We start from the raw sequence: 57671 nt of genomic DNA on the forward strand, positions 1-57671 counted from the left end.
GTTGCACTTATGACACTTTTTGTTCATTTTAGACATATGGTTTATGGACTTTCTTTAATAGAAAAATTCAAAGATATAAGCTTTTTTAAGAAAGTATATATGATTTTTGGTTTAACTGATGAAACATATGCGCTATTAACTTCTTCAACCGTTCCTGAAAGTGTAAAAGACGATGTAGAAAATTACTATTTTTACATATCTATCTTAGACCATTCTTACTGGATTATAGGTTCAATTCTTGGTGCAACCATAGGTTCACTTATAAATATAAATACAGAAGGTGTATCATTTGCCATGATAGCACTATTCTGCGTTCTTTGTACAGAACAATGGTTTAACCTTAAATCAAAAGTACCGATTTTTATAGGAGGTATCTGTGCTTTAGTAGCTTTATTTATTTTTGGACCTGATAACATGATGATACCTGCAATCATAGCAATAATGGTTCTTTTAATGGGAGATAGGAAAAAACTTGAAAAGGAGAGGATAGTAAATGAATAAATATACTCTCTTTCAAGGTTTAATGGCAATTTTAATAATGAGTGGAATTACTTTCTTTACAAGAGCTGTTCCTTTTGTACTTTTTTCAGGAAAAAACAAAAAACCAAATGATACGGTTTTATATCTTGGTAAAGTTCTTCCGCCGGCAATGATGGCAATGTTACTTATATACTGTCTAAAAGATACTTCTCTTATTTCTTATCCTTATGGAATACCTGAAATATTCTGTGTGCTCCTTGCAATAGGGCTACATGTATGGAAAAGAAATAATTTTATAAGTATATTCGGTTCAACAGTGGTATATATGATAATGATACAATATATATTCGTTTAAAACTTCACGAAATAATTATTTAGTGAAGTAAATTATATAAAAGAGGTAAAACATGCAAGAAATAATAAATATATTATCAAAAGAATTTGACAGAAAACCAAAACACATTGAAAATGTAATTGAAATGCTTGATAAAGGGGATACTGTTCCTTTTATAGCAAGATACCGTAAAGAACTTACAGGTTCAATGGATGACCAGCTTTTAAGAGAGGTTGCACAAAGACTTGGTTATTTAAGAAACTTAAAAGAAAGAAAAGAAGAAGTAATTAGTTCTATTAAGAAACTTGATAAACTTACAAAAGAACTTGAAGAAGAAATAAATAACGCAAATACATTATCTGAAGTTGAAGACTTATACAGACCTTACAAACCTAAAAGAAAAACAAGAGCATCAATTGCAAAGGAAAAAGGTCTTGAGCCTTTAAGCGATATTATCCTTTCGCAGGAAGCAGATTTAGAGGATATAAAAATAATCGCAAAAGATTATGTAAACGAAGAAAAAGGCGTTAATAACGAAGATGAAGCCATTAAAGGCGCTTTAGACATAATCGCTGAAAACATCTCAGATAATGCAAATATAAGAAAAGAGCTTAAAAAACTAATCAGAAACAAAGGTAAAATAATAAGTAAAAATACTAAAGATGAAGACAGTGTATATCAAACTTACTATGACTTTTCAGAATCTGTAAAAAGACTTCAAGGACACAAAGTTTTAGCTTTAAACAGAGGAGAAAAAGAAGGATTTTTAAAGGTTACAATCGAAATTAATAAAGATGAAGCCTTAAATATAATACATAAATACGTTATAAAAAATACAAAAAGCAGTGCATATAAATATTTAGAAGAAACTTGTGTTGATGCTTTCGACAGATTAATTTTTCCGTCTATTGAAAGAGAAATAAGAAACGACTTAACGGAAAGCGCAAACGAAAGTGCAATAAAAACTTTTGCAACAAACCTAAAACAGCTTTTAATGCAGCCACCTGTAAAAAACAAAGTAACCCTTGGTCTTGACCCGGCTTATAGAACAGGATGTAAAATTGCCGTAGTGGACGGAACGGGAAAAGTTTTAGACACAACCGTAATTTACCCAACACCACCACACAACAAAATTGAAGAAAGCGAAAAGATAATTAAAGATTTAATAAGTAAACATAATGTTGAAGTTATTTCAATAGGTAACGGAACAGCATCAAGAGAATCAGAAAAATTTGTTGCCGATACAATAAAAGGCACAAAGGTTCAATATGTTGTTGTAAGTGAAGCCGGAGCATCAGTTTATTCAGCCTCAAAACTAGCTGCAAAAGAATTCCCTGATTATGATGTTGCCTTAAGAAGTGCAGTTTCAATTGCAAGAAGACTTCAAGACCCACTTGCAGAACTTGTAAAAATAGACCCAAAAAGCATAGGAGTTGGACAGTATCAACACGATATGCCAAAGGCTAAATTAAATGAAGCATTAACGGGCGTTGTAGAAAGTGCTGTAAACAGCGTTGGAGTAGACCTTAACACAGCATCTGTATCGCTACTTGAATATGTTGCAGGAGTAAGCAGTGCCGTTGCAAAAAATATCGTAGCATATAGAGAAGAAAACGGAATGTATACAAAAAGAAGTGAGCTTTTAAAAGTTCCAAAACTTGGTAAGAAATCATACGAGCAATGTGCAGGTTTCTTAAGAGTTGCAGAAAGTTCAAACCCTCTTGATAACTCAGGAGTTCACCCTGAATCATACAAAGCGGCAAAGAAAGTTCTTGAACTTACAGGACATACTCTAAAAGACATTAACACAGAAAACATAAAATCAATAACAGAAGAAGCCGAAAAAATAGGTCTTGATAATATTTCAAATGAATGTGAAATAGGTATACCAACACTTAAAGACATACTAAAAGAATTAATCAAACCAGGAAGAGACCCAAGGGATGAACTTCCTAAACCTATTTTAAGAAGCGATGTAATGGAAATGGAAGATTTAATCGTAGGTATGAAACTTATGGGTACGGTAAGAAACGTTGTTGACTTTGGAGCCTTTGTAGATATAGGAGTTCATCAAGACGGACTTGTTCATATCTCTCAAATATCAAATTCATTTATAAAACACCCTAGCGATAAACTTAAAACAGGGGATATAGTTGAAGTAACCGTTACTGATGTAGATAAGAATAAAGGAAGAATTTCCCTTTCAATGATTATGTAATATAAAGCCGTGATGTATCACGGCTTTTTTTGTTTTTTAAAGTAAAAATATGATATAATTAATTAGTATTTATCGAAAATTTTATAAATAATTAATTTATTTTAGGAGAAATAAAAATGTCAGAAAGCAATAATGCAAATATTGGATTTGAAAAACAAATATGGGATGCAGCCTGTGTTCTTTGGGGACATATTCCTGCTGCCGAATATAGAAAAGTAATAGTAGGGCTTATATTCCTACGTTATATATCAAGTGCATTTGAAAATAGATACAATGAACTTGTTGAAGAGGGAGATGGCTTTGAAGATGATAAAGATGCATATATAATGGAAAATGTATTCTTTGTACCTGAAGAAGCAAGATGGAGTAATATTGCACAATATGCACATACTCCGGAAATAGGAAGCATTATTGATAATGCTATGATAGCAATAGAAAAAGAAAATAAAACATTAAAAAATGTTTTACCTAAAAACTATGCAAGCCCGGACCTTGATAAGAGAGTTTTAGGGGAAGTCGTTGATTTATTCACAAATATGGAAATGGATGAAACACATAACAGCAAAGATTTGCTTGGAAGAACATATGAATACTGTATAGCTCAATTTGCGGCTTATGAGGGAGTAAAAGGCGGTGAATTCTATACTCCTTCAAGTATAGTTAAAACAATAGTTGAAATATTAAAACCTTTTAAAAACTGCCGTGTATATGACCCTTGCTGTGGTTCAGGGGGAATGTTTGTTCAAAGTGCAAAATTTATTGAAGCACACAGCGGAAACAGAGGGGAAATATCAGTATATGGTCAAGAGTCCAATGCCGATACATGGAAAATGGCGAAAATGAATATGGCAATAAGAGGGATAGATGCAAACCTTGGAAACTATCATGCAGATACATTTTTTAATGATTTGCATAAAACCCTTAAAGCAGACTTTATAATGGCAAACCCTCCTTTTAACCTTAAAAACTGGGGACAGGATAAATTAAAGGATGATGTTCGTTGGAAATTCGGAACACCTCCTGCAGGTAATGCCAACTATGCTTGGATACAACATATGATATATCATCTTGCACCAAACGGAAAAATCGGTTTAGTTCTTGCAAACGGGGCTTTATCTTCCATGACTTCAGGAGAGGGTGAAATAAGGAAAAATATAATTGAAGCAGACCTTGTAGAAGGTATTATTTCCATGCCTACACAGTTATTTTACAGCGTAACAATTCCCGTTACTCTTTGGTTTATAACAAGAAATAAAAAACAAAAAGGAAAAACCTTATTTATTGATGCTCGTAATATGGGATATATGGTAGACAGAAAACACAGAGACTTTACAGATGAAGACATAAAAAAACTTGCTGATACATTTTCAGCATTTCAAGAGGGAACCCTTGAAGATAAAAAAGGATTTTGTTACGTGGCAGATTTAGAAGAAATAAAGAAACAAGATTATATTTTAACACCAGGCAGATATGTTGGAATAGAAGAAACTGAAGAAGACGATGAACCTTTTGAAGAAAAAATGAAACGACTTACTGAAGAATTATCACAAATGTTTAAACAGTCCCATAAACTTGAAGAAGAAATACGTAAGAACTTGGAGGGGATTGGGTATGAAATATAATACTGTTAAATTAGGCGAATACCTTTATATAAAAGGTCGTATTGGTTGGAAAGGTTTAAAGAAAAGTGAATATCTAGAACATAGTGAGTATCGCATAATCAATGGAGAAGCATTGACTGAAGACGGCATAAACTGGGATAAAGCCGGATTTATAACTAAGGAACGCTATGACGAGTCACCGGAAATAATGTTAAAAGAAGAAGATATCCTTATTTCCAAAGACGGAACTATTGGGAAAATTGGATTTATTAATAAACTTGAACAACCTACAACTGTTGCTTCAGGCATATTTGTAATTCGAAATCTTAAACCGGAAATAATAAACACAAGATTTATATATAATTTTTTGTGTTCACATTATTTCAAAGCATTTATTACAATGCGTACTGAAGGGAGTGTAATTCCACACCTATACCAAAAAGATTTTGTGGATTTAGATTTTCCTCTTCCACAAAAAGAAACACAAGAAAAAATTGTTTCTATTCTTGATGGTATAAGTGCCCAAATTGATATAAACAAAAAAATAAATGAGAAGTTGGAAGAGCAGGCTAAGGCGATTTTTAAATCGTGGTTTATTGATTTTGAATTATTTAATAAAACAAAACCATCTGATTGGAATTATGGAACAATACAGGATTTAGCTTCAGAAATTGTATGTGGTAAGACACCTTCTACAAAAAAAAAGGAATACTATGGAGAAGATATTCCATTTATAACAATCCCTGATATGCATAACTCTGTATACACAGTAAAAACAGAACGTTCTTTATCATTGCTTGGTGCTGACTCTCAGCCTACAAAAACACTTCCTAAAAACAGCATATGTGTAAGTTGTATTGGTACAGCAGGTTTAGTAACATTAGTTTCAACACCTAGTCAGACAAATCAGCAGATTAATTCAATAATTCCAAAAGAAAATATATCCCCGTATTTTGTTTATTTACTTATGAAAACAAAATCAGATGAAATAAACAAATATGGTCAAAGTGGTAGCACAATAGTAAATCTAAATAAAACTCAATTTGCAAAATTAGAATGTATCATACCTTCAACAGAATCTTTAATTGAGTTTAACGATTTATTAGAACCACTTTTTAATAAAATTTTAGTTAATATGCATGAAAATATAGTGCTTACTAACCTACGAGACACGCTACTTCCAAAACTTATGTCAGGTGAAATTGATGTTTCTGAGGTTGAGGTTTAGTATATAAAAGAAAATATATAATATAGATTATTTATGGTTAAATACTTTTTTTTAATAAAAATATTAAAAATTTATTATAAAGGAGAAAACATGACAAATACAAATATTGAAAAAATAAAAATTTCTTTAGAAAATATAGGTTATATAATAAATGAATGTATTGAAAAAGAAAATAATGGTAAATTTTGGCAAATTAAATTTAAAAATAGTGAAAAGATTGTAAATATATACAACCCAAATAATAAAAAAAATACTTATGTAAATGGTAAAGGTAATAAAGATGATAAAGACCGTTTAAAAGATATAGTTGATAAAATTAAATGTGAGGAATTAGAAATTGACCCACTAAATTTAAAAATAGTTCAACTCATAAATTCAAAAAAAGAAGATTATTTTTATGATTTTAAAATGGAATTTGGAGGAACTGATGACTCTTTTCTTCACGATATAATTTGTTTAAGCAACAATAAAGAAAATAAAGAAGCATATTTAATATATGGTGTAGATGATAATTATAATGTTGTAGGAATTGAAAAAGAAATTATATCTAATAACATATATGATTTTCTTAAATCAAAACATTTTGCAGGAGACCATATTCCTGAAATAGAAATAAAACATTTATTTTATAAATCAAAAAAAATTGATGTTGTTGTATGCAAAAGTTCTCCAAATGTTCCATTCTTTTTAACAAAACGTTACCAATCTATTCATGAATATCAAATTTATACAAGAGTTGGAGATACCAATACAGCAAAAAACAGACATGCAAGCTATGAAGATGTAGAAACTTTATGGAAAATACATTTTGATAGAAAAGGAGAAAATAATTGAAAATAAATCGAACTACAGCATTTGTTTGTATAATTATTATGATAATTAGTGGTATATCATTAATTATATGTAAAAATAATATATTACAAAACATTTTTTTAGGAATATTTACGGGCTTTATAGTTTCTTTTGTACTATCAATTATAGGATATTTTCATGAAAGAGAAAAAATTTTTAATGCAATTTCTTTTAATATTAAAAGTTTATATATAAACATAACAGATATGTCTAAAATACTAGGTAATTTTCTAATAACAATACATAATACAGCTGAAATTCAAGATGATAAACTTAATCTTTTAATAAATATTTCAAAATTTAATATATCTTTGATTGATAAAATGAATTTAGAATCATATGTTCCTGTTTTAAAAAATAGTCAAAAAGCCTATGTATGCAAAAGATTAAAGGAATTTCATGATATAACATATTCAATAAAGTATAATATATCAGAAAATAAAATAAAAATTTTAGAATATAAAAAACAATTTTTGATAATACATCAAAACGGGAAAATACCTTCTTTTGAAGAAGTAAAGTATTTAGATAACTTAAAAAATGAAATTATTATTTTTACTGCAAGATTACATGAATATATTACTATGCAATCCTTAGAAGTTGGAAAAATTGCAAATGAATTTTTTGGCGATAAGAAATGGAAAGAAATAGAAAAAAAATTACAAATAGAAATAGAAAATAATAAAAAAGAGGTTGAATAACATGTTCTACACCGAATCCAGCTACGAAAAATCAATAATAGAATTATTTACCAATAATTTAGATTATAAATACATATATGGACCTGATACCGAAAGAGACATACACAGTCCGTTATATGAAGATGTACTTATTGACTGCTTATATAGAATTAATAAAAATATGCCAAAGGAAGCAATAAATGATGCTATATTCAAATTAAAAAATATAGAAAATGGGGAACTTGTACAAAGAAACTCTGTTTTTATGGACTATCTGCAAAATGGCGTTCCGGTAAGATATTTTGTAGATGGAAAAGAAAAATCTTCTATCGTTTATCTTGTAGATTATAACAATGTAGACAATAACTCTTTTATTATTGCCAATCAATGGACATTTATTGAAAACAGCGAAAAAAGACCTGATATAATTCTATTTGTTAACGGGCTGCCTGTAGTGCTTGCAGAGCTTAAGTCTCCATCTCGAGAAGAAACCAACGTAACAGACGCTTACAGACAGATTAAAAACTATATGAAAGAAATCCCTTCAATGTTCATATATAATGCAATTTGCGTTATAAGCGACCAAGTAATATCAAAAGCAGGAACAATAACATCAGGCGAAGACCGTTTTATGGAATGGAAGAGTAAAGACGGAGATTATGAAAACACAAAACACGCTCAATTTGATACATTCTTTGAAGGAATGTTTGAAAAAGAGAGACTTTTAGATATAATAAAGAATTTTATATGCTTTTCAAACGAGGGCGTAAAATCTTATAAAATTTTAGCAGGATATCACCAATATTTCGCAGTAAAGAAAGCGATAAAGTCAACTATCAATGCAACTGATACAGATGGAAAAGGCGGGGTTTTCTGGCATACACAAGGCAGCGGAAAGTCTTTATCAATGGTATTTTATGCTCAGCTTATAAATCAAACCTTAAACAGCCCTACAATCGTTGTTATTACAGACAGAAACGACCTTGACAATCAGCTTTATTCTCAATTTGCAAAATGTAAAGACTTTTTAAGACAAACACCTATACAAGCAGAAAGCAGGGAAAATTTAATTGAACTGTTAAAAGGAAGAAAAGCAAACGGTATTTTTTTTACAACAATGCAAAAATTCACAGAGACAGGAGAAGCTCTTTGTGATAGAAAAAATATTATCGTAATGGCAGATGAGGCACATAGGGGACAGTATGGGCTTAGCGAAAAGGTAGATATTAAGACAGGGAAACTAAAAGTAGGAACAGCAAGAATGATTAGAGATGCTCTTCCTAATGCTACATATATTGGATTTACTGGAACTCCTATTTCGCAAAAAGATAGAAGCACAAAGGAAGTATTCGGAAATTATATTGATATATACGATATGACACAATCAGTTAAGGACGAAGCAACGAAACCGATTTGCTATGAAAGCAGGGTTTTAAAATTAAATCTTGATGATGATATTTTACAACTTATAGATAAAGAATATGACAAAATGGCAGCAAATGCTGATGAAGAAGTAGTTGAAAAAAGCAAACGTGAACTTGGAAAGTTAGACGCTATATTAGGTAACGACAAAACAATCCTTTCTTTAACAATGGATATTATTGACCACTACGAAAACAACCGTGAACATCTCCTTACGGGTAAAGCAATGATTGTTGCTTATTCTCGTCCAATTGCAATGAAAATATATAATCAAATATTAAAATTAAGACCGGAATGGAAAGATAAAATTGCAGTTGTAATGACATCTACAAACAATGACCCTGAAGAATGGCGTGAAATTATAGGTAATAAAAATCATAAAAATAAGCTTGCACAGGAATTTAAAGACAATGAAAGTCCTTTAAAAATAGCAATAGTTGTTGATATGTGGCTTACAGGATTTGATGTTCCGTCTCTTTCTACAATGTATATATATAAACCAATGGAAGGTCATAACTTAATGCAGGCAATTGCCAGAGTAAACAGGGTATATAAAGATAAAGTTGCAGGGCTTATAGTTGATTATATAGGAATTGCCAGCGCATTAAAAAAGGCAATGAGCGATTATACAGCAAGGGATAGAGCAAATTATGGAGATACAGACATTTCAAAAGTAGCTTATCCAAAATTTGTAGAAAAACTTGAAATATGCAGAGATTTATTCCATCAATTTGATTATTCAAAGTTTGAAATAGGAAGCGAACTTGAAAAAGCAAAGACTATAAGCAGTGCCGTAAACTTTATAATGGATAGAAAGAGAGTGAAAGATAAAGAGGCTTTTATGAAAGAATCACTTATTCTAAGTCAATCATTGTCTCTTTGTTCTTCCATAGTTCCTAAGAATGAAAGAATAGAAGCATGTTTTTTTGATGCAGTAAGAGTATTTATTTTACGACTTAATGATAACGGAGTAGATAAGAAAATCTCCTTAAAAGAAATGAACAACAGAATAAACGAGCTTTTAAAACATTCAATAAAAACAAGTGGAGTAATTAACTTATTTTCTGATATAAAAGAAGAATTCTCAATTTTTGATCCAGAGTTCCTTAAAGACGTAGCTGCAATGCCTGAAAAAAATCTTGCAATAGAACTTTTGAAAAAATTAATTAATGAACAAATTTCTGTATATAAAAGAACAAATATAGTTAAATCAGAAAAATTTAGTGAAATAATAAAACGTTCATTAAATTCATATTTAAACGGGATGTTAACAAACGAAGAAGTTATAGAAGAAATGTTAAAACTTGCCAAAGAAATATCAAAAGCTCAAAAACAAGGAAAAGAAATGGGGCTGACGGCTGATGAGCTTGCCTTTTATGATGCACTAACAAAACCAAGTGCAATAAAAGATTTTTACGAGAATGAAGAACTTATTGTAATTACAAAAGAACTAACTGAAACCCTAAGAAGAAATAAAACCATAGACTGGCAAATGAGAGAATCAGCAAGAGCAAAAATGCGAATGATTATTAAAAGACTTCTAAAGGAACACAAATATCCACCTGAAGGTATGGATGATGCAGTTAAAACAGTAATGGCACAATGCGAAATGTGGGCAGATAATTTATAAAAGAGACCTAACAGGTCTTTTTTGTTTAAATATATATATACTTTTTAGGTATACATATATCAATAAATATAGAATTTGATATATTTAGTATTTTAATTTAAAATAAAATATATAAATAAAGTATTGACATGGAGTAAACTCCAAGTGATAGACTAAGCCTAAGATAAAACAAGGAGGTTTTATAAGATGAAAAATACATTAGTTGCTTATTTTTCAGCAACAGGAACTACAAAACATAAAGCTCAAATGCTCGCTGAAGCTTTAAATTGTGATATTTATGAAATAGAGCCAAAAAATCCTTACACATCAGCTGATTTAAACTGGCATGATAAGAAATCAAGAAGCTCTATTGAAATGGATGATAAATCCTCAAGACCTGAAATTATAGATAATAATCCAAATATTGAAAACTATGATGTAGTATTCTTAGGTTTCCCAATTTGGTGGTATACAGCGCCTACTATTATCAATACATTCCTTGAAAAATACAATTTTGAAAACAAGGAGGTTGTATTATTCGCAACTTCAGGAGGTAGTGGTCTAAGAGGTATTTCAAAGGATTTAAAAGGAAGCGTATCTGAAAGCACTATAATAAAAGAAGGCAGAATGTTAAACGGTAATATTACAAAAGAAACATTAGAAAGCTTTGTTAAAAGCTTAAATTTATAATATAAAGGAGAAGAAATTTAAATGTTAGGAAATTTTTCATATTCAAACCCTACAAAATTATATTTTGGTGAAGATTCATTAAACTATTTAAATGATGAATTAAAAAATTATGGTAAAAATATTATGCTAAGCTACGGTGGTGGCTCAATAAAGAAAAACGGTATATATGATAAGGTAATCGAAATTTTAAAAGCAAATGACAAAAACATCTTTGAAGATCCTGGAGTAATGCCAAACCCAACAGTAGAAAAACTTTATGAAGGATGTAAAATTGCTAAAGAAAATAAAGTAGATTTAATTCTTGCAGTTGGCGGCGGTTCTGTATGTGACTACGCAAAAGCAGTTTCTGTTTCAACTTACTGCGATGAAGATCCATGGGATAAATACTATTTAAGAATGGAAGATGTAGACAATGAAATCATTCCTGTAGGATGTGTGCTTACAATGGTAGGAACAGGTTCAGAAATGAACGGGGGAGCAGTTATAACAAATCATGAACAAAAATTAAAAATAGGTCATGTATTCGGCGAAAATGTATTCCCTAAATTCTCAATTTTAAACCCTACTTATACTTATACTCTTCCTAAATACCAAATGGTAGCAGGTTTTTACGATATTATGAATCATATCACAGAACAATATTTCTCAGATGATGATGACAATACCTCTGACTATATTAGTGAAGGGTTACTTAAATCATTAATTCATAGTTCAATAATAGCAGTAAAAAATCCAACAGATTATGAAGCAAGAAGTAATATAATGTGGATTGCAACATGGGCATTAAATACTTTGATTGCAAAAGGCAAAACAACAGACTGGATGGTTCATATGATAGGTCAATCAATCGGTGCTTATACTGATGCAACTCACGGTATGACTTTATCAGCTATTTCAATGGCATATTATCGTTATATCTGTCCATATGGTTTAAATAAATTTAAAAGATTTGCAATTAACGTATGGGGAGTGAATCCAGAAAACAAAACTGATGAAGAAATTGCAAAAGAAGGCCTTGACAGAATGGAAGAATGGATGAAAGAAATCGGTCTTGTTATGAATATCAGAGACTTAGGCGTTAAAGAAGATATGCTTGAAGGAATTGCAAAAGGTTCATTTATAATGGAAGGCGGTTATAAAAAATTAAGCCACGAAGAAATCGTTCAAATATTAAAAGAAAGTATGTAATATAAAAAACAGCTCTATGTAGGGCTGTTTTTTTGTTTTATTATATTTAATACTTTAATATATAATATAAAAAAGAAAGTTGATATTAATATTCAAGTTTTATATAATATAGTTAAACTTAAAATTTAATTATTAAAGGGAAAATAAAAAAGGGGTATATAGTATATAATGAATAATATTATTCCAATTTTAATTCTAATTGTATTAATAACAATTGGCTTTATATATAACATTTTAGAACTAAAAGATTTAAACAAAAGATATGATTTTACAAATAGATATTTAAATAATTTACAAATTTATTTAAATGATCTTTTTTTTAGGGAAAACTTCAATAATGACTTATATACTGATTTAACTTTTAATATAAAAGAAATGCAATATGAATTGGGTTATGATGGAATTTATCAATATGTTAAAGATAATTTATATGGTTTTACTGCAAAAAACTATCAATTACTTATCAATTTTTTACCTGAAACACGAAATTGTATTAATAATTCAATTTTAGAAAGTCGATGTAAAGATGAGGCTAATGACTGCATTGATATGTTTATTCGACATTTAGGCACACTTCAAAGGAAAATTGACAGTATAAAAAAAGATTTATTTAATCCTTTTATAAGCTTTGCACAAGGTGTTCGTTTTATAATAGCTTTGCCAGTATTAATATTAAAATGGTTTGGCATTATATCTAAATATGAAATAAGAAGTATTCAAAAAAATGTTTTTTTTAAAATTATAGGGAATGTCGTTACAATTACAAGTTTTGCAAGTAATATTATTGCAATATTTATAGGTTGGGATAAATTTTACACAATCATCAAAACAATTTTAAATAAAATGTAATATCAACTTTCCGCTAAAGACAACTTTAACATAGAATTGACTATATTTTATAATAAATTTAACATATTTTTACACATCTTCTCAAACCCTTTGATTATAAGGCTTTTAAGCATTAATATCTTTATAATGTTATTTTCTATTATCTTTTTAATATATATTCCATTTTATATCTATCCCATTTTAAAATTTACTAAATGGATTTTTATTCATATCAATTTCTTCTTTTTTATCTTTTAGATATCTTTCAATTTGTTTATCTGTTTTTAGTCCCAAGAATGATTTAATTTCATTAAACCCAGCATTGTTATAATCTTTTAACATTTTTACTGCAGTATTCCTTAAAATATTGCTGCTTATTCCTTTTTCTTCAATTCCTATTCTCTTAAGTGCATTTTTAACAATTTCTTGTATTCTTCTTGTTGAAATTGGTTTTTTTGGATTTGAAGGACTATTTAACAGGTATAGTTGGTCGTTTGAAAATAAAAAACGGCTTAAAATGCCTCTGAGAGCGTCATTTATTTTAACAATTCTTTCATTTTCACTGTTTTTGTTTATTATGATATTATTATCAAAAATATCTTTAGTTTTTATGTTTTGAACTTCTTTAACCGTAAGTCCATTAAATAACATAAGAAAAATTATTATTTGATTCTTTTCCGGTTCAATGTTTTTTACGTAATCTATTAAATCATTTATCTGCTCATTAGAAAGAACATCTTTATTTAAACTATCATTATTATATCTAAATTTGAACGAAACTATTTCGTTATTTAGACCATATTTTTTATTAAGAAATTTATAAAAGTTTTTAACTGCAGATATTTTTCTTGCGATAGTTTTATCTGAATTTTTAAGTTCTTTTTTTAAATAATCAACATAAGCATACATGTCGATACTATTAAGGTTTAAGAATAAATCTTTATCAGCTTCGTTATCTAAATTATTAATATGGTTTCTCTTCATCATAAATAAAACAAAGGTATTTAAGTCATATAAATACCCTTTAATTGATGCCTTAGAAATATTATTTGTATTTAAAAATTCATTTATAAGTTTACTTTCCATTTTACATAACTTCACTAAATATTTATTTAGTGAAGTTCTCTCCTATATAATTTTGATTTAACATTTTATTAAAGTCATCAATAACATTTTGAGGTGAGACAATTTTAATTCCACCCTCAAATTGAAATATCCAAGCATAAAATGTCGGACTTAGTCCAACACGAACTTTAACTAAAAAATCCTCTTTTCCTTTTTCTAAAACAGGTACATCTTCCCCAAATTTATCTATTATATATTTCATTAATTCATTCTTACATTTAAGTATAACTTCTTTTTCTTCCCCCGGAAACATACTAAATATCTTTTTCCCATAATCTGTAATAGAAAAACCATCTGGGAACTTTGTTCTTTCATCATCCAGCATTGTTGGAATTTCCATCCTATCAACTCTAAAAGAAACAACATCGTTTCTTTTATCGGAATAACCTACAAGATAATACTTATCTTGATTCCAATATAAAGTGTATGGGCTAAGAATATATACTTCACCATTATTTTTAAATATTTTATCTTTATTTATATTGTAATCATAATATCTAAAAGATATTTTTTTATTTTTATTTATAGCTGTATTTATCAAATCAATAATATAATATATTAAGTTATTATTTGTTTTTACTTTTCCTGTGTTAATAATATTTCGATTAAGATGTCTTCTTTGATTTTCTGAAACTAACATCATAAGTTTATTTATGATAATCTTACTTTTCTTTTTACTTATAAACTGTGAAGAAGATACCGCATCTATAAGCATTGCAAGCTCAGGAAGCTCAAAAAGTCGTTCACCAAAGAAATAAATATTTTTATTGCCTTTTTCACAAATTATATCATATCCCATTACTTCTGACAAAAAAGATATGTCTTCATTAAATGTTTTTCTATCTATATTAATATTATGTTCTTTTAAATAACTAAAAAAATCTTTTGTTGTTAATGGATTTTCTTCATCGCTTTTTTCATAAAGAAGCTTTAATATGAGAAAAATTCTATATCTATTGTTTTTCATAACATTACCCTCAATTCTTTATATACACATTCTACAACAACATTTATAAACTTTTCAATTATAAAAAAACAGACAGGGAAATTTTTCCCTGTCTTATATAATTCTATAGATTATTTTATCATTTTTTTCATTTTTTTAGCTGTTTCTTTTGGTGTAGAACTATTTACAAGTCCTCCGCCAACTATTATTACATCGGGATTTTGTGCATTTATTTCTTCTAATGTTTCAAGTTTTACACCGCCCGCAACGCTGACTTTTGTATTTTTTACTAAGCTTTTAACTTTTATTAAATCATCAAGAGGGGTTGCACCTTTCTTTTGTATATCAGTTCCCGTATGCACACAAATATAATCAACACCGATACTTTCCAAATATTTAACTCTTTCTTCTAAATTATCTACGCAAATTAAATCAACAAGAAGTTCTTTCCCTGCTTTTTTTACTTCTTCTAAAGAATCTTCTATTGTTTGATTATCACTTACAGCAAGAACAGTTACTATATCCGCACCGGCATCAAGAGCTATTTTTGTTTCAAATGCACCTGCATCCATAATCTTAAAATCCGCAAGTATCTTTTTATCTTTAAAGGTTTCTTTTAATTTTTTTATTCCCTCACTTCCGTATTTATAAGCAAGAGGGGTTCCAAATTCAATTATATCAATATACTCTTCACATTCTTTTACAATTTCGATACTTTCCTCCAAGCTTTTTACGTCCAAGGCAATTTGTAATTTTTTCATTTTTTTCCTCCTTTAAATAAAAATCCCCGCACTAAATAAAGTGCAGGGAAAATTTAATACTATTCAGATTTTAAAAGGTCACCGAAGATATCACCTAAAGTTACATTACCATCTTCTTGATGATAAACTTTGTTTCTTTCAATTTTTCTTTTTGGTGGATCCATTGTTTCTTTAATGCTTAAAGAAACTTTTCTTTTATCTTTATTAATTTCAATAATTTTAACATTAACTTTATCACCAGTTTTAACAACATCTTCAACTTTGTTTACTCTGTCGTATGATAATTGAGAGATGTGAATTAAACCTTCAACATCAGGAATAATTTCTGCAAAAGCACCAAAGCTTGTTGTGTTTTTAATTGTAGCAGATACTGTTTGACCTACTGTATAATTTTCAATAAATTCTTGCCATGGTTCTTTTGTTAAGTCTTTAACGCTTAATTTAACTTTGTAGCTTTCTTTGTCAAGTTCGGTTACAATAGCTTTTACGCTGTCGCCAACTTTGTATAAATCATTAATGTTGTTAACTCTTTTCCAAGCGATATCAGAAATATGAATAAATCCGTCTACGCCGTCTAAATCAATGAACATACCAAAGTTTGTAATGTTTTTGATTGGAGCTTCAACAACTTTACCGATTTCTAAATTAGCAATAGCTGCGTCTTTAGCTTCTTTTTCTTTAGCTTTTCTTTCTTTGTAAGCTTCTTCAAGAAGAATTCTTCTTGAAACAATAATTTTGTTTTTGTTTTTATCAAATTCTACGATTCTGCATTCAACTTCTTTACCAAGTAAATTATCAAAATCTTTAATGAATTTTGTATCATAGTAAGAAGCAGGCATGAATGCTTTAATGAATCCTAAGTCAACAATTAAACCGCCTTTTACAACTTTTGTAATTTTAGCGCTAACTGTTTCTTTTGCTTCAAATTTATCTTTTGCTTCATCTAAAGCACTAAGTTCATCAACTTTGATTTTAGATAATGAAACGTTCCCTGTACCGTCATTCATTCTCATAACCATAACTTTAACTTTATCACCTTTAGCGGCTTTTGTTGTTAAGTCTTCCATAAGGTCATATAAATAATCAGCTTTTTTAACAATTCCGTCTGATTTGTAACCAATATTCATTGTTACTTCATTGTGATCGACAGCAACGATTTCGCCTTCAACGATGTCTCCCTCTCTAATTTCTTTCATTGATTCTTCGATGTTTTTTTCAAAACTATCCACCATGTTGTTGTCCATAGTATTAATTACCTCCTCTATTAACTGGGTTGGTGTAGATGCTCCAGCCGTTAGTCCAATATTCTTATATTTCTTTATAGCATCGTCCAAGTCCGAAGCTTTTTCAACAAAGAAAACATTTTTGCATTTTGATTTACTGATTTCAACCAATTTCTTTGTATTTGAGCTATGAGTATCACCAACAACTACCATAGCTTCAACTTCTGATGCTATCTTACTGGCTTCTTCCTGCCTTACGCTTGTGGCGTTACATATTGTATTAAAAATTACCACATCTGCGCAATTTTCTTTAATAATATCTGTTATATCATTAAAGATTGATTTAATAATTGTAGTTTGGGCAACAATACAAACACTGTTATCTGTTTTAAATTCTCTCGCTTCATCTAGTGAGAAAATAACATGAGCAGAGTTCTCACACCACCCGTTAACCCCTATAACTTCGGGATGATTTTTATCTCCTACAATTATTATAGTATACCCTTTATTATGATATTTTTCAACCTTATTTTGAATAGATTTTACATAAGGACAAGTTGCATCAATAAGTTTTAGATTTTTTTCCTTAATCTTATCATATACATCTTTTCCAACGCCGTGAGAACGAATTATAACCGTTCCGCTTTCTATACTGTCAAGGTCTTCAATTATATCTACACCTTTTTCCTTTAATTCATTTGTAACAAATGCATTATGTATTAAAGGTCCAAGGGTATAAACTTTTTCATTCTTGTTTTTACTTGCTTCATAAGCCGTTTCAACAGCTTTATTTACACCGAAGCAGTAACCTGCACTTTTTGCTTTTATTATACTCATTTTACATTTCCTTTAATCTTATAATTTCAGGATAAATTTCTTTTTTGCATATTTCTACAAAATCTTCACTTGTAAGTTTTTTACCGTAATATTTGTCTAAATATATAGGCTTTCCGTAATTAATTATAAGAGGTTTTCTGAACTTATATTCACCTCTTATTCCAACGGGAACAACTGGAACTTTCATTCTTGTTGCCAAAAGAACAAGTCCGCCTTTTGGTTCAAGCATTGGCTTATCTGTTTTATTTCTTGTTCCTTCAGGGAAAAGCCCCAAAACTTCTTTATTCTTTAAAACTTTTATTGCACTTTTTATTGCAACAATATCATTATCTTCTCTTTTTACAGGTATTGCATATACTTTATGTAAAAACCAATTTAAAAATTTAGATTTAAATAAGACATCCTTAGCCATAAAATGCAGATGTCTTCCTTTAATTTGAACAGCTAAAAAAACAGGATCCCAAATATGAATATGGTTGCCTGAAATGATATATGCAACATCCTTATTAGGAAGATTTTCAAGTCCTGTTACTTTAACTTTATATAAAATTTTACATAAAACCTTTATTATTGGTCTTAAAAAATCATATAACATACACTACCTACTAACCGTTTACTTTATTTATTATAAAATCAACTACTTCATCTATTGTCATATCTGATGTATCAATTACTGTTGCATCTTCACAAACAACAAGAGGGTCAACTTCTCTGTTTTTGTCGTTTTCATCTCTTAATCGTATATCTTCTAAAATATCATCATATGGAACTTCTTTTCCTCTTTCAATATTTTGAAGGTATCTTCTTTTTGCTCTTTCTTCTGCTGATGCATCCATATAAAACTTAAATTCTGCATTTGGAAGAACAACGCTTCCAATATCTCTTCCGTCCATTATAACGCTTTTGCCTTTTGAGATATCTCTTTGAATATTTACCATTCTTTCTCTTACTTCTTTTATTGCAGCGTATTTAGAAACGTTTTTATCTATATTTTCAAATCTTATTTCTTTTGTTACGTTTTTGCCGTTTACAAAAATTTCATCTTTATCAAGTACAAGATCAATGTTTTCAAGAAGTTTTATAATATTTTCCTTATCATCACTTTCAACATTGTTTTCAAGTGCATAATAAGTAAAAGCTCTATACATAGAACCTGTATCAAGATAAGTAATATTAAGTTTTTTTGCGATTATTTTTGCTATTGTACTTTTACCTGATCCAGCAGGTCCATCAATTGCTATATTTATTATTTTACTCATTAGTAAACCTCAAATTCTGATAAATACTTATAAAATATTATATAATATCTTTTTAATTTTAACAAGTATTTAATTATATTTTAACGCTAAAAAGTTTGTTTATACCTTTGTTAAATTCGTACTTTTCATTAACCATTGGAGATTTTATATTATCAGAAACCTTTAATACAAGTACACTTAATTTATCTTCTTTAAAGTTTCTAAGATCCACTTCCACAACATCTTTATCGCTTACGGCAAGAGTCATTATATTATTCTTTAAAGTATAATTAAAATCTTCTTCTCCGTTTACAAGTATTTTTACTCCGTCACTTTCACTAAAAGACATTTTTATTACGCCTGCTTGTAAATAATTACTGGAATTTACCAGTTTTGTCTGTTCATTTGAAGTACTGCTTACAGTAGATATTATTTCGTTTTTATCCAAAATATTAAGCCCAATACATAAAATACTTAAAACAACAATTAAACTTACTATAAATTTTTCAAATTTATATATCATTTTATCACCTGTTTCCTCTTTAAAATTTTATGTCAGCACTTAAAAAAAATACTTGTAAAGTTAATAAAAGATTTTTATTTTTTTGTTTTTGGAGAAAAAATAAACGCAAAAAAATATCCAAAAATTATTGCTGCGGTAATCCCTCCTGCCGTAGCCGTAAGAGGACCTGTTAATATTCCAATAATTCCGTCTTGTTTTACCTGAAGAATGGTTCCTTTTACCAGAGAATAACCAAAACCTGTTAAAGGAACTGTCGCTCCTGCCTTTCCAAATTGTACTATGGGTTCATATAATCCAATAGCCGTTAAAATAATCCCCATAACTATATATATTACAAGGATCTGTCCGGAAACAAGCTTTGTATTATCCATTATAATTTGTGCTATAAGACAAAGTATCCCACCTGTTATAAATACGTTTAAATATTCCATAAAAACTCCTTTAATATTTATTTTCAATAGATACTGCATGTGCAATGCAAGGAATATTTTCCTTTTGTCCCGTAGAGACAGGACTTAAAAGAGCACCTGTTGCCACAAGCAAAATATTGTTTAACTCTTTTTTTAAAAGTTTATCGTATAGAAAAGAACAAAATACGCTTGCACTGCATCCTGCACCGCTTCCTCCGCTTACAACATCTTGATTCTTTGTGTCGTATATAAGCATTCCGCAGTCTTTGTATATATTTTCTATATTTACTCCTTTTTTTCTTAAAAAGTCCTTGGCGATATTGTATCCCACAATACCCAAATCACCTGTAATTATTAAGTCGTAATCTTGTGGTGATTTGTCTATATCTTCTAAATGAGTAATAATTGTATCACAAGCGGCAATAGCCATTGCGCTTCCCATATCATTTGGATCATTTTGTTCAAAATCCATAACTTTTCCTATTGTCATATGTGTTATTATTGGTTTATTTGTTACATTTTTATTTAACAGTACACAACCGCTCCCCGTAACTGTTCTTTGAGCAGTGGGCGGAGACTGAGTCCCAAGTTCCAAAGGGTATCTATACTGTCTCTCTGCCGTTGAAAAATGACTTGTAGCACTTATTATAGCAGTATCTATAAAGTCGCCGTCTAAAAGCGTTGAAGCTGTCTGAAGAGCCTCTACAAAAGTAGAACATGCGTTATAAATACCCCAGTAAGGAATTTTTAAATCTCTTGCAGTAAGATTTGTAGTTATAATTTGATTTAATAAATCCCCGCCTATATAGATATCTATATCACTTTGTTTTAAATTGTTCTTTTCCATCAGTGCAAGAATATTTTTAAGGCACATTTGATGTTCTGCTTTTTCATAAGAATTCTGCCCGAGTAAATCATCCTTAATAATTTCATTAAAATAACTTCTTAATGGACCTTCTCCTTCCATTGGTCCAACTATGGCTCTGGTATCTGAAATTGATATTAAATTATCAAATTTATAAGTTTGCTTTCCAAGTTTTTTACTCATTATCTACCTCGTTAAAATAAAATATATAAGCCCTACGATAGAACTTGATGTAATCCCAAATACAATAACAGGACCTGCAATTTTAAACATATTTGCTGCCATTCCGAAAATATATCCTTCTTTGCTGTATTCCATGGCACAAGATACAACACTGTTTGCAAAGCCTGTTATTGGAACTATAGAACCTGCTCCGGCTTTTTTCCCTATATTATCGTAAACACCTATACCGGTTAAAAAAGAACCGATAAATACAAGTACAATAGATGTCATATTTGATGCTTCAGTCATAGAAAATCCTTTCATAGAAAAAAAATCATTTATTATTTGTCCTATAATACAAATAAATCCTCCTACTAAAAATGACATTATTAAATGACTTTTCTTAGGCTTTGGTTTGTTTTCCTTAACTATTTTTTTATATTGTTTTATATTTTTTTCGTTGGTTTCCATATCTTTCTCCCAAAAATAAATTTATTTATATTTTTACCCAAAAAAAGAAAAACTTTCAAAAATTTAATTTTCAAAAGTTTTTTTCATATTTTCTATTATTTTCTTTTCTAGTCTAGATACCTGAACTTGAGAAAGTCCCAAAATTTCTGCAATTTGTGTTTGTGTTTTATTTTTAAAATACCTTAAAACAATTATCTGCCTGTCTCTTTTATTTAAACTCATTATTGCGTTTTTAAGATCAAGCCTTTCTATAATCATTTCATTATTATCTTTTTCATCTTTAATTTTATCCATAAGTAAGACTTTTGTTTTATCTTTGTTTGTCAGTTCTTTATTAAGTGATTCAGGCTGTCTGCAAGCTTCAAAAGCCATAATTAAATCTTCTTTTGATACACCTATTTTTTCACTTAAATAATTTACATCAGGTTCTTCACCATTTAATTTTATATATTCTTCTCTTATTTTTCTTGATTTAAGATATATTGTTTTTAAATTCCTTGCTACTTTTATTATTCCTTCATCTCTAAAATACCTTTTATATTCTCCGTTTATTACATACACCGCATAAGTAGAAAACTTTGTACAAAAGGAAAAATCAAATTTCTTTATTGCTTTAATTAGCCCTATTGCTCCTATTTGAAACAAGTCTTCATATTGTACGTTATAAGATAAATATCTTTTTAATATTGAATTAATAAGCGGGGTGTTTATTATGGTAAGTTCTTCTAAAGCGTTTTTATCACCTTGTTGTGCATTTATTATAAGTTCTTTTACTTCATCTGAAAAATAATCTATTTTTACAGACTCGTTACTCATTTTGATATGTATCCTTTGAAGATATTTTTTTGCTCATAATTAAACTTGTACCTTCTCCATATCTAGATTCTATTTCAAGTGTATCCATAAAGCTTTCCATAATAGTAAATCCAAGCCCTGACCTTTCAAGCTCCGGTTTTGAAGTGTAAAGAGGTTCTTTTGCCTTTTTAATATCCTCTATCCCAATTCCTTTATCTATTATTTTTATTGTTACTTCATTTTCTTTTATATATGCTTCCATTGTTATAAGGTTATCTGATTTATTGTTATAACCATGTATTATAGAATTTGTAACAGCCTCTGAAACACTTGTTTTTATATCGTTTAATTCTTCCATTGATGGATTTAGAGCTAGAATAAAGCTTGAAATAATAAGCCTTGCCAACGATTCGTTTTCTGATATGCTTTTAAACTGAACATTTAAGTAGTTTTCTATGTTTTTACCTGTTTTCATATTTGTTTATTCCTTCCTGTAAAGTTTTAAATAAATCGAAAATTGAAAGTATTCCCGACATTCTAAGTATTCTTATTATCTGTTCATCTCTTGTAACAATACCGCATTCTCCATTTCTCTTCTTTATTTGTCTAAATCTACCCATAAATAACCCTATACCTGCAGAGTCCATAAATGTAACTTTGCTTAAATCAAAAATAAGGTGGTTTATTTCTTTTTTGCATAATACATAATCAATATTTTCTCTTATATCATTTGTTACATGATCGTCTAAATCTCCCAAAATGGAAACAATTAGAATATTGTTTCTTATTGTTATTTCAAAGTTCATTTTTATACCTCTCAATATTATTTTCACCTACAAGATATTATCAAAATCGGAATGTAGAAATTTGGAAAAAAAGAATAAAAGTACATATTAAAAATATAAAAAAAGCAGGCATAACCTGCTTAAAATAAAAATATTAATATAAACCTTATATAATCTAATATATTATAATTGAATCATTTATTAGCTATATTAATTATAATCTTTTAAAAATAAGAATGTATATGTTCATTTCTTTATATAAATATAATTAATTTATAAGATTTTCTAATCCTACCTGAAATATAATTTTTATATTTAATAAAAAAAGACAGATACAATGTATCTGTCTTTTATATATTATCCTTATAGTATTGCAAGATAAATTACAAATATAACAAGTAATACCCATGTAATTGCATTGATTTCTTTTGCTTTACCTGTAAATACTTTAGATATTGCATAGAAAAGGAAACCAACAGCGATACCATTTGAAATTGAGTAAGAAAGAACCATTGTAATAATTGTTAAGAATGCAGCAACAGCAGTTGCAATATCTTCCCATTCAATTTCTTTTAATTGTTGAGCCATTAAAACACCAACAATAATAAGAGGTGCGCTTGTTATTGGAGATAAAAACAATTCTCCAACTTGAATTGAATTAACAACGCTTAAAAGTGGCATAAACAAAACGGATAAAAAGAACAATACACCTGTTGTACAAGCAGTTAAACCCGTTCTTCCTCCTGCGGCAACACCTGAACCGGATTCAACAAATGATGTAACCGTAGATGTTCCTAAAACGGCTCCGACGCATGTACCGATTGCATCAGATAATAATGCTTTTTCAACATTTTCCATTTCTCCGTTTTCATCAACCAAACCAATTTTATTCCCAACCGCAACCAACGTACCTGCCGTATCAAAAAAGTCAATGAATAAAAATGTAAAAATAATCATTATAAATGACGGTTTGGTAAACAAAGTAGATAAGCCATCAAAACATCCACCAAATGTTGGCATTGCAAAATCAAAAGAAACAATACCTTGAGGTAATGACGGCATTCCGCTCACACCGAATATGCCGGCAACAACGCCTACAACTGCCGTAATAATCATTCCGTAAAATACAGCCGCATTAACGCCTTTACAAAGCAAAGCAACGGTTATGATTAAACCAAAACAAGCAAGAAGTACGGTAGGATTTGTTAAATCACCAAATGCAATATATGTAGATGGATCAGAAACTATTATACCTGCATTTTTAAAACCTATAAAAGCAATAAAAAATCCAATACCTGCACCAATAGCCAATTTCATATTTTTAGGAATAGAATTTATAATTGCTTTTCTTATTCCTGTAACAGAAATAATCAAGAAAATTATACCTGAAATCAAAACAGCAGCCAAAGCTTCTTGCCAAGAATATCCAAAAGTCAAACAAGCCGTGTATGTAAAGAAAGCATTTACACCCATCCCCGGTGCTAAACCTATAGGATAATTTGCAAGTAACCCCATAATTATACTTGCAATACCGGAAGAGATAGCAGTTGCTAAGAATACAGATTGAAAATTCATTCCCGTTTCTGCAAGCATTCCAGGGTTAACACCTAAAATATAAGCCATAGTAAGAAAAGTCGTTAAACCTGCAATAAGTTCGGTTTTAACATTTGTTCCCTTATCGGTTAGTTTAAATATTTTTTCGAACATTATGTTCCTCCCTAAAATTTATAAATACTAATGAGCCACCATTATAACACTTTTTCTTCACCTCTACAATATGCTTTTTTCACAAAAGTTGCAATTTTTTTACATTTTTTGATTTTTTTTGCAAAAAAAACAGTGCACTTGCACTGTTTTCATAAATTATAGTAAATCCATAGCAATAAGATAACCGTTAAGGCCTTTTCCTATTACTCTGTCAGTTGCCACATAAGATACATATGAAAGCTTTCTGAACTCTTCTCTTTCACTTATATCACTTATATGGACTTCAATTATTTTGCCTTTAAACATTTTAAGTGCATCAAGTATTCCCACTGATGTATGAGTATAAGCTGCAGGATTAATTATTATATCATCAAACTCATCAAGTGCTTGCTGAATTTTTGTTATTATGCTTCCTTCACTGTTTGATTGATATATTTCAACATTATATCCAAGCTCTTTCGCTTTTTTATTTATAATACCACAAAGATACTCATAATTTTCACTCCCATAAAAATCCTTTTCTCTTCTTCCAAGCATGTTCAAATTTGGACCGTTAATTACAAGAACTTTTTTTCCCATTCATATCACCTTATTTTATTTATTTTTTATCAATGTTTTCATCGTCTACTGTTTCTTTAAGTGATGCAAGAAGACCTGATAAGTTTTGAATTTCTGAAGGAACAATAATCTTTGTTGCTCTTCCTTTTGAAACTTCGCTGAATGTATCCATTGATTTTAAAGCAAGATATTCTTTTGTTGCTTTTGCTTCGTTAATCATTCTGATACCTTCTGCATTTGCTTGTTGAATTCTGATAACAGCTTCAGCGTCCCCTTCTGCAATTTTAATTTTACTTTGTTTTTCCGCTTCAGCTTGTAAAATTGCAGCTTCTTTTGCAGCCTCTGCACTAAGAATTTTAGCTTCTTTTTCACCTTCTGCTATAAGAATTGCACTTTTCTTTTCACCTTCCGCTCTAAGAATACTTTCTCTTCTTTCTCTTTCTGCTTTCATTTGTTTTTCCATTGCGTCTTGTATTTCTCTTGGCGGTAAAATGTTTTTAAGTTCAACTCTGTTTACTTTAATTCCCCAAGGGTCAGTTGCTTCATCAAGAATAACTCTAAGTTTTGAATTTACAACGTCACGGCTTGTTAATGTTTCATCAAGTTCCATTTCCCCTATTATATTTCTAAGAGTTGTTGCAGTTAAAACTTCAATAGCTTGAATAGGTCTTTCAACTCCGTAAGTATAAAGTTTAGGGTCTGTTATTTGAAAATAAACAACAGTATCAATCTGCATTGTTACGTTATCTTTTGTAATAACCGGTTGTGGCGGGAAGTCAATTACTTGCTCTTTTAAAGAAACTTTCTTTGCAATAACCTCGATAAAAGGTATTTTAATATGAAGTCCCGTTTGCCATGTTGTATAATATGAACCAAGTCTTTCAATAACATAAGCATAAGACTGAGCAACGATTTTGACGTTTGCAATAAGAAGCGCCATAAGCAGAATAATAAGTAGTACAAATAATATAAAACCAAACATTTTTATCCCTCCTTTAGTCTATGTTCTTTACAATAAGATGTACACCTTCTATTTTTTCGACTTTAACCTCTTTGTTTTCTTTTATTATTTCACCATTTAAACTTTTCGCTGACCAAACTTGTCCTTTTATCTTTACCTGTCCTACTGCATCCATATTATTTATTTCAACTATCACAACTCCATTTTCTCCAATTAAACTGTTTGCGTTTAAATGAACTATATCCTTTTTTATATATTTATGATATAGAGGATAAGTGATAAGCAGTAAAACAACCGAAACAATAAAAAACACTATAACTTGTGTTACAATTTGAAATCCGCTGAAATTTAAAATAAGTGCAACAAGACTTCCTCCAGCAAACCAAATAGAAACAAGCTGAGTTGTAGCAAGTTCAACTACGGTAAAGGCAACCAAAAGTATAAGCCAAATTAAAATCATGTTTTCGTTTGTAATGTTCATCTTTCTTCTCCTTTTTGTTATTATATCATATTTACTTTTTAAATATTATTATTAAGTATAAATTTAATAAATATTTTACTTTTTATTATTGACTTGTTTTAATAAAGATATAAAAAAACGCCTCTAAATTATAGAGACGTTTTAAATACAGCTTATAAATCATTCTAAGTTAGCGTGGTTTTTATACATTTCAGCTCCGTCTGTATCAATATCTTCCATTAAATCTAAAATAACAGAATCACAAATCAATAATAAACCTTGTTCAAAAAGTGTTCCCATTGGTTGTATTGATTTTCCGCTGTCTGATTTATCTTTTGCTTGTGTTTCAACTTTTACGATACAGTCTGCAACTTCTGCAATACCTTCTTTATCATTTGAAGAAATAAGAGCAATTTTAGCTCCCATTTCTTTTGCTTTTTTTGCCATTGCAACAAGGCTTGATGTTTTACCTGAACCTGAACCTAAAACAAGTAAATCGCCTTCTAAAATAGCAGGTGTTGTTGTTTCACCTACAACATATGTTTTATATCCCATATGCATAAGTCTCATGGCAAAACCTCTCATCATAAAACCGCTTCTGCCCATTCCTGCTGTAAAAATTCTGTTAGAATTTTCAATTATTGTTTTAAATTCTTCAACTTGTTTGTCATCAACTTTTTCCATTAATTCAACTAATTCATTTGCAACTTGTTTTCTTTTATTCATTATATTCTTCCCAATTCCTTCCATGTTTTTTTCATTCTGTCTTTAACGTTTGAGTGTCTGTCACTTATAAACATCTCTTGCATCAATTCAGCGTCAAGAGCTTGACAATAAAATCTGCATTTACACAAGAAAAAGTAATATACATTATACTTACTTCCCGACATAACTTCAAAGTTTGCCATACCTTTTGAAATTATTATGTCAGCTTTATCAAGTACTTCAATACACTCTTTTGAACATTTAGGTAAATATGTACCTACAATATCATTCCCGTTTGGAACTATATCCGCATAATCTGCCATTCCGGCTTCGTATGCTTCTTTAGGTGTAGCATCACTTGAAATAGGATAAGATGCAGGAACAACAGTAATATGTTTATCAGGATAAACTTCTTTTAATTTCTTACATAAAAGAGCATCCAAAACAACTTCTCCAACGTTATCAAGAAGAATAACTATTTCCTTTGCATTTTCCAAATCTTTTGTAAAAATTTCATAAAGTTCTTCATCGAACTTATATTTTTTTACATCGTTAATAATGCTTTTTAAATCATCAAGTGTTAAATTCGGCATTGTGGCAAAATCAATAACATTACCTGCGATGGCAAATTTAATGGCGTCATTGATAACATCATCACTTTCGTTTAACATACTTTCGATATCATCTTTCATATCTAAAATACATTTTTGGAATTTTTCTCTTGATTCTTTATGAATATCATCTGTTTTCATAAATTTTCTCGTTACTCTTTCCCAAGCCGATTCCAATTCTTGATAAGAAGCTGCATGCACTGCCTTTGTAACTTCTTCAAAATATTTTTCTCTTTTTTCTTCAGGTATATGCTCATTTGCATATTTTGTGTATCTCTTTCTTGCACACTCTAGACAAGCTTTACTTGTAGCCATATTTACCCCCTTAAAAACAATTCAAATATATTTTACTACAAAAAATTATAAATTAATAGTATTAAATAAAAAAACACGACAATAAGCCGTGCTTTTTATAACAAGTTATTATTTTTCATTCTTATGTGATTTACTGATAGTATCCTCTTCATTATCTGCTTTTTCATTACCCTCATCTTTGGAGATATCAATATCGTCTATATTTTCTTTTTCTTCGATATATTCAGTAATATCTTCTTCATTATTACTATCAACCTCATTTTCAGATTGTTCATCTTGAATATCTTCAATATCTTCTTCCACTGAAGAATCTATATTATCAGTACTTGAAACTTCTTCTTCCTCTTCTTCATATGTTTCCCTTGAAGTTTCATCATTTGAACTTTCTTCACTGTCTGAAATAACATTTTCTTTGTCATCAATAACTTGCTGTTTTTCTTCTTCAAGCTGTTCTACTTCATTAGTGCTTTCATCATCTGATGTATTTTCTACTTCTTCACTTGATATTTCTTCTTCATCTGAAACTATATTTTCATCTGATTCTTCAAGCTCTTCTTCGTAACTTTCATCATCTAATGTATTTTCAATTCCTTCACTTGATACTTCTTCATCTGAATCTATATTTTTATCTGATTCTTCAAGCTCTTCTTCTACATCAGAAGTTTCTTCATCTGACGTATTTACAACTTCTTCACTTGATACTTCATCATCTGAAGCTTCATTTTTCTGTGTTTCAACATCTTCATTTTCTTCTTTAGTTTCTTCGATGTCATCTTTCAAGTCTTCTTGTTCTTTGTCATTTTCTTTAAAAACTTCTTCATTAGATTCTTCTGATTCAATTTCCTCTACTATTTCAGTTTCTTTATTTTCTTCTAACTGTTCATCAGAAGTTTCTTCTAAAGTATCATCTTGAACGCTTTCATTTAAAGTTTCAGTATCTTCAGTATTCAATTTTTGATCATCTTGTTCATCGATTAAAGGATTTTCCTCTTCATAAGAAGTTTCATTATTATCCTCATTTTCTAAAGTAGTGTCTTGTTCATCATGTTTTAAATCATCAGAATTTTCTTCTTTTGATATATCTTCTTTTGTTAAATCACTTTCTTGTGTTTCTTCTAAATCCTCATCAAGGACATCTTTTGTTTCACTATCAACTTCTTGAGATATATCTTCATTTTCATATTGATTTTCTTCTTCGCTGTTTAAAACATCTTCTTCGTTAATATCTGCAATATCCTCATCTGTTTCTTCTGTAATTTCTTTAATGGTTTCTTCAAACTCATTTTCATTATTTATTTCATCATAAACAGACTCTATTTCTTCTTTTGATACATCATCTAAAATAACATCATCCAAAGCTTCATCGGTATTGTCAATATTTTCAGTATTATCATTATCAAAAATATCTTCAAAAATTTCTTCTTCATTTATAGAAGTATTTTCATCTGTAATATCTTCAATATCTTCTCCAAACTCTTCAACATTAAAAGCTTCGTTTTTGCTTGACTGTTCAAAAGCTAAGTTTAGATTTTTATCCCTCTTTGCTTCATATAATTCTTCATCAACATCTTCAAACACAAAGCTTTCTTCATCATTATCATAATCTTGAGTAGTTACTGTCGTTTTGCTTATATGTTTTTCTGAATTATTTACAAGTTCAAAGCCGATTTCTTCTCTTACGTCGTTTTCATTTTCAAATTCGTAAAATTCGTTTTCGTCTTTAATTCTCGTCATTGCGGCTACATTACCGATATTGACATTTTCTCTTTCTTCTTTCTTATTTCCTTCACTGGAAGATTTTATCTTATTATCTAAATCTTCTTCAATTTCTTTATAATCAATAATGTTTCCGTTTAATTCACCACTAGTAACAATATCTGCCGTACCATTTTCTTTTGGTACAATTTTGATATCCTTTAAGCTTGGATATAATTTCATGATTTGTTCTACTGTAAATACATTCTCTCCGTCAACTTCTTCCTCTTCACCAGCTTCTTCAATAACAATTTCGTCATAATATTCATAATCGTCATCATGGCTTATAGGTTCCAACCCAAGAGCCCTTTTCTTTTTAAGTTCCTTTTCTCTTCTTCTACGTTCTTTTCTTTGTTCTGCTCTTCTTTCGGCTTTTAAATATAATGTCATTAAAAGAACATACAAAATAGCACATAAAATACCTATTAAAATAAAAGGTGTGTAATCAAAGTCTTCAAGATTTATTGAATTTATCGCTTTATCAAAAAAGTCATAATCATCTATATTTTCTTCTCTCAAAGAATTATCGGTAAAAACAAAGTAATATACGTCGCCATGGTCAATGGTAAACATAATCATTCCATGTCCCGTTAAAGCTTCACCATCAGCACCGGTAAGTTCAGAATTATAGTATATCTTATATCCGTTTCTTCTGTCTATTTTGCAATTTTCAACTTTTGTTACTGTTGGAGAAGATGTAAACTTCTTTGCAATGTTAACTGCATTTTGCTGCATATATGAATCATTGCCATATGTATTTTCTAAAATATCACTTTTTATATTAATCTTATCAGGATCTTTGATGTTATTTTTTTCAAGTACATCTTCACCTATAAAATCTTCAACTTTTTCGACGTGAATTTCAAGTCTAATCTGATCCTCATAAGGTATGGTTACAACAGACAAATTACTATCCATTACAACGTTTTTTACATCTTTAGGAATTTTTAAACTATATAGATATGTTGTATTATAATATTCCTCATAGGAATTAAACCCAAATACCGGAGTAGAAAGGTTTGTTATTAATATTAATAATGTCATAAAAAAAGTTAATATCTTCTTTTTCATATAATTCCTACCTTATTTTCATTCCCTTTTATAATATCACAAAATTAAACAAAATAAAAGGAATATTATATACTAACAAATTATAAAATTATTAATATTTTCTTTATTTTTTATTAAAAAAACGTCCGCTTTTTGGGACGTTTTATTTCTTTATTGGATGGCGAATTACCGTTTTTAAATTATTTATATTCTTTACTCTTCTTGGGTCAGATAAATATATTTCATGGTGCAATCTTTCTTTTGAAAAATCGTTTTTATACCCTTCTTTTTCAATAAAAGAATTCATTTTCTCAATTGAAAATTTTTCGTCATCATAAGAACCCATATGCATAATTTGAACACATAAGCCTTCTTCTATTTCCTTAAAAAATGTATTCGAAAAATCAACATCATTATTCTTTTTCTTAAATTTTTCCTTAGCTCTTTCGAAAACTTCTTTTGTAACAAATTCAGGTTGTCGTATCATTGAATACCAGCATAAATCATCTTTATTCGTTATATTTAATCCGTCAAAATACTCATCTTCAACCCACCAAAAACCTTCAAGAGGTGGAACGACATATTCAAAATACCCATCTATCTTATCTGAAGGATCCTTGCTCATTTTACTCATCTTTATAGTAAAAGAAAGACCATAAAGAATTTCCATTGCATTTTTATATTCTATTGAAGTGTTTGGATTACCCTTACCTTTTACCATTATAAAATTCATTTTTGGAACTTCTATAATACTTGGAGTTTTCTTTGGCATATATAAATCTTTATATTCCTTTTTATAATCAAGTTTAAAATCACTTTTCATCAGTACACTCCTTATAAAAATTCATATCTAAGTTTAACCTTATCGCCTCTGAATATTACTTTTGAGTATTCATAAGGCTTTTTAAAGGCATCATACATTACATCTTCAAGAATTAAAAGAGGATATCCGCTTCCTGTTTCAAAAATTGCGCTTACATCTTCGGTAGAGGTCATTGATTCCAATGTTTCCAAAACTTTATTTGGTTTTATTTCGTACTTTTCTTCTATTAAAACACAAAGCTGTTTACTTTCCAGTTCATCACATTCCCATATTTCTTTAAATTTATTATAAGGCAAATATGAATAGTGAAGACTTATAGGTTCACCTTCGGCAAGACGAAGCCTTTTTATAAATATAACGTCATCATTTTCTTTTATTCCTAGGTGAGATGCAATGTTTATTCCCGCTTTTATTATTTCTTTGTTTAGTAGTTTTGTTGTTGTCTTATACCCCATTCGTTCAAGCTGTTCTCTAAAACCCATGTATGCAAGAGATGTAGTCATTATTTTTGGGTTTGCAACAAAAGTACCTTTCCCCGTAACCCTATATAAAACACCTTCTTTGACAAGGTGATTACAGGCATTTCTTACGGTAATTCTACTTAAATCATATTCTTTCATAAGTTCTGCTTCTGACGGAACTTTTGTATTTACTTTCCATATTCCTTTTTCAATATTCCCTCTTATTAATTCTTCAAGTTGAAGATACAAAGGTTTGGGATCATTTCTATCTATAATGTTATTCATAATGTTCACCTCTCATTATAACCCGTTATAACCAGTTATTAATTTTAATATAACATAAAAGATAAATAAAATCAAAATGCTTATTATTTTAAAAAAGTTAAATTACTCATCACTTCCCTTTTGGTGCATAAATTCATTAATGAATGCTGCCGTTATAATTCCTGACGGCAAGGCTATTATTGCAATACCGAAAAACGAAGAAATAATACTTACAATTCTTCCTAAAAAAGTAACAGGATAAATATCTCCATAACCTATTGTTGTAAGAGCAGAAGTTGCCCAATATATTGCTTCAAAAAAATTATCAAAAGTACCCGGTTCAACGTTAAACATAAAAAAAGCAGAAAACAATATATATCCAAAGGCAAAAAATAAAATAGAAGTTAATATATCTTTTTCTTTTTTTACTGCATTAAATACGATTTTTATATTTTTTGAATATCTAAAACTTCTAAGCAAAGTACAAGTTTTAAATATTCTAAACAACCTAAACATCTTTAACGAATCATTTAATAAGTACAGTACAGGAAGCATTGAAATCAAATCAATTATTGCCAAAAATGTAAAAGGATAAAGTATAAACGATAATTTACCTTTTTCAAGCTTATAATCTGCAGTTATAAACCTTAAAACATAATCTATAAAAAATACAATAAAACAAATGATATCAATAACATAAAAAACTTTATTATTTGTTTTAAAACATAACGGTATCATTGAAAGTATTATTACTAAACAAATAAATAAATCGTACATTTTACTTTGAATATAATATTCATCTGTAGGCTTATAAACTATTTTAAATATTTTCTCTCTCATATTTTTCTCTTTATTATTAAATTGGGGTTTATATAATAAATTTTTACTAAAATATTTAAAATATATACATTCTGCTATTTTATTTGTTTTATTAATTTAAATTTTTATATGATATAATTTAAATATAAGTAAATTGTTTTATAAAATGAGGAGGAAAGTATGGGAGAAGACAACAATAATAACTTTTATTTAAATAATGAAAAAGGCGAATTCATTATAAATAAAGAAACGAATAAAGAAGAACCTGAGATAACAGAAGAACAAGGCGAATTTGTTGTAAATAAAGAAGAAAATTTAGAAGAAAATACAAATAAAGAAAACATAAATGGTAATGAAAACTTATTAAAAAATCATACCCCTATAAAGCATAGTGAAAAGGAACAGGGCGAATTTAATATTAAAAAAGATAATATAGTTGAAGATAATACTCATGATACCAAAACAGAAAAAAATATAGATGAAATAAAGCCAAGTTATAACGATTTTAGTAATCCATATATTTTTAAATCAGTTGAAGAAATGGAAAAAATAAAAAAAGAAAACAAGAAAAATTTAAAAATTTTATTAATTGCGTTTATCTTTTTATTTACAGCTATAGGCGTTGCAGTAACACTATTCTTTTCTTCTTATGAAAAAGGATATAAATCATATATTGAAAATGGGATATCATCTGATGAGTATTTTAAAATTTCCCCTAATTCTTTCATTGATTTACAAAAGTATTATATGAATAACTATTATAATGAGTATATTGATGAATATGACATAGGAAAATTAGGAGATTTTAAGTTTAACGAAGAAAAAGGATATTATGAAGAAGTAAATAATAATACAAATTTTTCGTATCAAATATATACCTCTGAAAATGGTAAAAAAATAGAAAAAATTGTTATCTCCTACAATTGGTTAAAGGGTTCAAAGGAAGCTCAAGATAGTGCATATTATAAGTTTGATACGTATATTAGTATCGTATATGCAAGTATATGGGGACTAGATAATTATACCTTTGAAGAAGAATCAAAAATGTGGGATAATCTTTTATACACTGAGTATGATTATGAAAAAAATGGAATAGGAAACTTTAAAAGCGAATATAAAGATGAAAAAGCAATATATTCCTTAGAAGAAAAAAAAGATGGAACAATATTTTTTACCTTTAGTCCAATTAAATAAAAAAGACTGTAAATACAGTCTTTTTTTATTTAAACAAAATAATAAGTAATATATATATTTATTATGTATTATTTATATAATAATATAAAGATTTAATTCTCATTTTATAAATAAATAATATATATTTTAAATTATAATTAAATATATACAATCAATTTAGTCTAATATATAAAAACATTTTTTAAATTTAACATTTTTATAAATATTTTTAAAAATCAATATCTTTTGTATTTTTATTTTTATTTGCTCCAATAATATAAAATATAGGAAAAACAATCTTACTTCCTATATTCGTAGGAGTATTTTCAATACCAACTAAAAAATAGATAAAACATTATCCATAACGACAAAAAACAAAACAGCTGAAGCTAAAATAATACATACATTCATTATTTTTTTATCAGTACACTTTGCATTTTTCACACCATATATTCCAGTAACCATATATATAACAGAATAACAAATACCCCATAAAACAAATATATTAAAATCTAATATATATTGGAGTGAATAAATAAAGTTTATGGCAGCAACTATAATCATTACAATGCCAGCCCCTTTAAGATATCTTTTTCCCCTAGCGTTAATATTCATATTTTTACCCTCCTTTTTATACATAATAACTAAACTATCATTTGAAATAATTTATATCAATAATGTTTATTTTTTAAATTAAAATAATCTAAACTTTAAAAATATTTAATAAAACAAATCAAAAAAAAAAACGGTCAATTGACCGTTTTTTTTTTTTAGTTATTAAAATCATTAGAATCTATTGATTTTTTATTTTGGTTTACACCAACTAAATATAAAATAGGAAATATAAATCTAATTAAAGATATAATAGAAACGCCATATAGACCATTTAAGAAAAATCCTATTATATAATCTAAAATCATAATTATTATTAAAGCGATTCCCCATTTAAAACATGAATCCATAATTTTTTTATCAGTACTCTTATTATGTACAAGTCCTGTAACTGCCGTTGCCATCATAACAGCAGGATAAATAAAAGTCCAAATAATAAGTATTATTGTTAAAAAATCAAGAGCAATTATCCCAAAAAGCCCTAGTAAAGCAAATATAAAAGAAAATGCTGAAAGAATTATCATTATTATACTTGATACTTTTATAAGTGAAGCACCTTTTGCATTATTTTCCATTTTGTTACCTCTCTTTCTTTAATACAGTATACTTCATAAATACAATATAAACAACACCTTTATAAAATTTTATTATTTTCATTATTTTCAGATTGATTTGTTTCGTTTATATTAACTTGATTTTCATTAGAATAAGGGTTTACAAAAATATTTTCTTGATACATTTTTTTTGTATGTATGTTTTTATTTGCACCTTTTATAAAAATAATAGGGGCTGCAATGAGTATTGCAGTAGTATATATTCTTTCCAAAATTAAAAGAGAAACAAATGTATCTAAAATTATGCAGATAAGGCTTATTATAGCCCAAAATTTACATTTTGACATAACCTCTTCATCAGTTACTTTTGCATTTTTAAAGCCCAAATATGCACAGTATCCTTCTATTATACCTATTACTAAAAAGAATATACCGGCAAGGCAGTATATTATAGCTTCATTTTGATATACAATATCAAAAATCATTGTTATATATCCAAATAACATAAAAAGCCCTGTAAGCACATTTTGAATACATGCAAATATAAATATAGCAGAAGATGCACGTAAAAAATTTTTACCTTTTGCAAAATCTATATAATTTTCGTTATACATTTTATTCCCTCTTTATTTATAAGTTTTATTTCGTATATTATATATTTTAAGACAAAATAATGCAAATTAATATATTAAAGCCCAACAAAATTCTTAAAAATATTTGTAAATTTGTAAAATATACCTTTATTAGCATTTTTATGAGCTAAATGTTCGCTGTAAGAATAAATTTCATTATTAACAGTAATGCTGTAATTTAATATGTAATTATCACTTCCTGAGTTATACACTTTCTTATAATCAACTTTGTACTCTTCTCCATCTTTTAAAGGAAAATATATATCATTTTCTGCAGTAAGTTTTGTAATACCTTTTTTGCTGTTTTTAAGAGGCAGAGTTTTTATGTATTCACCTTTTTCGATAATTTTTTCCATTTTATAATTACTAAAAGACATATCAAGTAAATTTTTACTGTCTGTGTAATGATCTGCACTTTTTAATACTACCCCCACAACCTGCATATCATTTCTCTTGGCAGCAAAAACAAAACACTTCCCTGCCTTTTTTGTATATCCTGTCTTTACACCATTTGAACCATCAAAACTATTTAAAAGTTTATTTCTGTTATATATTACTCTACCGTTCTCTTTTCCCTCATATGACATACTCCACTTTTTATCATTTATTATTTTTACGAAATTTTCATTTTTCATGGCATATGATGCAAGAAGTGCAAAATCATAAGCGGTAGTATAATGTTCATCGTCAGGAAGTCCGTTTGGATTTTTAAAGTTTGTATTTTTCATTCCAAGTTCCTTTGCTTTTTCATTCATCATTTTGGCAAATCCTTCTATTGAACCTCCAATATGATAAGCCACCGCAACTGCTGCATCATTACCGGATACAAGCATCATTCCGTGTAGTAAATCTTCAAGGGTTAATTTTTCCCCTTCCTTTAAATATATACTTGTTCCCTCAATTCCTGTATATTCCTTTTTTATTTCAACAATGTCATTTAAGCTTCCTTTTTCCAAAGCTAAAACGGCGGTCATAACCTTTGTTGTTGAAGCCATAGGGAGTTTTTCGTCTTTATTTTTGGAATATAAAAGCCTATTTGTGCTGCACTCCAAAACCGCATATGCCTTTGAATTTATACTAAAGGCCTCTACATTTTTTTGTTTAGGCAGACTAAAAAAAGATACAAGTAAAACAAATACACATAAAATAATTGATATAACTTTATTTTTCATAAAACCATCTCTTCCCTTTTATTCTATGTTTATTTATATGTATCTAAAATAATTTAATGTTAAGGATAAAGCATAATAAACCGTTCTTTATTACACAAAATTTTTTTTATTTTAATCATATCTTTATAAAAAAAACATAACTTTTAATTAAGTGAGGAAAAAGATATGTTAGATAATATAAAAACAAGAGTCATTAAAGAAGCAAATTATATTGTAGATAATAAATCCACAATAAGAAAGTGTGCAGATATTTTTAAAGTAAGTAAAAGCACTGTACATAATGATTTATCAAAAAGGCTAAATAAAATCGATATATCATTATATAAAAAAGTAAGAGATATTATAGAAATAAACAAAGAACAAAGACATATACGAGGCGGAATTGCAACAAAAGAAAAATATAGGGAAATAAGAAATGAAAAGAAACAAAAGAAAGAAACCAAGCTTTAGGCTTGTAAGTGCTGTTTTACTTATAATATTAATATTTACGTATAAATTTTATATTAGAGATATTTATATAGATAAGTTTATAAATAAAGAACAGACGAAAACATATCAAGGACTTATTAATCTATGGGACAGCCCCACAAGAAGCGTTATAGGAAGCAGTTATGGTTTTATAAACAACGCCATATATAACTTTGAAGAGGAAAGTGAACTATTACAAATAGAGCTTAGAGAGCTTTCTTTTGAAGGAGCAAAGACACTTGCAAACGAAAAAGCACAAAGTGAAAATCATCCTGATATAATAAGCAAATACATAGAAAATACCATAACAAAAACAGACAATATTATGTACGATAAAGAATTTGTAAATTATATGAAAGAAACCTACGGCATAAAAAAAATAAAAGAAGAGGAAGAAAGGTGTATATTCCCGTTATATGGTTCTTTTAACGTTATAATAATAAACAAAACCGCCTTTGAAGAAATGGGAATAAACCTTCCAAGTAAAGATTGGAGTTACAATACTTTTATAAACCTAATCAGAGAAATAAAAGAAAGGGATACAAAAAAAGAAAAAATACCCTTTGACATGTTCGTAGATGAAGATAACTTTTCATATATAAATTTTATTCTTGATAACGGATACGAAAATATAGGATATAAAAAACTTGAAACATTAAAAAAAGAACTTAAGGGATATAATTGTTTAAAATATAAGAAAAGCGAAGAAGATGTTCATTATGACTTATATAATTCTAAAACAATGATATACGCAGGAAATATGGATGATGTGAACTATTTAATAAGAACAAAAGACAAGGAAAATGCTTTTGAGTTTGAAGTATATCCCTATCCTTATGAAACAAAAAAAGTAAACTTTATGCAAAATGTAAAAAGTTATTATCTGTTAAATACAAAAGATGAATCAAAAGAAAGGGTAATAAAAAATTTTATGGAGTATTTATATCAAAATGAAGGTGAAAACATACTTAACATTCAAGGAAAAATTCCAATGTTTAAAGTAAATTACAATGCTCAAAAATTAAAGTATCCATATTTAAAAGATTATATAAATTTAGAAGAATATTATTCCACAGAAGATGAACAATTTATTTTAAAACAAAAAGATATTTATAAAGAAGTCAAAAATATTTTAAAATAAAAAAAGCAGGTCAGCCTGCTTTTTTTAAAGTTCATCTATTATTTTTTTGTTCATTTCATCATAACTGTTTAAATATTCTTTACTAAAAGGAATATTAGTATACTTTAATAAGTCTACAATCATATTAAATACTTCATTTGACGTATATCCTGTAGTTTGTTTTACATATTCATCTGTTACTGATTTAATTTGATGAGCTGCTGTATTTCTGACTTTACTTTCCACATCTCTTACTTCGTTTATTTTATCCTTCACAGCATCATTAGTACAAAATCCATCAATTAAAAATTTAAAATGAACGCTTTTTAATGTATCCGTAGTATTAAATTTACCGTTTAAAGCATTAGGACCGTTTATTGTATCTAAAACACGGCTGTCTCCGTTTCTTAATTTTCCGTCAGACCATTTTTTTGTTTTGTTATCCATAAATGTAAAATCATCAATATTTAATCCGGAATACTTTTCAAATATTCTTATACTGATTTCCAAAAATAACGGAGAAATTGCCCTTATAAAATCGGCGTATTCTTTCTTTTCTATTTTTATTTTTAATGATAAAAGATATTCTATAATATCTCTGTCTTCTCTTCTATTTATAGGAAGAAAATGTTCGTTATATTTTGAAATATATCTTGTCATATTTGCAAAGTCAAGCTGAAGTCTTCTGTATGCCCCATTTAACAAGTCCATAAATTTATCACTTATAAACTCTTTAGAACCATTTGCGATATCTATTGCAGAAGAATAATTATATTTTCTTATTTGTTCCTTTATAATATCGGCTTTAATTTGAAAAGCAAGGTTTCTTTTTTTAGATTTCTTACATCTATTTTCAAAGTTTTCCTCGTTATCTATATTACATTCCCACATTAGTTCAACATTATAATCTTTTTCCATTCCGTCATTCATTCTTTTTACTGGGGTAGAAACCTGTATTGGAATAAGGTTCTCTTCCCCAAGAACAGATAGAATCTGAACAGAGCTTTTCATTGCAGGAGAGCCTGAAGAAACATTTACATATATTTCACTCTCAGGATTTTCTTTTCTTATTCTTTTTATTATTTCTTTAAATTCATCAAAGAAGTCATCAAAAATATGAACATCCACAAGATTTGGTCTTTTAATAAGTTCGTATTCTATGTTCTTTTCTATATGTTTTGAAAGAAGTTCAAGAGTTTTAGTGTATCTATGGTCTGATTCTTCCTTTTCAACCATTTCCTTTGAAAGATACATATAAACTTTATCAGGTTTAAACACTCTTGAAATATGTATAAAAGCACCATCATAAGACCCTCTTATAGGGTCTGTTCCTCCTATTGGTGTAAATAAAATTTTTTTCATAAATTCCTCCATTGTAACGTCCCTGCAATAGGGATTGTTTTGGAAAACACTTAAGGATAAAAGATATATCTTTGGTGGTTCTCGTCCCTTTTATAGGGATTTTTAGACTTACGCAGCAATTAAAACTGCACAAAAAGACACGATTTCGTCCCTTTTGTAGGGATTTTTTATTACTATTATACACCTTAAAGAAAAGGATAATAGATATATTTGTCTCTTTTTAGAGATTAAAACAAAACATATATAATCATATACGTTTATTTTATCAATATATTAATTAATTTACAATATATAAATATTTAATACATAACTATAAAGTCCCTTTAATAGGGATTTTTCATTAATATCGAAGTACATAAGTTAAAAGAATAGTATTTTCGTCCCTATGATAGGGATTATTTTTTTACAGTTGATTTTTATGTAGTTAATAGCAATTTTCGTGTTTTCGTCCCTATTATAGGAAAAAGTTAGGGACTGGCCCTATAACCCTGCTCTTTTTTTGCTTGTCCATTCGCAATTTTTCTTAAAAAATCGCTCATGTTGTTTAAAGCTTTCAGCTTACTGAGTTTTATTAAAAATAAAACTCATCTGTTTCTTTGAAACAGTAAACAGTCACAATAAGAGGTAAAAACGACACTTCTCGGCGAAGTGCCTTATTACGCTTTTCGATGCCTACGTAAAACTCTCCCAAGTTTTACTGGCAGAAAAGCTACCCCAAACCTAACTTAATGAGGGGATATCGTTAAACATTACCCTAACAAATAATAAAATAGGGCGGCGGTAGCACTCGTTCATAGAAAAATCGGGTAGATTTTTCATGAAATCCGAGTGCGTTATAAGCCCCACGGCGAGTGGCGCCCTTTTATTCGACTTTTTTAGGCGAGTAAAAAAGTCGTGGGGTATTAGGGGTGAAACCCCTAGCAACGCCCCTATGATAGGGATTATTTTTTTATAATAAGTTAGAAATACCTTACAGAACTTTAGAAGAGTTTTCGTCCCTATGATAGGGATTATTTTTTTACAGTTGATTTTTATGTAGTTAATAGCAATTTTCGTGTTTTCGTCCCTATGATAGGGAAAAGTTAGGGACTCTGTCCCTATAACCCTGCTCTTTTTTTGCTTGTCCATTCGCAATTTTTCTTAAAAAATCGCTCATGTTGTTTAAAGCTTTCAGCTTACTGAGTTTTATTAAAAATAAAACTCATCTGTTTCTTTGAAACAGTAAACAGTCACAATAAGAGGTAAAAACGACACTTCTCGGCGAAGTGCCTTATTACGCTTTTCGATGCCTACGTAAAACTCTCCCAAGTTTTACTGGCAGAAAAGCTACCCCAAACCTAACTTAATGAGGGGATATCGTTAAACATTACCCTAACAAATAATAAAATAGGGCGGCGGTAGCACTCGTTCATAGAAAAATCGGGTAGATTTTTCATGAAATCCGAGTGCGTTATAAGCCCCCACGGCGAGTGGCGCCCTTTTATTCGACTTTTTTAGGCGGGTAAAAAAGTCGTGGGGTATTAGGGGTGAAACCCCTATCAACGTCCCTATGATAGGGATTATTTTTTTATGAGATATATTTAGTTTGTTTTATTTAAGTTGATTTTTATGTTTTCGTCCCTATCATAGGGATTATTTTTTTATGATATGGTAATTAAACGCTTAAAAGATGAAATACTGTTTTCGTCACTATTATAGAGGAAATATTAAGTACACTGTCCCTATACCCCTGCTCGTTTTATTATCCTAAAATAAAATACAAACGTGGAAGTATCTTTTACATGGGCTTGGGGTAGCAACAATTCAAGGAAAAACTAGCAGTTTTTTCGAGGAAATCTTGTTGCGTTATAAGCCCCACGGCGAGTGGCGCCCTTTTATTCGACTTTTTTAGGCGAGTAAAAAAGTCGTGGGGTTTAGGGGTAAAACCCCTATAACAACATTTTTATACACCCCATCCCCTGAGGAGACTTAACACCTATACCTGCATAAGATGCAAAATCAAAAAGCAAATAAGTAAGACTTAATAAAGGTTTTGGACCTTTTACATAAAAACTTACGTTACCTATAAATGATTTTATTCCAACATCACTGGATTTAAACATAGTACTTTTAATGTTAAAATCCTTTAGTGAAATATTATTTATTAAACTTTCCATTGTTTCTTCATCTTTTAAAGTAACAGGTAAAAATGAATCAGCCTTGTTTACCATACTTTTTACTATAAGCCTAATATCCGGAACAAAAACATTTTCTCCAAAGGATTTAAAACTCGTGGGAGTTACAAATTTTACTTTTATTACCCTGCTTTTTTCTTCTTTATAAAAAGAATTTATATATTCGTTTAAGTCTTTTATTTCTTTCAGATTATATTCATATGGAATGTATTTATGGTCTTTATAAGTAATATTTATAAATCCATCTTTGTTTAACCTTTCAATTATTGGTAAAATAATATTTTCTCTTGCTTCTTCATTTAACGTGTTTATCTGCCAGATGTATTCATCATTTAGCATAAAAACACTTTGTGAATAAGGTTTTAACCCTTGAAAATGTAAAAAGTCTGCATATTCTTTTTTGCATGTTTCCATAATATATCCGTGAAACAACGGTGCATTGTTATAAAAAAGCGGAAACCCCTCTTCTTTTTTTATTTTTACGGTTAATCTTGAAATCATTATAAAACCTCTACTATTCCGCAAAGCCTTGTTCCTTTTTCGTTTGTTACGACTTTAAGTGTTCTTGGACTGTAATTTTTATCATTTATGTGTTCGCTAATCTTTTTCATTTTAGGATTTCTTGCTTTTTTATGTATCGCTTCTTTTGTTTTTTCTATTAATTCATCTCCCTCATATGCACCTTTTAAAATGCTTTTTGAATGATAACCTACCATTCCCCCAATAACAAACAATGTATTTTCCTTATTATAATTAGGTAAAAACTGTTCTTCTTTACTTCCTATTTTTAAAGCATTTAAATAAAGTTCAAAACCTCTTTTTAAAATATTTAAGAAATCTTCTTTTGAGTTTAAACTTATACCGTATTTTTCATGTAAAAGATTGGTTTTTGCTTTATCCAAAGTAACACTGAAAGAAAACATACTTCCTTCTTTTATGAATTCCTTAAAATTACTTATAGTCTTTGTTCTTCCATTTATATAATTATAATCTTCTCTTTGTAAAACCTGTATAGAATCTTTTTGTATTTTATTAGAATCGGAAATCATAACTCCGCTCATAATCTGCAAATCGTCTTCTTTTAATAAATATTTCTTTACAGCTTTTGGATTTACTTTAAAATCATTTAATGCTTTACTTGAATTATTTAGTATGTAGCTTTCAAGAACTGTTCTAAAAGCTCCTTTCAAACTGCTTCCAGGTATATAAGGGTTACTGTCAATATCTTTAATAAATAAATCTATTTCATTTAGATTTGTTTTTGAAATCTTGTTTTTATAATATTTAGCCCTGCTTTTTTCAATTAATGAGTAATCTATTTTATTTACGCTTCCCCTTTTTATTAAAATATCAAAAAATTCCTTTAAAGAAGCCTTATCGCTTTGTAGTAAAAATTTATTAAATTCATTTAGACATTCTAACTTTTTAAAAAACTTTATAAGTTTTCTTTTATCTATAAAAATAACATCATTCTTATCAAGCAGATAATCAAGTTTATTTATACTTTCACCACTTCCTATAAATAAAGGAGACATAACTTTACAATTTAGTGTGAAATTTACATAATCAGACTTCATTATTCTATCCCCCATTTTAGTGCTTTCGCATATCTATAAATACTTCTTACGTTTTCTTTATTTACTTCCTTTATCTGCCCTTTAATATCAAAATCCATACATGAACCGCTTTTTAACATTGGTGTTGTTTTCTTTTTTACCATATTTCCATTTACGACAGAAAATCCGCTTCTTGAAATAATGGAATAAAAACTATTTGAAGTTTTAAGCATCATGACTTCTTCATCAGTTGGAATAACACTTGATAAAAGCATTTTATATTTACAATTTGAATTTAAGCTGTTTATTATATCTAAACTTGGTTTTATTATTTCATCTATTTCAAATTTACCGTATCCGCTTGATTTTTTACCCCCTATACCACTAAAAGAAAGGCTTTTCATAACATTATCAAACTCTTCTTTTATTTCATCGTTAAAAGAAACAATAAAATATAAACCGCAGTTTTTATAAAACTGTATTCCTGAAACAATGTAAGGAGTCTGCTCTTTTGAAAAATTATACTTTGTTTGATAAACCTCTTTAAAAAATGGTTTAGAAAGTTTATATTTTAAAAGATCATTACCGTTTTTTAAATCATTAATATATTCATTAAATTCATTCATTTGAATATATTTTATCTTCTTACCTATTTTTCTGTCTTTGTTCTTGTTTTCCACCAAACTATCAAATATCATAATTGGCTTTGGAAGATAAAGATTATCTTCCATAAAAGGAAATAAATCACTTATATAAAAATCATTAAGGAGTTTTTTCGCTTTATCTATACCGTATAGATTTACATATTCATTAAAAATACTTGCAAAAATCTGGTCCGAAGTAAAATCGGAAGAATTGTCATTTGTTATATTTCCCTTTGTAACACCAAAACGAACAGGCGTTACAAACTTAAGTTTATAAATATAATAGTTCATAGTTCACCTTAAAATACATTTTCAATAATAGATTTTATTTTTTCTTCGTTTTCCTTTGTTGCAAACATTATATCTTCATTTTCAATGTTTATTTTTACTCTTCCGTATCCTCTTGTGCCGTTTCCTCCAAGGTAGTCCATTTCAAGCATATCAAAACTATCCTTTAAGTTTTTAATATCCTCTTCAAATTCATCAATACTTTCAACATTATAAATAAGCTTAAAATCAAATTTTGCACCGGCAGGAACACGTTCAATTTGTCTTGGATTTGCTACTGCTGTAATTCTATCAATTGTATTTTCAAATTTTGCTTCTGTTACATATAAATCCGTATCGGCATTTTTAAGCATATTTGCATTTTCTTCATTTAACTTTAAATCAAAAAATTGAAGTCTTGATGACACTATTTGATTATTTGAATTACCGCTTCCAAAAAGTCTTTTTATGGTAATATCTTCATCATCAATTTTATTTAAAACAGAATTTTCACTTTTTATTCTTGAAAGAAGATATCTTAGTTTTCCTTTTAATGAGCTTCCGGGAATTATAGGTAAATTTGTTATTGAATCTTTTATTACAGAATTATCAATAGCACCAATTGCCGCAAAATCATCACTTCCTCCTATGTGAAGCCCTGTTAATATATCCAAACTTCCTTTAAACATTATTTTTGCATATAACTTATTCATTTTCCCCTCCTACTAATCTCTTCCATAGAATTTTTGATAAGCAATCAAAGCTTCAGTATAATCAAAAAAGTTATCCATGTCTTTTACTGTTTTTATTGTACTTAAATATAAAATGAAAGATATTTTTTTATCTTTATACTCATAATGTGGTAGTTTATTGATAAACCACCATAAAGCAGATTTATTGTTTATTTTTTTATTTTTTATTTCAAAATCATTTGGTTTAACTCTTCCGCACTGGTAAGCAACCTGCATTTTTAAATATTCTAAATCATCAAGAATTTTATCGCTTAATTTTCCATCAACAATATTACCGTTCAACTTTTCCATTTCATATGTATTTTTCAAATTGTTTATTTGTGAAAAAATCTTTCTAAGCTGAGTAGTTGTAGGTAACATTGCGTTTTTCTCGGCAACTTTAATAAGATTCTCTGCTCTTTTTATATCCTCTCTGCTCATTTTTATTCCTCTCTTTCTCTGTTTAAGTAAATAATTAAAATTATTGTTGTAATAAGTTTTTTAATGTTTTCTTTGCTGTTAATATTATCTATAATTAAATTAGTAAATTTATTATAGTTTTCTCTTTGTGCTAAATTTTTAGGTTCAATCATTGCAAGAGCATAAGAAATTCTCGCAAGATTTATGCTTTCCTTACTATTTCTAAGTAAGTTTAATAGTTTATATAAAAATCCGTTTCCCAAATATATTTTATCTTCACATTTTTCCTCTTCATCAAAGAAACAGTATTCGTTAAATTTTAAATACAAATTTCCATAAATATCGTTAATAAATTCATCCCACTTATATACATTGTTTTCATCAAATAATGTAATGCTGTCTTTTGTGTTTTCCTTAGATATTTCAAGCAAATTTGCGCTTAAACTTGCCATATTATTTATAGGAAGATTTGCATCATACATTCCAAAACCTGCACTTATGCTTAACCTGTCATTAGAAAATATTTTGAAACACTGCCTTATATTTATTGAAAGATCCAGTACTTCATTCCATGCTCCGACAATAAAAAGATCATCTCCTCCTGCATATATTATTGAAATATTTTTAAGAAAATCTTTATTTGTAAAATATAACTTTGTGTCTTTATAACCTGCTATTTTATTTAGATAGAACTTAAAAAACATTGAAAGCATTGAAGACAAGCTTTGAAAACGTGATATTGTAGCGTATTTATATTTATCTTCACCTTCTTTATCAAATCCTTTTATGAATGCACTTCCAAGGTCGTCAACGTCCATTCTTAGAACTCCAAGCCTATTTATACCAATACTTCTTTTAGATAAATCAGAGAATGAATATAAGCTCTTACCTTTGAATCTGGTATAATTACCCATCCAAATGTTTACGCAGTATTTAAGTCCTACCATTGGATTATTTATTGAATACCCTCTTATAATCTGATTATTATTAATATCATTAATAAATTCATTTTTATTCTTTAAGTATAAATAGTTTTCACCAGCAAGGGAAAATAAACTAATCAAGAAATCTTTTTCTTTTTTATTTGATATACTAAAAAGCATTTCATCTTTCATTGTATCTACTCTGAATATTCCCTCTCCGAGTTTATACATACTTTCACAGCTTTCGCATACCATATTTCCAAGATCTTCATTTTCGTGTAAATCTTTATAAGACCTTTTACACACACTGCATTCTCTTAAATCTACATCGTTATTAGTATACTTACTGTTATCATTAAACAATTCATCTAAAGTATCTTTATATCTATTTATTTTATCTTTTGAAATTTCATGACCTGCATTTTTATATATTTTCGCTAAGGTATCATTACTGTTTATATTAATTAATTCATTAGCAGAACATTCACTATATCCAAAGGCAATATATAAATCTATGTAATATTTTTTTAAAAAATAAGAATTAATTTTATTTTGAAGATATTTTATTTTATCTTTTGTTTCCTTTGTGTTTGCAAGAAGCATATAAAAATGACCTCCCCCGTTATAAAGGAGATTTGCTCTTGACAAATCAAAATAATTTAACATTTCATCTATAATATTTTCCATTTCAATTTCAAGATAGAAAGAACGGCCTTTAATTGACCTTAAAGCCCCTTTTGAAGAAATATTAAAAATAAAATCTTGTATACCAGATAAGTCACCGCTTAAAAGAATTATTGTTTTTTCACTATATATATTTTCTTCTTCACTAAAACAACATTTTTTATAATCTGTTATTCCTTTAAAGTTAAAGTAATCAAAAAAACAACTGGCTATTGCGGCAGTAAGTTTTGAATGTGAATAAAGAGAGACATCATTAATTCCGTTTTTATCGGTAGATGAAGGAATAAATGAAAAAGTACTTTCAATAAGTTGTAATAAAGAATTTATGTTAATATCACTGTTTATAATATATTCAAAATTTTTATCAAAATATTTAAAACCTTTATTATAATCATATTTGTCGGTTAAATTCCTAGCCGTATTGGTATCTTTAGGCAAAAGAATATCTTTTTTTATATCAATATCAGAAACATTAAAAGCACTCTTAATGTTATTCTTATTTGTATTTAACAGATTAAAAATATTCATAAGTGGAGCTTTTTTATCATATCCAAACTCAATATTTCCATCATCTTTTTTTCTTCTGTCTATGGCAGATGAAATGTTATCACAAACATATGTTATATATGAAAAATCATCATTTGTTAAATTTGCATTTGTAATTTTATTCTTATGATGATACAAAACAGAATTTAAAATCTTATCATTTGTAATTCCTTTTTCTTTTAAATAATTATAACCTAAAAGAGAATGATTTGTTTTTTCGTTTGTACTCCTCATAATGAATTTCCCCAAATCATGCAATACGGACCCTATTATTAAATCCTTATTCAAAACATACCTCCCATTTAATCGTAAATATTTTCTTAATTATACCATACAGAAAATTGATTGAAAAAAAAATAAATTAAAATATATAAAATATTGATAAAAAGGAAATTTTTCCCTATTATATTACAATTTTTATATATATAATGAAAACAATAAATATATATTATATAAAACATTTCCCTACATTAAAATTTCATTAATATTTTGAAAAAAAATGTAATATATAGTATAGTTATTATATATAAATAAGAAATTGGAGGATAATATGGCTTTTAAAATTATTACAGATTCAGCAAGTGATGTTCCACAATATATAATAGATGAATTTAATTTACATGTAATTCCAACTCCCGTTGTTATAAATGAAAAAGACTATTTTGATGGCGAAACAATTTTTCCCAAAGACTTTTACAGCATTTTAGAAGATAAAACAAAAGATATTAAAACTTACCACATAAACAGTGAAATGTTCAAAAGAAACTTTGAACCTTATGCAAAAAACGGCGATGAAGTTTTATATATGTGCTTTTCAACAGGTATAGCAGGAACATTCAATGCAGCAAACCTTGCAAAAGAAGAACTGCTTGAAACTTATCCTGATTTTAAAATTACAATTATAGATACGAAATGTGCATCTTTAGGATTTGGTATTCCCGTTTATAAACTTTTATTAATGCAAAGAAACGGTGCAGACAAAGAAACAATTATAAAAGCAGCTAAACATTTCTGTAAACACATGGAACACATCGTAACTGTTGAAACACTTGATTATTTATACAAAGGTGGAAGACTTTCAAAATTATCTTACGTTGTTGGCGGAGGACTTAACATAAAACCTATGATTGAAATTGACGAAAACGGTTCTCTTGTTGCATATGCAAAAGTTAGAGGAAGAAAAAAAGCAATAAATAAAATTATAGAAGAAGTCGGAAAAAGAGGCAAAGACCTTGAAAATCAAATTATCGGAGTTGTTCATGGAGACAGAGAAGAAGAAGCAAAAGAGCTTGCAAATATTTTGAAAGAAAAATACAACGTTAAAGACGTTGTAATAAGTTATGTAGGTTGTGCAATAGGGGCTCATACAGGTCCGGGAGTCATTGCCGCTGTTTGCGAAAATGAAAGCGACGGTGAATTTAAGGAATACTTATATAAATAATTATACATACTTTAGCCCAAAAAAATTTGGGCTTTTTTATGTTAAATTGATTATAGTAAATTTGTTTTATTATTAAAATTTTATCTATTAATATAATAAATGTATTTTTTTTTAAATATAATTTATCCAAATAAAAATATCTAACATTTAAACATATTATATAACCATAATAAAAAAGACAAAACATATTTATGCAAATGTTTCATCTTTTTTATTACTTTACAATGTTCTCGGAAGAGTAACTATAAATACAGTTCCTTTATTTTCCATACTGGATACCTCAATTGTTCCTTTATGTAATTGAACAATAAGTTTTACTATAAAAAGCCCCAACCCAAAACCATCATTATTATGGCTTGAATTTACCTGATAAAATCTGTTCCATATTTTATTTAAATGTTCTTTCGAAATTCCAATACCGTCATCTTCAATATAAATTTTAATTAGTGAATTGTCACAGCTTAAAGATATATTTACATTTCCGCCTTCCCTTCCGTATTTGATTGCATTTGAAATTAAATTAGTAAAAAGCTGTATCAATAATGTCATATCGCCTATATATTCGATTTTTCCCAAATGATCCATTAAATTTAATGTAATTTCTTTTTCCTTTGCATCTTCTTCCATTTCTTCCATAACCGACTGAACCAAAACGGAAAAATCTATTTTATCATAATTTATTTCATAATTACTTTTTTCCAATCTGGAAATAACCAATAATGCATCTACAAGATTTGCCATATGACTTGTCTTTTTGTGAATTGTCGTTACATATTTTTTCTCTTCGTCTTCCAATTCACATTCTTCCAAAAGATATTCCGAATTTGATAAAATGACACTTATGGGTGTTCTAAGCTCGTGAGCGGCATCGGATACAAATTGTTTTTCTATATTAAAATGTTCTTCAAGTTTACTTATCATCCCGTTAAATGATTTAGATAAGTATGACAATTCATCTTCTTTTCTTATTTCTTTTATTCTTAAAGATAAATCCTGAGAATTTGTAATTTCATTTGCAGTATCCGCCATTTCTTTTATGGGCTTGAAATACTCTGAAATCATTCTATACCCTATCAAAGCCGTAAACAAGGTTAATATTGGAGAAAAAACAAAAAACCATTTTGTTATATTGTTTATCATATTAGCAACAGAACTGTATGAATGAATACCTCTTATCCATAAATATTCATTCTTCTCTCCTGCTCTTATTTTCTCATCATATATATACCAATAATCTTCGTTTTTTGAAAGAGAATGTATTTCCTTTTCATCAAAAGGATAATCCTGAGGAAAATCATCCGGGACTATTCCGTTTATATATTTTCCGTCATTTGTATATAAACTCAGCATAACACCGTCATCATAATAAGACATAAGTTCGTTATCCGGAAAATAACTTGAATAATTATTCATATCTTCTTTTAAATCTCCGACTTCATCCATTAACTCCGTTCTGATATTATCGGTACTGTAATATTCGGAAATAAAAAGAAACCCGCATATAGTAACCAAAAATACTACTATGATAATTCCTGTATACCAAAATGTTATTTTATTTTTTATCGTTTTGGTCTTGTTCATCAACTTCAAGTTTATACCCCATTCCTCTGACAGTTTTTATCATTTTATTCCCACATATATCATATATTTTTTTTCTTAAATATCTAATATATACGTCTACTATATTAGAACCCCCTTCAAATCTATTGTCCCATGCCTGTTGCTCCAATTGTTCTCTTGTTAAAATAATGTTTTTATGATAAACAAAATACTCCAAAAGCATATATTCTTTTGCTGTCAAGTCCATAATTATTCCACAGCATTTTACTATTCTGTTTCGTGTGTCAATAGTTAAATCTCCTGCATGTATTATATTATTCTTTTGATTTGTACTTCTTCTCAATAAAACCCTTAATCTTGCAAGCAGTTCATCAAAAGAAAAAGGTTTTGTAAGATAATCATCCGCTCCGTAATCCAATCCTTTTACCTTATCTTTTATTTTATCTTTTGCGGTTATCATAATTACGGACGTATCCAAATCCGAAGCTCTTATATATTTTAAAACCTCAAATCCGTCAATTTCGGGAATCATTACATCCAGTAAAATAATATCGTAAGAATATACACTTATATAATCTATTGCTTCCCTGCCGTCTTTACAATAATCAACAGTATAATATTTTTGAAGTTTTTTTGTCATAACTTCTCTTAAATCATTTTCATCTTCAACTATTAAAATTTTCAACTTATTATCACTTTCTTTTCATTTTAATATTCACTTAATGATTTTATTGTATTATCTATTTATAAAATAAGTCAAGTAAAAAAGGAGTAAAGATATGAAAAAGAAAAGATTATTATTAACTTTGGCAATCGGCTTGATTCTCATATCTGCGTTTGCATTATTTAAACAAGGAAATATTTTAAAAAAAGAACAACAAATCGGTTCTTTAATAATAAAAGTAAATCCCGAAATTGCCATTTCATATGACAGCGAAGGAAAAATCATTGATGTTACACCGATAAACGATGACGGAAAAGAACTGTTAAAAGATTACAATGAATATGAAAACAAACATTCAAGAACAGTTATAAAAGACATTATAAAATTGATGTCCGATAAAGGCTATTTAAAAAACGGAGCAAATGCTAAAGACATAACCGTTACAGTTGAAAAAGGTTCAAAAATGCCAAATGATAAATTTTTAGATTATATAATTTATGATGTTAAAGATACTCTAAAAAATAACACTACAAATGGACAAATAATAATCGAAGGTGAAAGTAATTACGGTTTAAGCGAATATCAAAATTCAAATTACGGAAAAACAAAAACAACGAAAAAGAAAACAACAAAAACAAATAACAATACAAAATCAACAAACAATACCAATTATAACAATAATACAAACTATAACAACAACAGTAATTACAGTAATAAATCAAACAACAACAGTTCAAATTACAGCAAGCCTTCAAACTCGAACAATTCGAACAAAAACAATAACTCTAATTATAATGATAACAATTCAAATTATAATGATAACAATTCAAATTATAATAACAACTCTAATTATAATGATAATAACTCAAATTATAACAACAACTCTAACTACGATAATAACAGTAATTATTCAAACAGCAATTATGATGACTAAAACAAATTTTTATGAAAAAAAGAACTTAAAATACAGACATGAAATAAAATATCAAATTAATTTCGCAGAATATTTTATTCTGAAAGAACGCTTAAAAAAAGTATTTAAAACAGACATATATGCTGCTCCACATGGTTATTATCATGTGAACAGCATATATTTTGATACTCCTTATGACAAAGCTCTGTATGAAAAAATAAACGGAACGGACAAAAGAGAAAAATACAGAATAAGATTTTATAATCAAAATATGGATTATATAAAACTTGAAAGAAAAATAAAAGAAAATCGTCTTACTTCAAAACAATCTTCCTTACTGTCTTATGAAGAAACAAAAAAAATTTTATTAAAAGATAATGACTTTTTGTTATATTCAAACAATCCTTTGTTAATTGAATTGTACAGTAAAATAAAAGGCCAGGGGCTTATGCCCAAAAATATTGTAACCTATAGAAGAGAAGCTTTTATATATTCCCCGTCAAATGTAAGAATAACTTTAGACAGCGAAATTCAATCAAAAAAAATTTCTGCAGAAAGTAAATGTTTTTACGAAAAGTATAATTATATAAAAACATTCAACAATAAATTTATTTTGGAAGTAAAATATGATAATTTTTTACCGGAAATCGTAAAAATAATGTTAAGTACTTTGGATAAATTACCGATTTCTTTTTCAAAATATGCTTCATCGAGAATTTATGAATAGGAGAAATTATAATGACATTTCAAGATATATTCAAATCAAGTTTTTTAAACAACATTGCATCAATTACGGCCTTTGATATGATACTATCGTTTCTTTTTGCTTTTTGTTTGGGGATTTTGATTTTTTTTGTATATAAAAATACTTTTTCCGGAGTTATGTATTCTTCAAGTTTTGGTATTTCCCTCATAGGATTATCTTTAATCACCACTTTGGTTATGTTATCCATAACAAGCAATGTCGTATTGTCTTTGGGTATGGTGGGAGCATTGTCTATTGTTCGTTTCAGAACTGCCATAAAAGAACCTATGGATATAGTTTTTTTGTTTTGGAGCATAGCAATAGGTATAGTAATAGCAGCAGGTCTTATTCTTTTGGCGGTGTTTGGAAGCATTTTTATTGCTTTTGTATTAATTGTTTTTGCTCAAAAAGATACATTCGACAAGCCATACATTCTTATTCTTCACTGCAGTGATGAAGAAACAGAAAAAGAAACAATGAAAATTATAAAATCAAAAGTAAAAAAAATATCGTTAAAAAGCAAAACCGTTACACCCGACAATATAGAATTAAACTATGAAATCAGAATCAAAGAAGAATCCACTAAATTTGTTAATGAAATAGAAAAGAAAGAAGGAGTAAACGCAATCACATTAGTTTCTTATAACGGAGATTATATGGGGTAAAAAATGATTAAAAGTAAAAAAATAGATTTAATATGTATTATCATAATTTTTGTTTGCGTTATATTTTCTTTTATATTGATATCAATAAAAAATTTAGGAATAAAATCTTCCACTATTCAACAACCATACGTAAACAAAATTTTTAATGATGAAAAAGTTCATATGATAGAACTACATATAAAAGACTGGGATAAAATGATTACAGAAGTTTCTGAAGAATATGTTCCTTGCAATGTAAAAATAGACGGAGAAATTTTCAATAATATCGGAATAAGAATAAAAGGTAACAACTCAAAACAGTTAATAGAAAAATATGGGCTGACAAGGTATAGTCTAAAGCTGGAATTTGACCATTACAACGATTCTACCAATTACTACGGATTGGATAAATTAAACTTGGATTGTTCTTTTCAAGATAACAGCTATATGAAAACATATATTACCTTTGACATGATGAAAAAAATGAATATCCCCACCCCTCTTTGCAGTTATACATGGGTAAAAGTAAACGGAGAAGATTATGGTTTGTTTCTTGCAGTTGAAGAACCGGAAGAGGCTTTTGCTTTAAGAGTTTTCGGTAAAAATCACGGTCAATTGTATAAACCTGATTATAAGGACATAAATGACCCCAATTTAGATGTTGCATTAAAATACACAACAGATGAAATTGATGAATATGACAATATATTCAGAAACGCAAAATTTCAATGTTCAAATCGAGATAAAACACGACTGATAAACTCTTTAAAAAATTTATCTGAAAAAAACAATATAGATAACTATGTAGATACCAACGAAGTGTTAAGATATTTTGTCGTACATAATTTTACGGTTAATCTTGACAGTTATCTCGGACAGACAGGACATAATTATTTTTTATATGAAAAAAACGGTAAGCTAAGCATGATACCATGGGACTATAATTTAGCTTATTGTACGTATTCCCTCGGTATGCCAAACCCTATAAACGATTCAACTTTATATGTAAATTATCCAATAGATACTCCTGTTTCAAATGAAATTGCCATAAATCGTCCAATGTTTTACAATTTAATGACGGAAGAAGAATACTATAATTTATATCATTTATACTTTAAGGAATTTATAGACATTTATTTTGAAAACAATTATTATAAAGTAAAAATAAAAGAAACTCAAAATTTAATAAAGGATTATGTAAAAAAAGACCCAACTGCTTTTTGCTCCTATGATGATTTTAATATCGCAGTTAAAACATTTGAAGATTTTTGTAATTTAAGAGCACAAAGTATAAAAAAACAACTTAAGGGCGAAATACCTTCAACCAATTACGGACAAAATAAAGACAAAAACAATTTTATAGACGCATCGGAAATTTGGATTCCTAATTTGGGAGAAATCAATGACTTAATTGATTGATAATTCCTTTAATATTTATTATAATGGACGTAATATAAACACATAAAAACTTTATCATATAAAAAAGGCACCTAAAGTGTCTTTTTTATATTCTATTAATAATTTATTTTAAAATCCCATACCATCGACAATGCTCAAATAAGCACTGTTAATCCCCGAATTTACACGTGTAAAAAGTTTGTTTGTTAAATTATATGTATCGCTGCAATGCCAAATTCCTTCGCTTTTTGTAAAAGTTAGGTTAAAAGAAATATCACTTGTTTTATTGATATTCCCCTCAGTTAATTTATTATAGTTTTCTATGAGTTTTACAAGATATTCCTCATCACTAAGCTTAGATGACTGATTTTGATTAATTGTTTCGTTAATAGCCAAAATAAAAATATCTTCATAGTCAGGGACATATAAGGTTATATTTATTTTTGCACTGCTTCCAATTACATCAACACTGTTAACTTTATAATCTACGTTTTTAAGTGTATTTAATAACATTGTATTTATTTCTGATTCATCAATATTATTCAGTATGGAAGAACCAATAACCATATCGGTAAAGTCATTTTTTATTTCTCTTAAATCACTGTCAAATCCGCTTATATGTTCATTTGTATTTGAAGAAAGATATTTTTCATAAGTGTTTTCGCTACCCTTTATAAATATAACATCTAAATAATTTTTTATTTTATCTTCACTACTTCCTAAGTTTTGAGTAAAATAACATACAAAAGAAGCAAGAACAATAAAAATAACAGCAAAAATAGTAGCTTTTTTACTAACCTTTATATTAGAAAATATATTCTTTTTATCAGATAAATTATTTGTCTTTTCAAGAACCTCTTCTCTTTCCTCTTTCTCTACTTCATCAAAAAACTCATCAACTTCTTTATTTTTTCCACTATTTTGTTCTATATTGTTATGAGGATCATTTTGTTTATTATTAAATAAAGTATATTCGGCATAAAAATCATCTTCTTCAGATGAAAAATATTCTTTTAATTTTTCTGAGTCATTTAGTTTATTATTGTTTTTTTCTTTCATTGTCTTTCCCCTTTTGTATATTTTAATCAAATTACCATAAGGGGTCAATACACAAATTTAATTTGTATTTTAAATATAATTTACATTAAATAAATGTAAAACTTTCATAATAAAAAAAGAGGCAATACCTCTTCTTTTAATACATATTTTGGACTAACTTATCAATTTCGATCATAGATTGCCTTTCTTCTGTATAGCTCCATGTAATTACAGCATTATCGCCTTTATATTCATTTTCAGCGACAAAATTTTTGTCATACTCAAGGTCATATAATTCAGCCATTATATTGTCATAATATTCTACATCATGGTTATAAAAACCCGATAAGCTTCCGTAAATTATATTACAATAAGCAGCCATCATATTGTCTCTGTCATAAAGCTGATTAGCTATATCATCTTCATCTTTTGGTTTTACTTCTATCCAGTTATAACCGATATTTATATAT

Annotated in this window: 57 protein-coding genes (2 of these 57 cut by a window edge); 19 read left to right on the top strand and 38 right to left on the bottom strand. The window is 28.2% G+C overall.

Features of this window, described 5'->3' with window-relative positions; translation table 11 throughout:
* From M6G78_RS00605 to M6G78_RS00655, 11 genes are all read left to right on the top strand, one after another.
* On the top strand, positions 1-501 hold the 3' portion of the coding sequence (locus tag M6G78_RS00605; protein WP_253229283.1) for an AzlC family ABC transporter permease. Its footprint begins 204 nt before the window's first position; 501 of the gene's 705 nt are visible here — the last part of the coding sequence; its start codon lies beyond the left edge, outside the window; its stop codon occupies positions 499-501.
* Positions 494-835: a branched-chain amino acid transporter permease gene (locus tag M6G78_RS00610; protein WP_138268974.1), complete on the top strand. Its 342-nt coding sequence runs from the start codon at positions 494-496 to the stop codon at positions 833-835. Before M6G78_RS00605 ends, M6G78_RS00610 begins: the two co-directional genes overlap by 8 nt.
* Positions 836-887: 52 nt before the next feature.
* Entirely contained in the window at positions 888-3032 is a 2145-nt protein-coding gene (locus tag M6G78_RS00615) for a Tex family protein (RefSeq protein ID WP_253229284.1), read from the top strand.
* Positions 3033-3148: 116 nt separating this feature from the next.
* A complete protein-coding gene (locus M6G78_RS00620; RefSeq protein ID WP_253229285.1) occupies positions 3149-4654 on the top strand; it encodes a class I SAM-dependent DNA methyltransferase in 1506 nt (501 codons plus the stop codon).
* Positions 4644-5861 (top strand): restriction endonuclease subunit S, encoded by a 1218-nt coding sequence (locus M6G78_RS00625; RefSeq protein ID WP_253229286.1) that lies wholly within the window; start codon positions 4644-4646, stop codon positions 5859-5861. Before M6G78_RS00620 ends, M6G78_RS00625 begins: the two co-directional genes overlap by 11 nt.
* Before the next feature lie 90 nt (positions 5862-5951).
* Positions 5952-6695: an ATP-binding protein gene (locus M6G78_RS00630; protein ID WP_253229287.1), complete on the top strand. Its 744-nt coding sequence runs from the start codon at positions 5952-5954 to the stop codon at positions 6693-6695.
* The gene (locus tag M6G78_RS00635) at positions 6692-7414 is read left to right on the top strand and encodes a hypothetical protein (protein WP_253229288.1); all 723 of its coding nucleotides are present in this window, start codon (positions 6692-6694) and stop codon (positions 7412-7414) included. The genes M6G78_RS00630 and M6G78_RS00635 overlap by 4 nt, the downstream gene beginning before the upstream one ends.
* A gap of 1 nt (position 7415) precedes the next feature.
* Positions 7416-10445, top strand: coding sequence for a type I restriction endonuclease subunit R (locus M6G78_RS00640; RefSeq protein WP_253229289.1), 3030 nt, complete (start codon positions 7416-7418; stop codon positions 10443-10445).
* Positions 10446-10631: 186 nt separating this feature from the next.
* Positions 10632-11114, top strand: a complete 483-nt coding sequence (locus M6G78_RS00645) for a flavodoxin (protein WP_253229290.1) — start codon at positions 10632-10634, stop codon at positions 11112-11114.
* Positions 11115-11135: 21 nt separating this feature from the next.
* Positions 11136-12302, top strand: a complete 1167-nt coding sequence (locus M6G78_RS00650; protein WP_253229291.1) for an iron-containing alcohol dehydrogenase — start codon at positions 11136-11138, stop codon at positions 12300-12302.
* A gap of 168 nt (positions 12303-12470) precedes the next feature.
* Positions 12471-13151, top strand: coding sequence for a hypothetical protein (locus tag M6G78_RS00655; RefSeq protein WP_253229292.1), 681 nt, complete (start codon positions 12471-12473; stop codon positions 13149-13151).
* Between the two features lie 180 nt (positions 13152-13331).
* Here M6G78_RS00655 and M6G78_RS00660 read toward each other — a convergent pair whose 3' ends face one another.
* The 23 genes from M6G78_RS00660 to M6G78_RS00770 form a co-directional block, all read right to left on the bottom strand.
* Complete coding sequence (locus M6G78_RS00660; RefSeq protein ID WP_253229293.1) at positions 13332-14216, bottom strand: tyrosine-type recombinase/integrase; 885 nt, start codon at positions 14214-14216, stop codon at positions 13332-13334.
* A 22-nt stretch (positions 14217-14238) separates the two neighbouring features.
* Positions 14239-15222: a YafY family protein gene (locus M6G78_RS00665; RefSeq protein ID WP_253229294.1), complete on the bottom strand. Its 984-nt coding sequence runs from the start codon at positions 15220-15222 to the stop codon at positions 14239-14241.
* Positions 15223-15332: 110 nt separating this feature from the next.
* On the bottom strand, positions 15333-15962 hold the full coding sequence (gene hxlA / locus M6G78_RS00670; protein WP_253229295.1) for a 3-hexulose-6-phosphate synthase: 630 nt from the start codon (positions 15960-15962) through the stop codon (positions 15333-15335).
* Positions 15963-16021: 59 nt separating this feature from the next.
* Positions 16022-18022: a bifunctional 4-hydroxy-3-methylbut-2-enyl diphosphate reductase/30S ribosomal protein S1 gene (locus M6G78_RS00675; protein ID WP_253229296.1), complete on the bottom strand. Its 2001-nt coding sequence runs from the start codon at positions 18020-18022 to the stop codon at positions 16022-16024.
* Between the two features lies 1 nt (position 18023).
* On the bottom strand, positions 18024-18617 hold the full coding sequence (locus M6G78_RS00680) for a 1-acyl-sn-glycerol-3-phosphate acyltransferase (RefSeq protein ID WP_253229297.1): 594 nt from the start codon (positions 18615-18617) through the stop codon (positions 18024-18026).
* A 10-nt stretch (positions 18618-18627) separates the two neighbouring features.
* Positions 18628-19281, bottom strand: a complete 654-nt coding sequence (gene cmk / locus M6G78_RS00685; RefSeq protein ID WP_253229298.1) for a (d)CMP kinase — start codon at positions 19279-19281, stop codon at positions 18628-18630.
* Between the two features lie 73 nt (positions 19282-19354).
* Positions 19355-19783 carry a hypothetical protein gene (locus M6G78_RS00690; RefSeq protein ID WP_253229299.1) on the bottom strand — a complete coding sequence of 143 codons (429 nt, stop codon included), beginning with the start codon at positions 19781-19783 and terminating at the stop codon, positions 19355-19357.
* 74 nt (positions 19784-19857) lie between these two features.
* Positions 19858-20214: a stage V sporulation protein AE gene (gene spoVAE, locus M6G78_RS00695; RefSeq protein ID WP_253229300.1), complete on the bottom strand. Its 357-nt coding sequence runs from the start codon at positions 20212-20214 to the stop codon at positions 19858-19860.
* A 10-nt stretch (positions 20215-20224) separates the two neighbouring features.
* Positions 20225-21241, bottom strand: a complete 1017-nt coding sequence (gene spoVAD / locus M6G78_RS00700; protein ID WP_138268987.1) for a stage V sporulation protein AD — start codon at positions 21239-21241, stop codon at positions 20225-20227.
* A 3-nt stretch (positions 21242-21244) separates the two neighbouring features.
* The gene (spoVAC, locus tag M6G78_RS00705) at positions 21245-21691 is read right to left on the bottom strand and encodes a stage V sporulation protein AC (protein ID WP_253229301.1); all 447 of its coding nucleotides are present in this window, start codon (positions 21689-21691) and stop codon (positions 21245-21247) included.
* Between the two features lie 63 nt (positions 21692-21754).
* Positions 21755-22507, bottom strand: coding sequence for a sigma-70 family RNA polymerase sigma factor (locus M6G78_RS00710; protein ID WP_138268989.1), 753 nt, complete (start codon positions 22505-22507; stop codon positions 21755-21757).
* Positions 22500-22961, bottom strand: coding sequence for an anti-sigma F factor (gene spoIIAB, locus M6G78_RS00715; RefSeq protein ID WP_253229302.1), 462 nt, complete (start codon positions 22959-22961; stop codon positions 22500-22502). The genes M6G78_RS00710 and spoIIAB overlap by 8 nt, the downstream gene beginning before the upstream one ends.
* Positions 22948-23292, bottom strand: coding sequence for an anti-sigma factor antagonist (locus M6G78_RS00720; RefSeq protein ID WP_138268991.1), 345 nt, complete (start codon positions 23290-23292; stop codon positions 22948-22950). The genes spoIIAB and M6G78_RS00720 overlap by 14 nt, the downstream gene beginning before the upstream one ends.
* Positions 23293-23634: 342 nt before the next feature.
* Positions 23635-24978: an NCS2 family permease gene (locus M6G78_RS00725; RefSeq protein WP_253229303.1), complete on the bottom strand. Its 1344-nt coding sequence runs from the start codon at positions 24976-24978 to the stop codon at positions 23635-23637.
* Positions 24979-25134: 156 nt separating this feature from the next.
* Entirely contained in the window at positions 25135-25557 is a 423-nt protein-coding gene (locus M6G78_RS00730; RefSeq protein WP_138268993.1) for a type II 3-dehydroquinate dehydratase, read from the bottom strand.
* A gap of 19 nt (positions 25558-25576) precedes the next feature.
* On the bottom strand, positions 25577-26518 hold the full coding sequence (locus tag M6G78_RS00735; RefSeq protein ID WP_138268994.1) for an SPFH domain-containing protein: 942 nt from the start codon (positions 26516-26518) through the stop codon (positions 25577-25579).
* A gap of 13 nt (positions 26519-26531) precedes the next feature.
* On the bottom strand, positions 26532-26978 hold the full coding sequence (locus tag M6G78_RS00740; protein WP_138268995.1) for an NfeD family protein: 447 nt from the start codon (positions 26976-26978) through the stop codon (positions 26532-26534).
* A 159-nt stretch (positions 26979-27137) separates the two neighbouring features.
* On the bottom strand, positions 27138-27683 hold the full coding sequence (gene hxlB / locus M6G78_RS00745; protein WP_138268996.1) for a 6-phospho-3-hexuloisomerase: 546 nt from the start codon (positions 27681-27683) through the stop codon (positions 27138-27140).
* A complete protein-coding gene (locus M6G78_RS00750; RefSeq protein WP_253229304.1) occupies positions 27683-28588 on the bottom strand; it encodes a DUF89 domain-containing protein in 906 nt (301 codons plus the stop codon). The genes hxlB and M6G78_RS00750 overlap by 1 nt, the downstream gene beginning before the upstream one ends.
* 108 nt (positions 28589-28696) lie before the next feature.
* Entirely contained in the window at positions 28697-31414 is a 2718-nt protein-coding gene (locus M6G78_RS00755; protein ID WP_253229305.1) for a hypothetical protein, read from the bottom strand.
* 142 nt (positions 31415-31556) lie between these two features.
* Complete coding sequence (locus M6G78_RS00760; protein WP_253229306.1) at positions 31557-32216, bottom strand: GyrI-like domain-containing protein; 660 nt, start codon at positions 32214-32216, stop codon at positions 31557-31559.
* 11 nt (positions 32217-32227) lie between these two features.
* Entirely contained in the window at positions 32228-32962 is a 735-nt protein-coding gene (locus M6G78_RS00765) for a GntR family transcriptional regulator (RefSeq protein ID WP_138269000.1), read from the bottom strand.
* A 102-nt stretch (positions 32963-33064) separates the two neighbouring features.
* The gene (locus M6G78_RS00770) at positions 33065-33781 is read right to left on the bottom strand and encodes an ion transporter (RefSeq protein WP_253229307.1); all 717 of its coding nucleotides are present in this window, start codon (positions 33779-33781) and stop codon (positions 33065-33067) included.
* Between the two features lie 159 nt (positions 33782-33940).
* Here M6G78_RS00770 and M6G78_RS00775 point away from each other — a divergent pair, with 159 nt between their 5' ends.
* On the top strand, positions 33941-34954 hold the full coding sequence (locus M6G78_RS00775) for a hypothetical protein (protein ID WP_253229308.1): 1014 nt from the start codon (positions 33941-33943) through the stop codon (positions 34952-34954).
* Between the two features lie 315 nt (positions 34955-35269).
* On the opposite strand, the gene M6G78_RS00780 is transcribed toward M6G78_RS00775, so the two are convergent.
* The 4 genes from M6G78_RS00780 to M6G78_RS00795 all read right to left on the bottom strand — a co-directional run bounded on the left by M6G78_RS00780 (position 35270) and on the right by M6G78_RS00795 (position 37903).
* The gene (locus M6G78_RS00780) at positions 35270-35548 is read right to left on the bottom strand and encodes a hypothetical protein (RefSeq protein ID WP_253229309.1); all 279 of its coding nucleotides are present in this window, start codon (positions 35546-35548) and stop codon (positions 35270-35272) included.
* Positions 35549-35703: 155 nt separating this feature from the next.
* The gene (locus tag M6G78_RS00785; RefSeq protein WP_253229310.1) at positions 35704-36120 is read right to left on the bottom strand and encodes a hypothetical protein; all 417 of its coding nucleotides are present in this window, start codon (positions 36118-36120) and stop codon (positions 35704-35706) included.
* A gap of 59 nt (positions 36121-36179) precedes the next feature.
* On the bottom strand, positions 36180-36713 hold the full coding sequence (locus M6G78_RS00790) for a hypothetical protein (protein WP_138268817.1): 534 nt from the start codon (positions 36711-36713) through the stop codon (positions 36180-36182).
* A gap of 74 nt (positions 36714-36787) precedes the next feature.
* On the bottom strand, positions 36788-37903 hold the full coding sequence (locus tag M6G78_RS00795) for a D-alanyl-D-alanine carboxypeptidase family protein (RefSeq protein WP_253229311.1): 1116 nt from the start codon (positions 37901-37903) through the stop codon (positions 36788-36790).
* A 165-nt stretch (positions 37904-38068) separates the two neighbouring features.
* Here M6G78_RS00795 and M6G78_RS00800 point away from each other — a divergent pair, with 165 nt between their 5' ends.
* Both M6G78_RS00800 and M6G78_RS00805 read left to right on the top strand, forming a co-directional pair.
* A complete protein-coding gene (locus M6G78_RS00800; protein WP_138268819.1) occupies positions 38069-38353 on the top strand; it encodes a sporulation transcriptional regulator SpoIIID in 285 nt (94 codons plus the stop codon).
* Positions 38319-39512, top strand: a complete 1194-nt coding sequence (locus M6G78_RS00805) for an extracellular solute-binding protein (RefSeq protein WP_253229312.1) — start codon at positions 38319-38321, stop codon at positions 39510-39512. The genes M6G78_RS00800 and M6G78_RS00805 overlap by 35 nt, the downstream gene beginning before the upstream one ends.
* A 24-nt stretch (positions 39513-39536) precedes the next feature.
* Here the strand turns inward: M6G78_RS00805 and M6G78_RS00810 are convergent, their stop codons facing one another.
* The 7 genes from M6G78_RS00810 to cas10 all read right to left on the bottom strand — a co-directional run bounded on the left by M6G78_RS00810 (position 39537) and on the right by cas10 (position 49086).
* The gene (locus tag M6G78_RS00810) at positions 39537-40853 is read right to left on the bottom strand and encodes a hypothetical protein (protein ID WP_253229313.1); all 1317 of its coding nucleotides are present in this window, start codon (positions 40851-40853) and stop codon (positions 39537-39539) included.
* A gap of 1928 nt (positions 40854-42781) precedes the next feature.
* The gene (cas6, locus tag M6G78_RS00815; protein WP_253229314.1) at positions 42782-43528 is read right to left on the bottom strand and encodes a CRISPR system precrRNA processing endoribonuclease RAMP protein Cas6; all 747 of its coding nucleotides are present in this window, start codon (positions 43526-43528) and stop codon (positions 42782-42784) included.
* On the bottom strand, positions 43528-44604 hold the full coding sequence (csm5, locus tag M6G78_RS00820; protein WP_253229315.1) for a type III-A CRISPR-associated RAMP protein Csm5: 1077 nt from the start codon (positions 44602-44604) through the stop codon (positions 43528-43530). Before csm5 ends, cas6 begins: the two co-directional genes overlap by 1 nt.
* On the bottom strand, positions 44604-45518 hold the full coding sequence (csm4, locus tag M6G78_RS00825; RefSeq protein WP_253229316.1) for a type III-A CRISPR-associated RAMP protein Csm4: 915 nt from the start codon (positions 45516-45518) through the stop codon (positions 44604-44606). Before csm4 ends, csm5 begins: the two co-directional genes overlap by 1 nt.
* Positions 45519-45526: 8 nt before the next feature.
* Positions 45527-46207 carry a type III-A CRISPR-associated RAMP protein Csm3 gene (gene csm3, locus M6G78_RS00830; RefSeq protein ID WP_253229317.1) on the bottom strand — a complete coding sequence of 227 codons (681 nt, stop codon included), beginning with the start codon at positions 46205-46207 and terminating at the stop codon, positions 45527-45529.
* Between the two features lie 12 nt (positions 46208-46219).
* Complete coding sequence (gene csm2, locus M6G78_RS00835) at positions 46220-46666, bottom strand: type III-A CRISPR-associated protein Csm2 (RefSeq protein WP_253229318.1); 447 nt, start codon at positions 46664-46666, stop codon at positions 46220-46222.
* A 2-nt stretch (positions 46667-46668) separates the two neighbouring features.
* Positions 46669-49086, bottom strand: coding sequence for a type III-A CRISPR-associated protein Cas10/Csm1 (gene cas10 / locus M6G78_RS00840; RefSeq protein WP_253229319.1), 2418 nt, complete (start codon positions 49084-49086; stop codon positions 46669-46671).
* A 262-nt stretch (positions 49087-49348) separates the two neighbouring features.
* On the opposite strand from cas10, the gene M6G78_RS00845 reads away from it, so the two are divergent.
* Positions 49349-50239, top strand: a complete 891-nt coding sequence (locus tag M6G78_RS00845) for a DegV family protein (RefSeq protein ID WP_253229320.1) — start codon at positions 49349-49351, stop codon at positions 50237-50239.
* A 219-nt stretch (positions 50240-50458) separates the two neighbouring features.
* Here the strand turns inward: M6G78_RS00845 and M6G78_RS00850 are convergent, their stop codons facing one another.
* Both M6G78_RS00850 and M6G78_RS00855 read right to left on the bottom strand, forming a co-directional pair.
* Positions 50459-51820, bottom strand: a complete 1362-nt coding sequence (locus M6G78_RS00850) for a cell wall metabolism sensor histidine kinase WalK (RefSeq protein ID WP_138268829.1) — start codon at positions 51818-51820, stop codon at positions 50459-50461.
* Positions 51792-52484, bottom strand: a complete 693-nt coding sequence (locus M6G78_RS00855; RefSeq protein WP_253229321.1) for a response regulator transcription factor — start codon at positions 52482-52484, stop codon at positions 51792-51794. The genes M6G78_RS00850 and M6G78_RS00855 overlap by 29 nt, the downstream gene beginning before the upstream one ends.
* A 94-nt stretch (positions 52485-52578) precedes the next feature.
* Here M6G78_RS00855 and M6G78_RS00860 point away from each other — a divergent pair, with 94 nt between their 5' ends.
* From M6G78_RS00860 to M6G78_RS00875, 4 genes are read left to right on the top strand one after another with little or no spacing between them, the layout of a single operon-like run.
* Entirely contained in the window at positions 52579-53397 is an 819-nt protein-coding gene (locus M6G78_RS00860; protein WP_253229322.1) for a hypothetical protein, read from the top strand.
* On the top strand, positions 53387-54103 hold the full coding sequence (locus tag M6G78_RS00865) for a polyphosphate polymerase domain-containing protein (RefSeq protein ID WP_243112220.1): 717 nt from the start codon (positions 53387-53389) through the stop codon (positions 54101-54103). Before M6G78_RS00860 ends, M6G78_RS00865 begins: the two co-directional genes overlap by 11 nt.
* Before the next feature lie 11 nt (positions 54104-54114).
* Complete coding sequence (locus M6G78_RS00870; RefSeq protein ID WP_138268832.1) at positions 54115-54786, top strand: DUF4956 domain-containing protein; 672 nt, start codon at positions 54115-54117, stop codon at positions 54784-54786.
* Between the two features lie 3 nt (positions 54787-54789).
* A complete protein-coding gene (locus M6G78_RS00875) occupies positions 54790-56184 on the top strand; it encodes a CotH kinase family protein (protein WP_138268833.1) in 1395 nt (464 codons plus the stop codon).
* A gap of 108 nt (positions 56185-56292) precedes the next feature.
* Here M6G78_RS00875 and M6G78_RS00880 read toward each other — a convergent pair whose 3' ends face one another.
* The gene (locus M6G78_RS00880) at positions 56293-57222 is read right to left on the bottom strand and encodes a hypothetical protein (RefSeq protein WP_253229323.1); all 930 of its coding nucleotides are present in this window, start codon (positions 57220-57222) and stop codon (positions 56293-56295) included.
* Between the two features lie 136 nt (positions 57223-57358).
* Positions 57359-57671, bottom strand: partial view of a hypothetical protein gene (locus tag M6G78_RS00885; protein ID WP_253229324.1) — the 3' portion only. The gene runs 839 nt beyond the window's last position; 313 of the gene's 1152 nt are visible here — the last part of the coding sequence; its start codon lies beyond the right edge, outside the window; its stop codon occupies positions 57359-57361.

It is taken from the genome of Anaerofustis sp. NSJ-163, assembly GCF_024135845.1.
Classification (GTDB): Bacteria; Bacillota; Clostridia; order Eubacteriales; family Anaerofustaceae; genus Anaerofustis; species Anaerofustis butyriciformans.

Excerpts from the sequence above, each read along its gene's own strand:
- M6G78_RS00610 (WP_138268974.1), top strand. The coding sequence starts at position 494 with ATGAATAAATATACTCTCTTTCAAGGTTTAATGGCAATTTTAATAATG.
- M6G78_RS00615 (WP_253229284.1), top strand. The coding sequence starts at position 888 with ATGCAAGAAATAATAAATATATTATCAAAAGAATTTGACAGAAAACCA.
- M6G78_RS00620 (WP_253229285.1), top strand. The coding sequence starts at position 3,149 with ATGTCAGAAAGCAATAATGCAAATATTGGATTTGAAAAACAAATATGG.
- M6G78_RS00625 (WP_253229286.1), top strand. The coding sequence starts at position 4,644 with ATGAAATATAATACTGTTAAATTAGGCGAATACCTTTATATAAAAGGT.
- M6G78_RS00630 (WP_253229287.1), top strand. The coding sequence starts at position 5,952 with ATGACAAATACAAATATTGAAAAAATAAAAATTTCTTTAGAAAATATA.
- M6G78_RS00640 (WP_253229289.1), top strand. The coding sequence starts at position 7,416 with ATGTTCTACACCGAATCCAGCTACGAAAAATCAATAATAGAATTATTT.
- M6G78_RS00645 (WP_253229290.1), top strand. The coding sequence starts at position 10,632 with ATGAAAAATACATTAGTTGCTTATTTTTCAGCAACAGGAACTACAAAA.
- M6G78_RS00650 (WP_253229291.1), top strand. The coding sequence starts at position 11,136 with ATGTTAGGAAATTTTTCATATTCAAACCCTACAAAATTATATTTTGGT.
- M6G78_RS00655 (WP_253229292.1), top strand. The coding sequence starts at position 12,471 with ATGAATAATATTATTCCAATTTTAATTCTAATTGTATTAATAACAATT.
- M6G78_RS00660 (WP_253229293.1), bottom strand. The coding sequence starts at position 14,216 with ATGGAAAGTAAACTTATAAATGAATTTTTAAATACAAATAATATTTCT.
- M6G78_RS00665 (WP_253229294.1), bottom strand. The coding sequence starts at position 15,222 with ATGAAAAACAATAGATATAGAATTTTTCTCATATTAAAGCTTCTTTAT.
- hxlA (WP_253229295.1), bottom strand. The coding sequence starts at position 15,962 with ATGAAAAAATTACAAATTGCCTTGGACGTAAAAAGCTTGGAGGAAAGT.
- M6G78_RS00675 (WP_253229296.1), bottom strand. The coding sequence starts at position 18,022 with ATGAGTATAATAAAAGCAAAAAGTGCAGGTTACTGCTTCGGTGTAAAT.
- M6G78_RS00680 (WP_253229297.1), bottom strand. The coding sequence starts at position 18,617 with ATGTTATATGATTTTTTAAGACCAATAATAAAGGTTTTATGTAAAATT.
- cmk (WP_253229298.1), bottom strand. The coding sequence starts at position 19,281 with ATGAGTAAAATAATAAATATAGCAATTGATGGACCTGCTGGATCAGGT.
- M6G78_RS00690 (WP_253229299.1), bottom strand. The coding sequence starts at position 19,783 with ATGATATATAAATTTGAAAAATTTATAGTAAGTTTAATTGTTGTTTTA.
- spoVAE (WP_253229300.1), bottom strand. The coding sequence starts at position 20,214 with ATGGAATATTTAAACGTATTTATAACAGGTGGGATACTTTGTCTTATA.
- spoVAD (WP_138268987.1), bottom strand. The coding sequence starts at position 21,241 with ATGAGTAAAAAACTTGGAAAGCAAACTTATAAATTTGATAATTTAATA.
- spoVAC (WP_253229301.1), bottom strand. The coding sequence starts at position 21,691 with ATGGAAACCAACGAAAAAAATATAAAACAATATAAAAAAATAGTTAAG.
- M6G78_RS00710 (WP_138268989.1), bottom strand. The coding sequence starts at position 22,507 with ATGAGTAACGAGTCTGTAAAAATAGATTATTTTTCAGATGAAGTAAAA.
- spoIIAB (WP_253229302.1), bottom strand. The coding sequence starts at position 22,961 with ATGAAAACAGGTAAAAACATAGAAAACTACTTAAATGTTCAGTTTAAA.
- M6G78_RS00720 (WP_138268991.1), bottom strand. The coding sequence starts at position 23,292 with ATGAACTTTGAAATAACAATAAGAAACAATATTCTAATTGTTTCCATT.
- M6G78_RS00725 (WP_253229303.1), bottom strand. The coding sequence starts at position 24,978 with ATGTTCGAAAAAATATTTAAACTAACCGATAAGGGAACAAATGTTAAA.
- M6G78_RS00730 (WP_138268993.1), bottom strand. The coding sequence starts at position 25,557 with ATGGGAAAAAAAGTTCTTGTAATTAACGGTCCAAATTTGAACATGCTT.
- M6G78_RS00735 (WP_138268994.1), bottom strand. The coding sequence starts at position 26,518 with ATGTTTGGTTTTATATTATTTGTACTACTTATTATTCTGCTTATGGCG.
- M6G78_RS00740 (WP_138268995.1), bottom strand. The coding sequence starts at position 26,978 with ATGAACATTACAAACGAAAACATGATTTTAATTTGGCTTATACTTTTG.
- hxlB (WP_138268996.1), bottom strand. The coding sequence starts at position 27,683 with ATGAATAAAAGAAAACAAGTTGCAAATGAATTAGTTGAATTAATGGAA.
- M6G78_RS00750 (WP_253229304.1), bottom strand. The coding sequence starts at position 28,588 with ATGGCTACAAGTAAAGCTTGTCTAGAGTGTGCAAGAAAGAGATACACA.
- M6G78_RS00755 (WP_253229305.1), bottom strand. The coding sequence starts at position 31,414 with ATGAAAAAGAAGATATTAACTTTTTTTATGACATTATTAATATTAATA.
- M6G78_RS00760 (WP_253229306.1), bottom strand. The coding sequence starts at position 32,216 with ATGAAAAGTGATTTTAAACTTGATTATAAAAAGGAATATAAAGATTTA.
- M6G78_RS00765 (WP_138269000.1), bottom strand. The coding sequence starts at position 32,962 with ATGAATAACATTATAGATAGAAATGATCCCAAACCTTTGTATCTTCAA.
- M6G78_RS00770 (WP_253229307.1), bottom strand. The coding sequence starts at position 33,781 with ATGAGAGAGAAAATATTTAAAATAGTTTATAAGCCTACAGATGAATAT.
- M6G78_RS00775 (WP_253229308.1), top strand. The coding sequence starts at position 33,941 with ATGGGAGAAGACAACAATAATAACTTTTATTTAAATAATGAAAAAGGC.
- M6G78_RS00780 (WP_253229309.1), bottom strand. The coding sequence starts at position 35,548 with ATGAATATTAACGCTAGGGGAAAAAGATATCTTAAAGGGGCTGGCATT.
- M6G78_RS00785 (WP_253229310.1), bottom strand. The coding sequence starts at position 36,120 with ATGGAAAATAATGCAAAAGGTGCTTCACTTATAAAAGTATCAAGTATA.
- M6G78_RS00790 (WP_138268817.1), bottom strand. The coding sequence starts at position 36,713 with ATGTATAACGAAAATTATATAGATTTTGCAAAAGGTAAAAATTTTTTA.
- M6G78_RS00795 (WP_253229311.1), bottom strand. The coding sequence starts at position 37,903 with ATGAAAAATAAAGTTATATCAATTATTTTATGTGTATTTGTTTTACTT.
- M6G78_RS00800 (WP_138268819.1), top strand. The coding sequence starts at position 38,069 with ATGTTAGATAATATAAAAACAAGAGTCATTAAAGAAGCAAATTATATT.
- M6G78_RS00805 (WP_253229312.1), top strand. The coding sequence starts at position 38,319 with ATGAAAAGAAACAAAAGAAAGAAACCAAGCTTTAGGCTTGTAAGTGCT.
- M6G78_RS00810 (WP_253229313.1), bottom strand. The coding sequence starts at position 40,853 with ATGAAAAAAATTTTATTTACACCAATAGGAGGAACAGACCCTATAAGA.
- cas6 (WP_253229314.1), bottom strand. The coding sequence starts at position 43,528 with ATGATTTCAAGATTAACCGTAAAAATAAAAAAAGAAGAGGGGTTTCCG.
- csm5 (WP_253229315.1), bottom strand. The coding sequence starts at position 44,604 with ATGAAGTCTGATTATGTAAATTTCACACTAAATTGTAAAGTTATGTCT.
- csm4 (WP_253229316.1), bottom strand. The coding sequence starts at position 45,518 with ATGAACTATTATATTTATAAACTTAAGTTTGTAACGCCTGTTCGTTTT.
- csm3 (WP_253229317.1), bottom strand. The coding sequence starts at position 46,207 with ATGAATAAGTTATATGCAAAAATAATGTTTAAAGGAAGTTTGGATATA.
- csm2 (WP_253229318.1), bottom strand. The coding sequence starts at position 46,666 with ATGAGCAGAGAGGATATAAAAAGAGCAGAGAATCTTATTAAAGTTGCC.
- M6G78_RS00845 (WP_253229320.1), top strand. The coding sequence starts at position 49,349 with ATGGCTTTTAAAATTATTACAGATTCAGCAAGTGATGTTCCACAATAT.
- M6G78_RS00850 (WP_138268829.1), bottom strand. The coding sequence starts at position 51,820 with ATGAACAAGACCAAAACGATAAAAAATAAAATAACATTTTGGTATACA.
- M6G78_RS00860 (WP_253229322.1), top strand. The coding sequence starts at position 52,579 with ATGAAAAAGAAAAGATTATTATTAACTTTGGCAATCGGCTTGATTCTC.
- M6G78_RS00865 (WP_243112220.1), top strand. The coding sequence starts at position 53,387 with ATGATGACTAAAACAAATTTTTATGAAAAAAAGAACTTAAAATACAGA.
- M6G78_RS00870 (WP_138268832.1), top strand. The coding sequence starts at position 54,115 with ATGACATTTCAAGATATATTCAAATCAAGTTTTTTAAACAACATTGCA.
- M6G78_RS00875 (WP_138268833.1), top strand. The coding sequence starts at position 54,790 with ATGATTAAAAGTAAAAAAATAGATTTAATATGTATTATCATAATTTTT.
- M6G78_RS00880 (WP_253229323.1), bottom strand. The coding sequence starts at position 57,222 with ATGAAAGAAAAAAACAATAATAAACTAAATGACTCAGAAAAATTAAAA.